49 protein-coding genes and 1 tRNA gene (1 of these 50 only partly in view) are annotated in these 53,162 nt (G+C 31.5%); 22 read left to right on the forward strand and 28 right to left on the reverse strand.

Annotated features, from left to right (window positions below; all coding sequences use genetic code 11):
- Nucleotides 1–500, forward strand: the 3' portion of a protein-coding gene (gene lpxD, locus ACIQ16_RS02760; protein ID WP_396148453.1) for a UDP-3-O-(3-hydroxymyristoyl)glucosamine N-acyltransferase. It extends 499 nt beyond the left edge of the window; 500 of the gene's 999 nt are visible here — the last part of the coding sequence; its start codon lies beyond the left edge, outside the window; its stop codon occupies nt 498–500.
- Between the two features lie 25 nt (nt 501–525).
- On the opposite strand, the gene ACIQ16_RS02765 is transcribed toward lpxD, so the two are convergent.
- The 9 genes from ACIQ16_RS02765 to ACIQ16_RS02805 form a co-directional block, all read right to left on the reverse strand.
- Complete coding sequence (locus ACIQ16_RS02765; protein WP_396148455.1) at nt 526–1,101, reverse strand: transposase; 576 nt, start codon at nt 1,099–1,101, stop codon at nt 526–528.
- Between the two features lie 93 nt (nt 1,102–1,194).
- Nucleotides 1,195–3,318: a methylmalonyl-CoA mutase gene (gene scpA, locus ACIQ16_RS02770; protein ID WP_396148457.1), complete on the reverse strand. Its 2,124-nt coding sequence runs from the start codon at nt 3,316–3,318 to the stop codon at nt 1,195–1,197.
- A gap of 1 nt (nt 3,319) precedes the next feature.
- Nucleotides 3,320–3,610 (reverse strand): type II toxin-antitoxin system RelE/ParE family toxin, encoded by a 291-nt coding sequence (locus ACIQ16_RS02775; protein WP_291241307.1) that lies wholly within the window; start codon nt 3,608–3,610, stop codon nt 3,320–3,322.
- On the reverse strand, nt 3,600–3,836 hold the full coding sequence (locus tag ACIQ16_RS02780) for a hypothetical protein (RefSeq protein WP_396148460.1): 237 nt from the start codon (nt 3,834–3,836) through the stop codon (nt 3,600–3,602). Before ACIQ16_RS02780 ends, ACIQ16_RS02775 begins: the two co-directional genes overlap by 11 nt.
- A gap of 54 nt (nt 3,837–3,890) precedes the next feature.
- Nucleotides 3,891–5,255 (reverse strand): methylmalonyl-CoA mutase subunit beta, encoded by a 1,365-nt coding sequence (locus ACIQ16_RS02785; protein ID WP_396148462.1) that lies wholly within the window; start codon nt 5,253–5,255, stop codon nt 3,891–3,893.
- A 38-nt stretch (nt 5,256–5,293) separates the two neighbouring features.
- Nucleotides 5,294–5,647, reverse strand: a complete 354-nt coding sequence (locus tag ACIQ16_RS02790) for a septum formation initiator family protein (RefSeq protein WP_353078428.1) — start codon at nt 5,645–5,647, stop codon at nt 5,294–5,296.
- Nucleotides 5,647–6,258, reverse strand: a complete 612-nt coding sequence (gene udk / locus ACIQ16_RS02795; RefSeq protein ID WP_353170921.1) for a uridine kinase — start codon at nt 6,256–6,258, stop codon at nt 5,647–5,649. The genes ACIQ16_RS02790 and udk overlap by 1 nt, the downstream gene beginning before the upstream one ends.
- Nucleotides 6,259–6,360: 102 nt before the next feature.
- Nucleotides 6,361–7,047 carry a GTP cyclohydrolase I FolE gene (folE, locus tag ACIQ16_RS02800; protein WP_396148464.1) on the reverse strand — a complete coding sequence of 229 codons (687 nt, stop codon included), beginning with the start codon at nt 7,045–7,047 and terminating at the stop codon, nt 6,361–6,363.
- A 182-nt stretch (nt 7,048–7,229) separates the two neighbouring features.
- Nucleotides 7,230–7,304 (reverse strand) — tRNA-Pro (locus ACIQ16_RS02805).
- Between the two features lie 105 nt (nt 7,305–7,409).
- Here ACIQ16_RS02805 and ACIQ16_RS02810 point away from each other — a divergent pair.
- Nucleotides 7,410–7,832: a hypothetical protein gene (locus tag ACIQ16_RS02810; protein ID WP_396148465.1), complete on the forward strand. Its 423-nt coding sequence runs from the start codon at nt 7,410–7,412 to the stop codon at nt 7,830–7,832.
- 1 nt (nt 7,833) lies between these two features.
- Nucleotides 7,834–8,127: a DUF721 domain-containing protein gene (locus ACIQ16_RS02815; protein ID WP_396148467.1), complete on the forward strand. Its 294-nt coding sequence runs from the start codon at nt 7,834–7,836 to the stop codon at nt 8,125–8,127.
- Nucleotides 8,128–8,219: 92 nt separating this feature from the next.
- Here ACIQ16_RS02815 and ACIQ16_RS02820 read toward each other — a convergent pair whose 3' ends face one another.
- Both ACIQ16_RS02820 and bshC read right to left on the reverse strand, forming a co-directional pair.
- Nucleotides 8,220–8,639 carry a nucleoside-diphosphate kinase gene (locus ACIQ16_RS02820; RefSeq protein WP_396148469.1) on the reverse strand — a complete coding sequence of 140 codons (420 nt, stop codon included), beginning with the start codon at nt 8,637–8,639 and terminating at the stop codon, nt 8,220–8,222.
- A gap of 72 nt (nt 8,640–8,711) precedes the next feature.
- On the reverse strand, nt 8,712–10,292 hold the full coding sequence (gene bshC / locus ACIQ16_RS02825; protein WP_396148543.1) for a bacillithiol biosynthesis cysteine-adding enzyme BshC: 1,581 nt from the start codon (nt 10,290–10,292) through the stop codon (nt 8,712–8,714).
- Nucleotides 10,293–10,363: 71 nt separating this feature from the next.
- Here bshC and ACIQ16_RS02830 point away from each other — a divergent pair, with 71 nt between their 5' ends.
- Nucleotides 10,364–12,535: a B12-binding domain-containing radical SAM protein gene (locus ACIQ16_RS02830; RefSeq protein ID WP_396148471.1), complete on the forward strand. Its 2,172-nt coding sequence runs from the start codon at nt 10,364–10,366 to the stop codon at nt 12,533–12,535.
- A gap of 66 nt (nt 12,536–12,601) precedes the next feature.
- On the opposite strand, the gene mtaB is transcribed toward ACIQ16_RS02830, so the two are convergent.
- Nucleotides 12,602–13,930 carry a tRNA (N(6)-L-threonylcarbamoyladenosine(37)-C(2))-methylthiotransferase MtaB gene (gene mtaB / locus ACIQ16_RS02835; RefSeq protein ID WP_396148475.1) on the reverse strand — a complete coding sequence of 443 codons (1,329 nt, stop codon included), beginning with the start codon at nt 13,928–13,930 and terminating at the stop codon, nt 12,602–12,604.
- A 359-nt stretch (nt 13,931–14,289) separates the two neighbouring features.
- Between mtaB and ACIQ16_RS02840 the strand changes: the two genes are divergently transcribed.
- Both ACIQ16_RS02840 and ACIQ16_RS02845 read left to right on the forward strand, forming a co-directional pair.
- Nucleotides 14,290–14,544, forward strand: a complete 255-nt coding sequence (locus ACIQ16_RS02840) for a type B 50S ribosomal protein L31 (RefSeq protein ID WP_353169571.1) — start codon at nt 14,290–14,292, stop codon at nt 14,542–14,544.
- Nucleotides 14,545–14,689: 145 nt separating this feature from the next.
- The gene (locus tag ACIQ16_RS02845) at nt 14,690–15,862 is read left to right on the forward strand and encodes a GlmU family protein (RefSeq protein WP_396148478.1); all 1,173 of its coding nucleotides are present in this window, start codon (nt 14,690–14,692) and stop codon (nt 15,860–15,862) included.
- A gap of 49 nt (nt 15,863–15,911) precedes the next feature.
- Here the strand turns inward: ACIQ16_RS02845 and sufD are convergent, their stop codons facing one another.
- The 7 genes from sufD to ACIQ16_RS02880 form a co-directional block, all read right to left on the reverse strand.
- On the reverse strand, nt 15,912–17,231 hold the full coding sequence (sufD, locus tag ACIQ16_RS02850; protein WP_396148480.1) for a Fe-S cluster assembly protein SufD: 1,320 nt from the start codon (nt 17,229–17,231) through the stop codon (nt 15,912–15,914).
- 45 nt (nt 17,232–17,276) lie between these two features.
- Complete coding sequence (locus tag ACIQ16_RS02855) at nt 17,277–17,666, reverse strand: four helix bundle protein (protein WP_396148482.1); 390 nt, start codon at nt 17,664–17,666, stop codon at nt 17,277–17,279.
- 74 nt (nt 17,667–17,740) lie between these two features.
- Nucleotides 17,741–18,490: a Fe-S cluster assembly ATPase SufC gene (sufC, locus tag ACIQ16_RS02860; RefSeq protein ID WP_291242481.1), complete on the reverse strand. Its 750-nt coding sequence runs from the start codon at nt 18,488–18,490 to the stop codon at nt 17,741–17,743.
- A 100-nt stretch (nt 18,491–18,590) separates the two neighbouring features.
- Complete coding sequence (locus ACIQ16_RS02865; RefSeq protein WP_396148484.1) at nt 18,591–18,788, reverse strand: DUF2683 family protein; 198 nt, start codon at nt 18,786–18,788, stop codon at nt 18,591–18,593.
- 17 nt (nt 18,789–18,805) lie between these two features.
- On the reverse strand, nt 18,806–20,254 hold the full coding sequence (sufB, locus tag ACIQ16_RS02870; protein WP_291242478.1) for a Fe-S cluster assembly protein SufB: 1,449 nt from the start codon (nt 20,252–20,254) through the stop codon (nt 18,806–18,808).
- Between the two features lie 168 nt (nt 20,255–20,422).
- The gene (locus tag ACIQ16_RS02875; protein WP_396148486.1) at nt 20,423–20,740 is read right to left on the reverse strand and encodes a four helix bundle protein; all 318 of its coding nucleotides are present in this window, start codon (nt 20,738–20,740) and stop codon (nt 20,423–20,425) included.
- A gap of 39 nt (nt 20,741–20,779) precedes the next feature.
- Complete coding sequence (locus ACIQ16_RS02880; RefSeq protein ID WP_396148488.1) at nt 20,780–21,109, reverse strand: HesB/IscA family protein; 330 nt, start codon at nt 21,107–21,109, stop codon at nt 20,780–20,782.
- 174 nt (nt 21,110–21,283) lie between these two features.
- On the opposite strand from ACIQ16_RS02880, the gene ACIQ16_RS02885 reads away from it, so the two are divergent.
- From ACIQ16_RS02885 to ACIQ16_RS02910, 6 genes are all read left to right on the forward strand, one after another.
- Entirely contained in the window at nt 21,284–22,141 is an 858-nt protein-coding gene (locus ACIQ16_RS02885) for an MBL fold metallo-hydrolase (RefSeq protein ID WP_396148490.1), read from the forward strand.
- Between the two features lie 68 nt (nt 22,142–22,209).
- Nucleotides 22,210–23,808 (forward strand): S8 family peptidase, encoded by a 1,599-nt coding sequence (locus tag ACIQ16_RS02890; RefSeq protein WP_396148493.1) that lies wholly within the window; start codon nt 22,210–22,212, stop codon nt 23,806–23,808.
- An 82-nt stretch (nt 23,809–23,890) separates the two neighbouring features.
- Complete coding sequence (locus ACIQ16_RS02895; RefSeq protein WP_396148495.1) at nt 23,891–25,759, forward strand: M1 family metallopeptidase; 1,869 nt, start codon at nt 23,891–23,893, stop codon at nt 25,757–25,759.
- Nucleotides 25,760–25,818: 59 nt separating this feature from the next.
- Nucleotides 25,819–27,177, forward strand: coding sequence for a 30S ribosomal protein S6--L-glutamate ligase (gene rimK / locus ACIQ16_RS02900; protein WP_396148497.1), 1,359 nt, complete (start codon nt 25,819–25,821; stop codon nt 27,175–27,177).
- 1 nt (nt 27,178) lies between these two features.
- Nucleotides 27,179–27,358 (forward strand): hypothetical protein, encoded by a 180-nt coding sequence (locus ACIQ16_RS02905; protein ID WP_396148499.1) that lies wholly within the window; start codon nt 27,179–27,181, stop codon nt 27,356–27,358.
- A complete protein-coding gene (locus ACIQ16_RS02910; protein WP_396148501.1) occupies nt 27,358–27,537 on the forward strand; it encodes a DUF1272 domain-containing protein in 180 nt (59 codons plus the stop codon). The genes ACIQ16_RS02905 and ACIQ16_RS02910 overlap by 1 nt, the downstream gene beginning before the upstream one ends.
- Here the strand turns inward: ACIQ16_RS02910 and hutH are convergent.
- Nucleotides 27,534–29,024 (reverse strand): histidine ammonia-lyase, encoded by a 1,491-nt coding sequence (gene hutH, locus ACIQ16_RS02915; RefSeq protein WP_396148503.1) that lies wholly within the window; start codon nt 29,022–29,024, stop codon nt 27,534–27,536. The two genes, ACIQ16_RS02910 and hutH, sit on opposite strands and share 4 nt — an antisense overlap.
- Nucleotides 29,025–29,190: 166 nt before the next feature.
- Here hutH and gcvT point away from each other — a divergent pair, with 166 nt between their 5' ends.
- Both gcvT and ACIQ16_RS02925 read left to right on the forward strand, forming a co-directional pair.
- Nucleotides 29,191–30,273, forward strand: coding sequence for a glycine cleavage system aminomethyltransferase GcvT (gene gcvT / locus ACIQ16_RS02920; protein WP_396148505.1), 1,083 nt, complete (start codon nt 29,191–29,193; stop codon nt 30,271–30,273).
- A gap of 62 nt (nt 30,274–30,335) precedes the next feature.
- Nucleotides 30,336–30,992, forward strand: coding sequence for a hypothetical protein (locus ACIQ16_RS02925; protein WP_396148507.1), 657 nt, complete (start codon nt 30,336–30,338; stop codon nt 30,990–30,992).
- Between the two features lie 111 nt (nt 30,993–31,103).
- Here ACIQ16_RS02925 and ACIQ16_RS02930 read toward each other — a convergent pair whose 3' ends face one another.
- A complete protein-coding gene (locus ACIQ16_RS02930) occupies nt 31,104–33,650 on the reverse strand; it encodes an ATP-dependent Clp protease ATP-binding subunit (protein WP_396148509.1) in 2,547 nt (848 codons plus the stop codon).
- Nucleotides 33,651–33,892: 242 nt separating this feature from the next.
- On the opposite strand from ACIQ16_RS02930, the gene gyrA reads away from it, so the two are divergent.
- On the forward strand, nt 33,893–36,487 hold the full coding sequence (gyrA, locus tag ACIQ16_RS02935; protein WP_396148511.1) for a DNA gyrase subunit A: 2,595 nt from the start codon (nt 33,893–33,895) through the stop codon (nt 36,485–36,487).
- Nucleotides 36,488–36,537: 50 nt separating this feature from the next.
- Complete coding sequence (locus ACIQ16_RS02940) at nt 36,538–37,617, forward strand: tetratricopeptide repeat protein (protein WP_396148513.1); 1,080 nt, start codon at nt 36,538–36,540, stop codon at nt 37,615–37,617.
- A gap of 40 nt (nt 37,618–37,657) precedes the next feature.
- On the opposite strand, the gene ACIQ16_RS02945 is transcribed toward ACIQ16_RS02940, so the two are convergent.
- The 7 genes from ACIQ16_RS02945 to rplS all read right to left on the reverse strand — a co-directional run bounded on the left by ACIQ16_RS02945 (nt 37,658) and on the right by rplS (nt 46,006).
- The gene (locus tag ACIQ16_RS02945) at nt 37,658–38,242 is read right to left on the reverse strand and encodes a phospholipid scramblase-related protein (protein ID WP_396148515.1); all 585 of its coding nucleotides are present in this window, start codon (nt 38,240–38,242) and stop codon (nt 37,658–37,660) included.
- 2 nt (nt 38,243–38,244) lie between these two features.
- Nucleotides 38,245–39,066, reverse strand: coding sequence for a DUF6929 family protein (locus ACIQ16_RS02950; RefSeq protein ID WP_396148517.1), 822 nt, complete (start codon nt 39,064–39,066; stop codon nt 38,245–38,247).
- 1 nt (nt 39,067) lies between these two features.
- Nucleotides 39,068–39,730 carry a thiamine diphosphokinase gene (locus tag ACIQ16_RS02955; RefSeq protein ID WP_396148519.1) on the reverse strand — a complete coding sequence of 221 codons (663 nt, stop codon included), beginning with the start codon at nt 39,728–39,730 and terminating at the stop codon, nt 39,068–39,070.
- A gap of 177 nt (nt 39,731–39,907) precedes the next feature.
- The gene (locus ACIQ16_RS02960; protein ID WP_396148521.1) at nt 39,908–40,726 is read right to left on the reverse strand and encodes a DUF4249 domain-containing protein; all 819 of its coding nucleotides are present in this window, start codon (nt 40,724–40,726) and stop codon (nt 39,908–39,910) included.
- A gap of 4 nt (nt 40,727–40,730) precedes the next feature.
- Complete coding sequence (locus tag ACIQ16_RS02965) at nt 40,731–43,109, reverse strand: carboxypeptidase-like regulatory domain-containing protein (protein WP_396148523.1); 2,379 nt, start codon at nt 43,107–43,109, stop codon at nt 40,731–40,733.
- Between the two features lie 123 nt (nt 43,110–43,232).
- Nucleotides 43,233–45,443, reverse strand: a complete 2,211-nt coding sequence (locus ACIQ16_RS02970; RefSeq protein ID WP_396148525.1) for an NADP-dependent isocitrate dehydrogenase — start codon at nt 45,441–45,443, stop codon at nt 43,233–43,235.
- 212 nt (nt 45,444–45,655) lie between these two features.
- On the reverse strand, nt 45,656–46,006 hold the full coding sequence (rplS, locus tag ACIQ16_RS02975; RefSeq protein WP_353078200.1) for a 50S ribosomal protein L19: 351 nt from the start codon (nt 46,004–46,006) through the stop codon (nt 45,656–45,658).
- A 219-nt stretch (nt 46,007–46,225) separates the two neighbouring features.
- Here rplS and tgt point away from each other — a divergent pair, with 219 nt between their 5' ends.
- From tgt to ACIQ16_RS03005, 6 genes are all read left to right on the forward strand, one after another.
- A complete protein-coding gene (gene tgt / locus ACIQ16_RS02980) occupies nt 46,226–47,356 on the forward strand; it encodes a tRNA guanosine(34) transglycosylase Tgt (protein ID WP_396148527.1) in 1,131 nt (376 codons plus the stop codon).
- Between the two features lie 76 nt (nt 47,357–47,432).
- Nucleotides 47,433–48,509, forward strand: a complete 1,077-nt coding sequence (locus tag ACIQ16_RS02985) for an LptF/LptG family permease (RefSeq protein ID WP_396148529.1) — start codon at nt 47,433–47,435, stop codon at nt 48,507–48,509.
- The gene (locus ACIQ16_RS02990; RefSeq protein WP_396148531.1) at nt 48,496–49,416 is read left to right on the forward strand and encodes a DMT family transporter; all 921 of its coding nucleotides are present in this window, start codon (nt 48,496–48,498) and stop codon (nt 49,414–49,416) included. Before ACIQ16_RS02985 ends, ACIQ16_RS02990 begins: the two co-directional genes overlap by 14 nt.
- Nucleotides 49,417–49,495: 79 nt before the next feature.
- Nucleotides 49,496–50,452 carry an acetyl-CoA carboxylase carboxyltransferase subunit alpha gene (locus ACIQ16_RS02995; protein WP_396148533.1) on the forward strand — a complete coding sequence of 319 codons (957 nt, stop codon included), beginning with the start codon at nt 49,496–49,498 and terminating at the stop codon, nt 50,450–50,452.
- A gap of 146 nt (nt 50,453–50,598) precedes the next feature.
- Nucleotides 50,599–52,158 (forward strand): replicative DNA helicase, encoded by a 1,560-nt coding sequence (gene dnaB / locus ACIQ16_RS03000; RefSeq protein ID WP_396148535.1) that lies wholly within the window; start codon nt 50,599–50,601, stop codon nt 52,156–52,158.
- 34 nt (nt 52,159–52,192) lie between these two features.
- Nucleotides 52,193–53,162 (forward strand): asparagine synthetase B (locus tag ACIQ16_RS03005; protein WP_396148537.1); only part of this gene is annotated, 970 nt, incomplete at its 3' end.

The following is a 53,162-nucleotide window of genomic DNA, read 5'->3' on the forward strand; positions in this document are numbered from 1 at the left end:
GCCATATTGGTAGTCATTGTATTGTACATCCAAATGCAACTATTGGTGCAGATGGCTTCGGTTTCCGTCCAGATCCAGAAAGAGGATTGGTGAAAATTCCGCAAATTGGAAACGTTATTATTGGTAATGGTGTAGAAATTGGTGCCAATTCTTGTGTAGATAGAGGGAAATTTAGTTCTACAATTGTTGGAGATGGCTGTAAAATTGATAATTTAGTACAAATAGGTCATAATAGTAAATTGGGTAAATTTTGTATTATGGCAGGGAACTCTGGATTGGCAGGTTCTGTTACGTTAGGAAATGGCGTAATTATTGGAGGTAGTGCTTCTATTAAAGACCATACTGTAATAGGTGATGGTGCGATAGTTGGTGCAGGTTCAGGTGTTACTGGAGATATTCCTGCAGGAAAAACAATGTTGGGGTATCCAGCAGTAGAAGCCAGAGACGCATTAAAACAATGGGCGATTTTGAAAAGATTAGTAAGGGATGCTAATAAATAGAAAATTAAACCTGTCAGGTTTAAAATTAGAAACCTAATACATTTTCAATTTCAAAATAATTGCCTTTTTCTTGATGTACATTTTTAAAATTATCTACATCATTGAATATTTCAATTACTTCTTTTCTTTTTAGTTTTGTTGGCTTTTCAGAAAGACAACTAATATAAGAACTCCAAGGATATTCAATAGGGTGGGAACAAATTTTATGATGAACTGGATTGTTATGTATATAAGCTATTACATTTTGTAAATACATATCAAAATTAATTTGTTTTCTTCTAAATGGTCTTTCAAATAAGGCACCATGGCGGTTATATCTTTTATTAAATGCCTTTGTGTAAGCATTAAATAAATTTGAAAACGATTGTGAAGGTAAAATGATTTTTTCTTTATTGATTTCAGAAAGCTCTTTAATCCTAATTAAGAAATGAAAGTGATTTTTCATTAAACACCATGCGAAAGTTTCAGCAATTGGGTCAATATGAGTTTCGAAAAGTTTAAGAAAGTGTTCGTAGTTTTCTTTTTCTTTAAATAGTGTTGTACTATTTATTCCACGATTGTAAATATGGTAATAGTTACCGTGTTCTAAGGCTTGTATCATAATTGTTTGGCGTTTATTAAGATACAAATATAAAAAATGTTTCGATAATTACAAACCTGTCAGGTTTTTGAAACCTGTCAGGTTTGAATACGTTTAATCCTCAATAAGAACCTCTAAAATACTGATTGCGGCTTCACTGATTTTAGTACCAGGACCAAAAACAGCAACTGCTCCAGCATCGAATAAAAATTGATAATCTTGCGCTGGAATTACGCCTCCAACAATTACCATAATATCTTCGCGACCATATTTTTTTAGTTCTTCAATTACTTGAGGTACTAAAGTTTTATGTCCTGCAGCTAATGAAGATACACCTAAAATGTGTACATCATTTTCCACAGCTTGTTTTGCTGCTTCGGCAGGTGTTTGAAACAAAGGCCCAATATCTACATCAAAACCTACATCGGCATAACCTGTAGCGACTACTTTTGCACCTCTGTCGTGACCGTCTTGCCCCATTTTAGCAATCATAATTCTGGGTCTTCTACCTTCTTTTTTAGCGAATTCGTTGGCTAATTGTTTTGCTTTTTCAAAACTCTCATCGTTTTTTATGGCTTTACTATACACTCCACTTATCGATTTAATTTGTGCTTTATGACGTCCAAAGACCACTTCTAAGGCATCACTAATTTCTCCTAAAGTTACTCTGTTTCTGGCGGCTTCAACAGCAATAGCTAATAAATTGCCATTTCCTGTTTTGGCACATTCGGTCAAATCTTGTATGCTTTTTGCTGCTTTAGCGGTATCTCTTTTTGCTTTTATTTCAGCCAATCTTTCAACTTGTTGGTTGCGCACCATATCGTTATCTACATCCAAAATATGTAACGGATCTTCTTTTTCTAAACGGTATTTATTTACGCCTACAATAATATCTTGAGTGCTATCAATTCGAGCTTGTTTACGTGCGGCGGCTTCTTCAATTCGTAATTTTGGTATTCCTGCTTCAATGGCTTTCGTCATTCCGCCTAAGGCTTCCACTTCTTCAATTAAAGCCCACGCTTTTTCTGTAATTTCTGCGGTTAAACTTTCCACATAATAACTTCCTGCCCAAGGATCTACTGTTTTACAAATTTTAGTTTCTTCTTGTAAGAAAATTTGCGTATTTCGAGCAATTCTTGCCGAAAAATCTGTTGGTAACGCAATGGCTTCGTCTAAGGCATTGGTATGCAAAGATTGCGTCCCACCAAAAGCAGCCGCTGCTGCTTCAATTGTAGTTCGAGCTACGTTATTAAATGGGTCTTGTTCGGTTAAACTCCAACCCGATGTTTGACAATGGGTACGTAATGCTAATGACTTTTCATCCTTAGGGTTAAATTGTTTTAGTAATTTTGCCCAAAGCATTCTTCCCGCACGCATTTTAGCAATTTCCATAAAATGGTTCATTCCAATTGCCCAAAAGAAAGATAGGCGAGGCGCGAATTCATCAATTTTCATACCTGTTGATAATCCTGTACGAATATATTCTAAACCATCTGCAAGTGTATATGCTAATTCAATATCGGCAGTTGCACCTGCTTCTTGCATATGATAACCAGAAATGGAAATGGAGTTAAATTTTGGCATATTATTACTCGTATATTCAAAAATATCGGCAATAATTTTCATAGAAGGCGATGGTGGATAAATGTACGTATTCCGAACCATAAATTCCTTCAATATATCGTTTTGAATGGTTCCTGCTAATTGGTTTGGCGCTACGCCTTGTTCTTCTGCAGCTACAATATAGAAGGCCATAATAGGTAAAACGGCACCATTCATAGTCATAGAAACCGACATTTCGTCTAACGGAATTTGGTCGAAAAGAATTTTCATATCTTCCACCGAATCAATGGCTACGCCTGCTTTACCAACATCGCCTTGCACTCTAATATGATCTGAATCGTATCCGCGATGTGTAGCCAAATCAAAGGCAACAGATAATCCTTTTTGTCCGGCTGCTAAATTACGTCTGTAAAACGCATTACTTTCTTCAGCTGTTGAAAAACCGGCATATTGACGAATTGTCCAAGGTCTTCGAACATACATTGTGCCGTAAGGACCTCGTAAGTTTGGTGCAAAACCTGCTCCAAAACCAATGTGTTCTAATCCTTCAATATCTTCTTTGGAGTAGGTTTTTTTTAAATCAATGTTTTCGGCTGTGTGGAAGTTAGTTTGATTACTTTCAACTTTCGACTTATGACTTTTGACTAATTGTATATGTTGTATGTTTTTTCTCAATTTAATATATGTTTAAATCGCTGTCTTGTGATGAATGACAAATTTGTTTTATTACTACTATGTTTTGATAAATGGTATAATGAACAAGATAAGGAAAAGATTTAAAAACCATAACTCTTGTGTTGTCATATCTATTTTGAAATAATAATGGATTATTTCTTATTCTACTTAAGCATTCTTTAAAAGATTCATTAAATTTAATTCCTAATTGTTTATTAATATTTTTATACCAATTTAAAGATGTTTTATAATCTTCTTTTGCTTCGTCAATAATAACAATCTTATAATTCATTCTCAATCTCATTTAAGAAATCATCAATATTTGTAACGTTTTCTGGATTTTTTAAATATTTTTCAGTTCTTTCTCTTACTTGATCCATTTGCCATTGAGGAATGTTGAATTCCTTATTTTGAGAAGGTAAAATGATTACATCTACTTCTTCAGAACTAAAATCTTCCGGAAGTGTAATGCTAATTTTATGGTTTTTTACCGTAACTGTTTGTCTGAATGCTTCCATAGTACTTTAATTTAAATTCAAATATAATGAATTTTATGATTGAGGAATCTATTTTTAGATTGTCTCTTGTGCCAAACGTTCTTGTTCTACTTTTTCGGCTAATCGTTTTTCGATAATAGGTACAATTAGCGTTTTTCTATCTTTTGTTTTTACGAAAGGAAACAACTCTATATCGTGTTTCATTTTGTCGTTTGGATTTGGATATTTGTTTGTTCCCAATAAAATTTCTTTACCAGAATCAAACAATCCTTGTTCTTTTAGTGCGCTCTCTGAAATTTTTCTTTGAATAGTGCCTTCAATTAATTGTGTGATAAAACCACCATTGGCTTCAATTTCTTTAAATACTTCTAAAGCTTTTTCTGCTAATTGGTCAGTTAAAGATTCAATATAATATGCGCCATCTGATGCATTATTTACTTTGTCGAAATAACTTTCTTCTTTCAGTATTAATAACTGATTGCGTGAAATTCTGTCGCCAAACTCGTTGTCTTTATGATAAATGGCATCGTATGCTAAATTAGAAACCGCATTAGCTCCACCTAAAATTGCCGACATACATTCGGTTGTAGTTCGTAACATATTTACATTATAATCGTAAATTGTTTTGTTGCGTTTTGTGGGTGTTGCTATGATATGACAATCAAAATTATAATTGTATTCTGCAGCTAATGTATTGAAAAGTAAGCGTAAAGCTCTAATTTTAGCGATTTCGAAAAAATAATTTGTGCCCACACTAACTTCAATAGAAATTGGCTGATTTATTTTTGAAATTCTATTGAAATATTCATTACAATGTGCTAAAGTATATGCCAATTGTTGCACCATATTGGCACCAGAATTTTGATAAATTCCAGATTGTATCGTTAAAAAGGGAATAGTAGTATTTTTTGAAAGTTCATTCAGTTGTTGAATATCTGAGTTTAGGTTTTCATACCAATTTCCATCTCTGCATAGTTGGCCTATAGCATCAATTTGAATGATAAAATTACACCCGTTTTTAGCTGAAAAATTATTTAAAATTGCAACATACTCTTGTGATAAAAAAGGCAAAAAGAAATAATATACCACACTTTCTACGGGTAAATTTATCATTAATTTTGATAGTTCTATTTTGTCTGATTCAATGGTAAAACGAACACTTTCAGCACCGCGTTGTAGACTTTCTTTTGCTTTTTTGTTCGACATTTGCACATCGTGAACATAAATATTTTGCAAAATTTTAAATTCGGTAGCGTTGCTATTTGTTGGATGATTTTTAATTTCTTCGTCAGAATGATAAAAAGGTTTTACTTTTATACCTTCTAAACTTTCCCATATTAGGGTATCATTATAATCGGCGCCTTTTAGTTCAAATTGAATTTGTTGTTTCCATTGTTTAGATGAAACAGCATCAAAATCTTGAAATAATTGTGTTTTCATTGATTTGTTTTTGATTTGAAAACTTATTTTTTTGAAGGTTACTTTTTTGCTTCAAGTAAGCTGTCTTTTATTTTATCTTCTTCAAATTCTATGATGTAAATATCTTCGCTATCTTTTTTCATAAAGTATTTTTCGCGGGCATATTTTTCCGTCATATTATCATTTTTCAGATTTTTTATTTTTACACTGTCCTTAGCAATTTCTGACTTGTAATATTTTTTATTGTCATTTAATTCATCAATCTGACCGTTTAAAAAACGATGTTCAAAATAAGAATAGTTATCAAAAAATAGCATCCATACAATGAAAGCAATCAATGTTATAGCGTATTTATTTCCTAAAAAACTTAGAAAAGGAAATTTCTGAACTAGTATTTGAATTTTTTTAAACATTATTTGTCAATCCGTTGATTAATAACTGCTCTTACAACATCAATGGCAACCGTGTTGTATTTGTCATTTGGAATAATGATGTCGGCAAACGCTTTTGTCGGTTCAATAAATTGCTCGTGCATTGGTTTCAAAGTGGTTTGATATCTATTTAAAACCTCATCCATATCTCTACCTCGTTCTGCTATATCTCGTTTTAAACGACGTATTAATCGTTCATCAGAATCGGCGTGAACAAAAACTTTAATATCAAACAAATCACGAATTTCTGGATTTGTAAAAATTAAAATTCCTTCTACAATTACTACTTTTCTTGGATGAGTGCTTATGGTATCATCCGTTCTGTTATGAGTTACAAAAGAATAAATTGGTTGGTCAATAACTTTACCAGCTTTTAAATCTTTTAAATGCGCTATTAATAATTCAAAATCAATAGCACGTGGGTGATCAAAGTTAATTTTAGTGCGTTCTTCGTAGGATAAATTGTTGGTTTCTTTGTAATAAGAATCCTGAGAAATTACGCCAACTTCTGTAGAAGGCAATTCGTTCATAATTTGATGTACAACTGTAGTTTTTCCACTACCAGTTCCTCCAGCAATACCAATGATAAGCATAAATAGCATCTTTAATTTACACAAAGATAGAAATATATACTATAAAAAAAATTCTATCTTTATAGAAAAGATAGAATTTTATTAACTATTTTTAAATGAAAATTAATTATTGATTAATTGTAATAATTCATTTATTTTTTGTGGTGTATTAAATGCTCCATTAAAAGATGTGGTGACTGTTGAAGAACTTTCGTCTTGAACGCCTCTTGAAGATACACAAAGATGTTTGGCATCTATAATAACAGCTACATCTTCTGTTTCTAAGGCAATTTTTAAATCTTCGGCAATTTGCATCGTTAATCGTTCTTGAACTTGAGGTCGTTTTGCGTAATACTGGACAATTCTATTTAATTTAGATAAGCCAATTACTTTACCAGAAGAAATATATGCTACGTGTGCTTTACCAAAAATAGGTACAAAATGATGTTCGCAATTAGAATAAAAAGTAATATTTTTTTCTACCAACATTTGATTGTACTGGTATTTATTTTCAAAAAGTGCCATTTTAGGCTTATTTTTTGGATTTAATCCTGAAAAAATTTCTTCAATGTACATTTTTGCCACTCGTTCTGGAGTTCCTTTCAAAGAATCATCGGTTAAATCTAAATCCAAAGCTTTCATAATTTCAGTAAAATGAAAAGCAATAATTTCTTTTTTTTCAGTGTCCGATTTTGAAAATGCGTTAGCTACCATTGGCGTTTCTAACGAAGTAAATAAATGGTCATTTCCTATATCTTCTACGGATATATTTGTAAGCATGTTGTCTTCAATCATAAAGTTTGATTTCATAAAATTTATTTTGTTTAACAAAAGTAATAAATAATTAAACAAAAACTTAATTTATAAGTAATTAATTTTCTAATAGTGCTATAAATAATAAATATTGAAAAAAAATGTTAGTTGTGGATGTTATTTTGAATATTGATTTATTACACAAAAAAAAACGACCTCAATATAATTGAAGTCGTTTGTCGGGGTGGCAGGATTCGAACCTGCGGCCTCCTGCTCCCAAAGCAGGCGCGATAACCGGGCTACGCTACACCCCGTGATTGCGAGTGCAAATATACTCTTTATATTTAAACTTCAAAATGATTTTCAATTTTTTTATTGGACAAAATAATTTTACATTTACCCAACTTTACATTTTATTTATGAAAAAATATTTTTATGTGTTATTACTTCAAATTGGTTTAATTTCTTGTACGTCTAAACCATCTAAAGAATCCATTGTAAAAATAAATGGGTACTGGGAAATAGAGAAAGTGGTATTTCCTGATGGGAATAAAAAAGCATATCAAGTAAATGAATTTATAGATAATATTAATTTAAAAAACTCAATTGGAACTCGTCAAAAAATAGCGCCTCAGTTAGATGGTTCATTTCTTAAAGGTGCCATACAGGATAAAATTAAGGTTATTGATAGTGCAGGTTGTTATTTCTTGAAAACGCAAGCTAATTTTACCAAATGGGAAGAAAAAATTATCTCCGTTTCAGATGATGAATTAGTTTTAGAAAATGAAGCAAAAATTACCTATTATTACAAAAAATTTGTGCCTTACAGTAAAAGAAAATAAAATGAAACGATTTAATGACGATTTTTCTATTGGTGATGTAATGAAAGAGTTTATGAAATCTACGAAGCTGGAAGCGGGTTTAGATATCATAAATGTTAAAGAAACTTGGTATAAAATGATGGGTCCGGCATTTAAAAATTATACGCAACAAATTGAATTAAAAAGACAGACTTTATATGTACAATTAAATTCTTCAGTTGTAAAACAAGAATTAGAATACGGAAAATCCAAAATCATAAAAATGCTTAATGAAGAACTTGGAAAAGATTTGATTAAAGAAATTGTTTTTAGGTAGAAAATGTAATGGGTGTAAGTTATTAGTTTATAAGGTATAAAAAAAGGTGATTTGAAATTTCAAATCACCTTTTTTTATACGAAATACTATTTTTAGAATTGCTCTCTTCCAGCGAAGTGGAAAGCACTTTCGATAGCAGCATTTTCATCTGAATCTGAACCGTGAACGGCATTTTCTCCAATTGAAGTAGCATATTTTTTACGGACAGTCCCTTCAGCAGCATCAGCAGGGTTTGTAGCGCCAATTAAAGCTCTGAAATCTTCTACTGCGTTGTTTTTTTCTAAAATTGCAGCAACAATAGGTCCGCGAGTCATAAATTCTACTAATTCACCAAAGAAAGGTCTTTCTGAGTGAACCGCATAAAATTTCTGAGCATCTGCTACAGTTAATTGCGTTAATTTCATAGAAACGATTCTGAAACCGCCTTCTGTAATCATGTTTAAAATTCCACCGATGTGTCCGTTTTCAACACCATCTGGTTTAATCATTGTAAATGTTCTATTTGTAGCCATTTTTCTTAAATTTTTTGCAAAGGTACTATTTAATTCCAAATTGCAAAACGGTTTTTATAAATCAATACCGCTTTATATCTTAATTAATTTAAAACAGGCTTCTAATGGATTCGATTGGGAAATGATTTCATTAATAAAAGTTTGCGAATAAAATACGCTAAAATTACTTTTTCGTTCTTGCAAACTTCCGTTTGGAAATAATTGATTTTGTATTTCGGTTATGCGTTCTAATTTTTCAAAATGAATTCGTTTTTCTGCTTTTAAAAGTCGTTTTTCTAAATTATTTAGTCCTTTTATTTGTTTAGCTTCTTGTGCTTTTACAGCACCCGTAAACGATTTATCGGTTTGTTCTGCAATTTTTAATAATTCAGAAAACTGTTTTCTTAACGTATCTTTTTGTTCAGAAAAATCAATTTTTATATTTGATAATTCTTTGGTTTTTTTATTAACTAATTCTTGATTTGATAGAAATAATTCTTCAAATGAAACGCTTAAATTGGCTGATTTTGACATTAATTTGTCTGTTGCAATTACAAACGAATTTCTAAGAATTAATATTGGAAATGTAACCTTTTGAGCTTCAAAATTATTTTTAAGTTCTAACCAATACGCTATTTCGCCACCTCCGCCAATGTATGCTAAATTTGGCAATATGACTTCTTGATATAACGGTCTTAAAATCACATTTGGACTAAATTTTTCAGGAAAATTTTTTAACTCTTTTAGAATTTCAGTTTCTGAAAATTCAATTTCTGTATTGTTAACTTTGTAAATATTGTTTTCAAAAATAATTCGTTCACGTAAATTATCTTCAATGTAAAACAAGTTGATTTCTCTTGGATTTACTTGTACTGCGTATTCATTTAATTGTGCAATTGTTTTAGAAACAGCAGCGAAAGAATTTTGATGAAGTAATTCATCTTGAACATATGGTGCGAAAAGTGATTTCAGATTTTTATCATCGCCATCAATAATCACTAAACCTTCTGTTTTAAATAATTCATTTGCTAAATAACGTGTTGCATCAGCTAAATTTGTATGTTTTAAATAGGTTTTTTTAAACAGATCTTTTAGATATTCGGCTGTTTCGCCAACTCCAATAACTTCAGAAAACGAATCATAAACGTTATTTAAACCATCGGTTTTTAATCTTCCAACAGGTCCAAAACTATCTTTTTCCCATTTGATTTTTTGGTCGTTAAAATGAAAATGATTTATTTCTTCAAAATCGTGATCTTCTGTCGCCATCCAATAAATAGGCACAAAATTATAATCTGAATATTTTTGTTTTAATTGCTTACATAAATTAATTGCCGAAGCAATTTTATAGATTAAATATGCAGGTCCCGAAAACAAATTTAATTGATGTCCGGTTGTAATGGTAAAGGTTTTCTCCGATCTTAATAATTCAATGTTGGATTGAGTTTCTGGAGATATTGGAAAATTCGAATTCTGATTTTTTAACGCTTCAGCTAAAATTAATCGATTTTCTATGCTATAATTCTTAGTTTTTTCATCTATTTGGGTACTAAAATTCTCTATTCGAGGAAACCTATGATATAGTGATTGTACTTCTGGTTTTTCATCTAAATAATCTACAATTAGTTTAGAAAAATAACCCGATTTTTGATACGAAATACAATCTGTTGGCATAATTTTTTTTACAAAAATAATCATTTTTCGCCATCTACAATTAATTTTTATCTTTGTAAAAACATTTCACCTTGTCAGACATTCTTTTAATCACGCCACCTTTTACTCAATTGAATACGCCATATCCCGCAACGGCCTATATCAAAGGGTTTCTAAACACGAAAAGTATTTCTGCTTTTCAAATGGATTTGGGTATCGAAGTGATATTAGAATTGTTTTCCAAAAAAGGGTTGAGCTCCTTAATTCCTAAAGGTGAAATAGTACAATTTTCAGAAAATTCGCAACGAATTCACACCCTTTGGGATGATTATGTCATTACAATTGACGCGGTAATTGCTTTTCTTCAAGGAAAAAATCCAACGTTAGCACGACAAATATGTAGTGGGAATTTTTTACCCGAAGCCTCTCGTTTCAATCAATTAGACGATATGGAATGGGCTTTTGGAAATATGGGTATGCAAGACAAAGCAAAACATTTAGCTACTTTGTATTTAGAAGATATTTCGGATTTTATTGTGGAATGCGTAGATGAAAATTTCGGATTTAGTCGCTATGCTGAACGATTGGGAAGAAGTGCCAATTCATTTGATGAATTATACTCTGAATTACAAAATGAAACCACACATATTGATAAAATTACACTTAAAATTTTAGAGGAAAGAGTAAGAGAAATTCAACCGAATTTGGTATTACTATCGGTGCCTTTTCCAGGAAATTTATATAGCGCTTTCCGATGTGCTCAATATATAAAATCGAATTATCCCTCAGTGAAAATCGCTATGGGTGGTGGCTTTCCAAACACAGAGTTAAGAAGTTTAAAAGACAAAAGAGTCTTTGAGTTTTTCGATTTTATTACGCTTGATGATGGCGAATTACCAGTGGAACTTTTAAATTCCAATGTTAAAATTCCAAATTCCAATGAGTTCAAAAGGACGTTTGTTTTAGAAAATAATGAAGTTGTATATAAAAATAATACTACAAAATCAGACTATAAGCAATCAGATGTAGGAACACCAGATTATTCAGACTTATTTTTGGATAAATATATTTCAGTAATTGAAATTGCCAATCCAATGCATAGTTTATGGAGTGATGGTCGTTGGAATAAACTTACGATGGCGCACGGCTGTTATTGGGGAAAATGTACCTTTTGTGATGTTTCGTTAGATTATATAAAAATTTATGAACCTATTGCAGCTAAAATTCTTGTGGATAGGATGGAAGAACTGATTCATCAAACAGGCGAAACAGGTTTTCATTTTGTAGATGAAGCGGCACCACCAGCTTTAATGCGTGAAGTGGCTTTGGAAATTCTTAAACGTAAATTGGTCGTTTCGTGGTGGACAAATATTCGCTTTGAAAAAAGTTTTACGAAAGATTTGTGTGTATTGCTAAAAGCTTCAGGTTGTATTGCGGTTTCTGGCGGGTTAGAAGTAGCTTCAGATAGATTATTAGAACTGATTAAAAAAGGAGTAACGGTTGAACAAGTAGCTAAAGTCACGAATTATTTTACCGAAGCTGGAATTATGGTTCACGCATATTTAATGTACGGTTATCCTACGCAAACTATTCAAGAAACTGTGGATAGTTTAGAAATGGTGCGACAGTTGTTTCAAATTGGAAGTATACAGTCAGGATTTTGGCATCAATTTGCTATGACGGCTCATTCTCCTGTAGGATTACATCCTGAGGAATTTGGTGTAATTCCGCAACAAAATGAAATTACTTTTGCAAATAACGACATTCAGTTTATTGACAAAACAGGTATCAATCACGATAAGTTTAGTTTTGGATTGAAAAAATCGCTGTTTAATTATATGCACGGAATTTGTTTCGAGTATGACTTGCAAGATTGGTTTGAATTTAAGATTCCAAAAACAAAAATTGCTCCAGATTTTATAGAAAATGCGCTTAATAATGATGTAGATTTTTCATTAAAACCTACTGCAAAATTAATTTGGATAGGAACAACTCCAGTGGTAGATTATTTTACCAAATCCAAAAAAGGCGCTACTTGGGAAATGGCGAAAATGACGTTTTATTTTAAAACGGAAACACTTGAAATTTCTTTAGAAAAAGACCAAGCAAATTGGTTATTAAAAACCATAAAATTACTTTCAGATCATCCCATTTTATTGAAAAATGTCAAATTAGACTTCGAATCTCAGTTTGAAGATTTTGAACTATTTTGGTTTTCAAAACCAATGAATTTATTACGAAATTCTGGTTTGTTAGTACTTTAAAATAGTTTTTATTTGGAGTTTTTTAGACCTGACAGGTTTTATAAACCTGTCAGGTCTAAAGAATACTTACACTGGCACATTCACAAATTCCATTCGTACTAAACCGTCATCGTCAATTTTTGTAAGTGTAATTTCGTGCAAGGTGTTTGCTAATTCTGGGTTCCAAGGCGTTTTTACTTTTACATAGTTTTCAGTAAAACCCGTAATATATCCTTCTTTATTTTCGTTTTCAAATAGTACAGTGCGAGTCGTACCAATTTGACTTTCATAATACGCTCTACGTTTTTTAACAGAAAGTCCGCGTAACATTTTACTACGTTTACTTCTTATGTTAGCGGGTACAACACCTGGCATATCTGCGGCTTCCGTATTGTCGCGCTCACTGTATGTAAACACGTGTAAATACGAAATGTTCATTTCATTTAGATAATTGTACGTTTCTAAAAAGTGTTCGTCGGTTTCACCAGGAAATCCTACAATTACATCCACACCAATACACGCGTGTGGCATCACCTCTTTAATCTTATTTACGCGTTCCGTATAAATTTCACGTTGGTAACGGCGCTTCATTTTTCCTAAAATTTCATTGCTACCACTTTGTAATGGAATATGAAAATGAGGAACAAAAGTTCTACTTTTACTTACAAATTCTATGGTTTCGTTTTTTAGTAAATTAGGCTCAATGCTTGAAATTCTGAGTCTTTCAATGCCTTCTATCTTGTCTAATTCTTGCACTAATTCTAAAAACGTATGTTCGTGTTTTTTGTTTCCAAATTCGCCTTTTCCGTAATCGCCAATGTTTACACCTGTTAACACAATTTCTTTAATGTTTTGCTCCGAAATTTCTTTGGCATTTTTCAATACATTTTCCAAAGCATCACTTCTCGAAATACCACGTGCTAACGGAATTGTACAATACGTACATTTATAATCGCAACCATCTTGCACTTTAAGGAATGCACGCGTTCTGTCACCAATGGAATAACTGCCTACATAAAAATCGGCTTCTTCAATTTCGCAACTATGTACTTCGCCCATATCGTTTTTCGATAGGTCGTTAATGTAATCGGTAATTTTAAATTTTTCTGTCGCACCCAAAACCAAATCTACACCATCAACTGCGGCTAATTCTTCGGGTTTCAGTTGCGCATAACAGCCTACGGCGGCTACAAAAGCTTTGTCGTTTAGTTTCATCGCTTTTCTTACCACTTGTTTAAACTGCTTATCGGCATTTTCTGTTACAGAACAAGTGTTAATCACGTAAATATCGGCTATTTCTTCAAAATCCACTCTGTCAAAACCTTCATCATTGAAGTTTCTGGCAATGGTAGAAGTTTCCGAAAAATTCAGTTTACAACCCAGTGTATAAAACGCTACTTTTTTTCTATCAGACATACTTTTTTTCTTAGGGCGTGCCCTTTCAGGTCGTGCTATCCGTTGCAATCTTTTTTAAATGTTGCCTTCGAGTACCTCAGGCAACATTTAAAAAAGGATTTCCACTCCTATCACTCACGCAAATCGGGTACAAAATTACGTAGATTTTTCTTAAGTTATAAATCTTTTAGTATCAGATTTTTAGTTAAAGCGGTTTCAAAATAAAAAATAATGGTATTTTGTTTGCAGTATTGGGTAATAGTATTATATTTGCACCCTGAAATAAAAACATAATTAACAAAAGGTTATAAGGCGTTTACACCTTTTTATAGTAAAAAGCCGCGAAACAAATTATAATCATACATTTAAAGATTTACAAAATGAGAAAAGGAATTCACCCAGAAAACTACAGATTAGTCGCTTTCAAAGACATGTCTAACGATGATGTATTCATCACAAAATCAACTGTTGAAACTAAAGAAACTATCACGCACGAAGGTGTTGAGTATCCAGTTTTTAAAATGGAGATTTCTAGAACGTCTCACCCTTTTTACACAGGTAAATCTAAACTTATTGATACTGCAGGTCGTATCGATAAATTCAAAACGAAATACGCTAAATTCTCTAAAGAATAGTAGAATTTATTTAAATAATAACAAACCTCGAAAGTATTCGGGGTTTTTTTATTTTTATAAGTCAAATTTCTTTGTAAATTTGAATCGTTAAGGTTTTACACAAAGCCTCTTAAACTTTTAAACGCAAACCTTTTAAACTTGACTAATGAACTATATTCTTTTTGATGGACCACATCGTAATGCTTTGTTGCCATTTACCTTCACAAGACCTGTTGCAGATATTCGTGTTGGAATTTTAACCATTCGTGAAAAATGGGAAAAACAGTTGGGTTCTACCACAACATCTATTACAGAAGACTATTTGTCAGAAAAATGGCCCATGGTAGAAATGGAGAACAACGTGATGATTAATGCTTCATTTTTACCAAATGATATTTTGGTAGCAATGATTAAGAATTTGGAACACAATCAAGCGATTTTTCAAGAAGAAGAAGTAGTAGCATTTTTTGCTAAAGAAGGAGAAGAAGTCGATTTTGATAGTTTTGAAGTACTTGAATTTTCAAACGACTGCATTAAAATTGAAAACACTTGGGATATTTTTCAAAAAAATGAGGTAGCCATTCGTGAAGATTTCGAATTGTTGACTGAAGATCGATTTTCACAACCGATACCTAAATCGGTAAACGTAATTGCACCAGAAAATATTTTCATTGAAGAAGGCGCTAAATTAGAATTTGTAACCTTAAACGCATCAACAGGTCCTATTTATATTGGTAAAAATGCTGAAATAATGGAAGGTTCTGTTATTCGAGGTCCTTTTGCTTTGTGTGAATCGGGTAGAGTGAAATTAGCTACTAAAGTTTATGGCGCTACAACTGTCGGACCTCATTCTGTAATTGGTGGAGAAGTTAATAATTCGGTTTTATTTGGCTATTCTAATAAAGGTCACGATGGATTTTTAGGAAATGCCGTTTTAGGTGAATGGTGTAATATGGGTGCAGATAGCAACAATAGTAACTTAAAAAACAATTACGAAGAAGTAAAATTGTGGAGCTACGAAACAGAAAATTTTGCTAAAACAGGTTTGCAATTTTGCGGATTAATGATGGGCGACCACAGTAAATGCGGAATAAATACGATGTTTAATACGGGCACAGTTGTTGGGGTAAGTACTAATATTTTTGGAGCAGGATTTCCAAGAAATTTTGTACCAAGTTTCAGTTGGGGCGGAGCAAGTGGTTTTACAACTTATCTGACCAAAAAAGCGTTTGAAACTGCTAAAATTGTAATGGCAAGAAGAAATGTTGAATTTTCTGAAGAAGACGCTAAAATTTTAGAACACGTTTTTGAAGAAACTAAAAAATACAGAAAAGAGTAAAAAAAAAGCGGTTTCAATATTGAAACCGCTTTTTTATATAATTGTTTTTTTATAAATCAAATCCCATATTTACGCCTAATTTATCGGCAATAATTCGAGCGATTTTACTTCTTAATTCTGGAATTTTCACACTATTAGTCACTTCACTGGTAAACGCGTACATTAATAATGCTTTGGCTTCTTTTTTACCAATTCCACGTTGTTGCATATAAAACATCGCACTTTCATCTAACTGTCCAATAGTACAACCGTGTGAACATTTTACATCATCTGCAAAAATTTCCAATTGAGGTTTCGCGTTAATAGTTGCTTTATCACTTAATAGAATATTATTATTTTGCTGAAAGGCATCTGTTTTTTGGGCTTCTTTTTCTACGAAAATTTTACCATTAAAAACACCAGTGGCATTTCCATCTAAAATGGTTTTATAGTTTTGATGACTTTCACAATTTGGCGTGGCGTGTTGCACTAAAGTATAATGATCAACATGTTGTTTGTCGCCAATAATTGTTATACCTTTTAAAGTAGAATCAATATGTTCGCCTTGATGGTAGAAGTTTAAATTGTTTCTAGTAATATTTCCTCCAAACGAAAATGTATGAACCGAAACGTGACTGTCTTGTTTTTGAGCAATGTATGTATTGTCAATTAAATTCGCAGTTTGTAAATCGTTTTGCACTTTATAAAAATCAACAATAGCACGTTTTTGAGCGAAAATTTCTGTAACCGAATTTGTTAAAACGGGATTGCTATTTAAACTCTGGTGACGTTCTACAATTTGTACGTGTGCATTTTCGCCCACAATTATTAAATTTCGAGGCTGTGTCATTAATGCAGCTTCAGAACCTGTTGAAAAATATAAAATTTCTATAGGTTTGTCAACCACTTTGCTCTTTGGAATATTTACATACGCACCTTCTTGAGAAAAAGCAGTGTTTAATGATGTTAAACTATCTTCTTTATTCGCAATTTTGTTGAAATATTCGTCAATGTACATCTTGTATTTTGGTTTGTTTAAAGCCGAAGACATCAAGCAAACATCTAAACCATCGTGCGTAGTTGATGATAGATGTGAACTGAATTTCCCGTCAATAAATACAACTTTATACGTATCCACTTCATTTAAGAAGTATTTTTTTACATCAGCAAATTCTACTGTATTTTCTTTTTTAGGAAATACACTAAAATCATTTTTTAAAATGGCATTTAACGAGGTATATTTCCAGGCTTCCTCTTTTTTAGAAGGAAAACCTTTATTTTCAAAGTGTTTTATAGCTGAAGTTCTAATGTCGTGTAAATCATTGTTTACATCAGCAATTTTTTCTTCAAACGCCATAAAAGACGATAGTATTTTTTCTTTTAATTCCATTTTCTTTTTTTGTTTCCTTCGGAGTTTCAGGTTTAAAGTTTCAAGTTATTGGAACTTGTTTCCTTTGAAATCTTTTTTATTTAAATAAGTGATAAAGTTTTTAATTTTCCCACTTAAATTTTCACATTTAATTTTTAATTCAATGAATTTTTCTTCTGAAATATATTCATAATCAAATAGTCTATAAATTTGTGAACGCGTTTCACCAGCTGAACCTTTTGCAATTGATAAAAATTGTCTAAATTCTATATTCCCATCTCTTTCAAACCCTTCTGCAATATTGTCCATTACAGAACCCGATGATGCTTTTATTTGTTCTTTAAATCGGAAATCTTGTTTTAAATCAGTTTCTTTTGAAATTAGAAAAATTTCTTTAGTTAATTTTCTGGCTTCTTGCCAAATTTCTAAATCTTCAAACTTTGTAATTGTTGCCATGGCTTATATTAAATTTAATTATTTGCGTGTATTTTTATTAAGTAAACTTGAAACTTAAAACCTGAAACAAATTTTTATACTACTTCGTTTTTAATCCAATCGTATCCTTTTTCTTCTAATTCTAATGCTAAAGAGGCATCGCCAGATTTAACGATTTTTCCATCCATCAAAACGTGTACAAAATCAGGAACTATATAATCTAATAATCTTTGGTAGTGCGTAATCACTAAAACAGCATTAGTTTCATTTTTTAGTTTGTTCACACCATTAGCAACAATACGTAAAGCATCAATATCTAAACCAGAATCTGTTTCGTCAAGAATGGCTAATTTTGGTTCTAACATCGCCATTTGAAAAATCTCATTTCGTTTTTTTTCTCCACCAGAAAAACCTTCGTTAAGAGAACGAGATAAGAACTTTCTATCTATTTCTAATAATTCTGATTTTTCACGAATTAATTTCAACATTTCATTAGCCGGCATATCTTCTTGTCCACGAGCTTTTCGCGATTCGTTAATAGCCGTTTTCATAAAATTTGTTACCGAAACTCCAGGTATTTCTACTGGATATTGAAAAGATAAGAAAACCCCTTTATGAGCTCTTTCTTCTGGAGCTAATTCAGAGATGTCTTCACCTTCTAAAATAATTTCACCAGCAGTTACGTTATAGTTTTCGTTTCCAGCAATTATAGATGAAAGGGTACTTTTTCCAGCGCCATTTGGTCCCATAATTGCGTGAACTTCTCCCGCTTTTACTTCTAAATTAATTCCTTTTAATATTTCTTTGTCTTCTACTGAAGCGTGTAAGTTTTTAATTTGTAACATATTGTTTTTTTATTATTCGTAATGTCCTTTTAAAGACAAAATATTTAAAATTTCTATTGTGTTTTAGTCTATAACTTGATAAATGATTCGGTGTTCTTGATTACTTCCACAAGTCTTCTAAATTAATTGTAACACCTTTTCCTTCTTTTATACTTTTTTCTGCATCCAATATTTCTTTAACAAATTCTGGATTATATGGTTTTTCGATTTTATCAATAATTTCAAAACCAAGTGCTTTTGCTAAAGATTTTAAAACAGGAAAATCTTTTTTCTTAACGTTTTTTAAAACTAAATCCATAACTAATCTTTTTAAATTTAACCCACACTTCCTTCTAAACTAATTTCCAATAATTTTTGAGCTTCCACTGCAAATTCCATTGGTAATTTATTTAAGACTTCTTTACTGAAACCATTTACAATTAAAGCAATTGCTTTTTCTGTTGGAATCCCTCTTTGGTTGCAATAAAACACTTGGTCTTCACCAATTTTTGATGTGGTGGCTTCGTGTTCTATTTTTGCACTTGTGTTTTTACTTTCTATGTATGGAAATGTATGTGCACCACAATTGTTACCCATAAGTAAACTATCACATTGCGAGAAGTTTCTGGCATTATCAGCGTTTTTACTAATTTGAACCAATCCACGGTAACTATTTTGTGATTTACCAGCTGAAATTCCTTTTGAAATAATGGTTGATTTAGTATTTTTACCTAAATGAATCATTTTTGTTCCCGTATCCGCTTGTTGGAAATTATTTGTTACAGCGATAGAGTAGAATTCACCAATAGAATTATCTCCTTTTAAAACACAAGATGGATATTTCCAAGTTACAGCAGAACCTGTTTCAACTTGTGTCCAAGATATTTTAGCGTTTTTTTCACATAAACCTCTTTTGGTTACAAAATTGAATACACCACCTTTTCCTTCTTTATTTCCTGGATACCAGTTTTGAACGGTTGAATATTTTATTTCTGCATCATCTAAAGCAATTAATTCTACAACTGCAGCGTGAAGTTGATTTTCATCACGACTTGGAGCTGTACATCCTTCAAGGTAAGAGACATAACTTCCTTCGTCGGCAATTACAAGCGTTCTTTCAAACTGCCCAGTACCACCTTGATTGATTCTAAAATAAGTTGACAATTCCATCGGACATTTCACGCCTTTTGGAATATAACAAAAACTTCCATCAGAGAAAACGGCTGAATTTAAAGCGGCGTAAAAATTATCTTTTTGCGGTACAATAGTTCCTAAATATTTTTTTACTAATTCGGGATGTTCTTGAATAGCTTCTGAAATAGGACAAAAAATGATCCCTTTTTCGCCTAATGTTTTTTTGAATGTAGTGGCTACTGAAACAGAATCAACAACAATATCCATTGCTACATTATTCATTTTTTTCTGCTCGTCAATAGAAATTCCAAGTTTTTTGTACATTTCTAATAATTCCGCATCAACATCATCTAATGTTTTATTTGGATCCGATTTTTTTGGTGCCGAATAATAGGCAATAGCTTGAAAATCTGGTTTTGTATACTTAACATTTGCCCATTCTGGTTCTTCCATTTGTTTCCACGCGGCGAATGCTTCTAAACGCCAATCGGTCATCCATTGTGGTTCGTTTTTCTTTATAGAAATCGCACGCACAATATCTTCATTTAAACCAATAGGAAACGTTTCCGATTCTAATTCAGTATAAAATCCGTATTCGTATTCTTTATTTTCTAATTCGACTTTTAAATCGTCTTCTGTGTATTTACTCATTTTTTTATCTAAAAGATCTAAAAGATCTAAAAATCTAAAAAATTTATTAAACTATTTAATATGTAGCCAATTTATTTTTTTAGAATTATAGATTTTTTTGATTTAGTTTATCTTGTTTTTCTAAGTTTTTTAAATATTTTATGTAATTCCCTAATTGTTTTGAAATTTCTAAAACATTATTTTATATTCATAATAATTGTCATTATTTATGTATTCTAATGACAATAAAAAATTAAACATATTTCTACATTCTCCTGCTGATCCTTTTGAAAAATATAAAAATCTAATTAATTCTTTTTTCGTTTCACGTTCAAAACCCTCCGCTATGTTGTTAGATATTGATAAGGCAGCTCTTTGTAATTGGTCTTTCAAACCGTAATCTTTAGCAATTTTTTCATCTGATAATGTCAATTTATAAACTTTTACACCAAATTGTAAAGCTTTTTGATAAACTTCCATTTCTTCAAATGAGTTGTACTTTGCCATTTTTTAAATTTTTTAGATTGTTCCCTTTTTTAGATTCTGTTAAAGCGAAAAACTTTCCCCACATCCACATGTTCTTTGTGCATTTGGGTTATTAAAAACAAACCCTTTTCCGTTTAAGCCTCCTGAGAATTCTAAAATAGTTCCAGCTAAATATAAAAATGATTTTTTTTCAACAGCAATTTTTACATTGCTATCTTCGAAAACTTTATCATTTTCGCCTAACGCCTTATCAAATTTTAATTCATAAGAAAGTCCAGAACAACCGCCACTTTTTACACCAACACGGACATAATCAGTTGCAGCATCAAAACCTTCTTCCTTCATCATATCAATAATTTTTTTACTTGCAGATTCAGATACTTTTATCATAACTTAGTTATTAATTATTTTTGTTTCGTATTCCTTATTTTGATTTTGTCTAAATTAACTCTGCAAAGATAAACCTAAAAAAACTTTTTACAAGGTTTGATAACATTTTTATAACTTATATTTTCATAGTTTTCTTTTATTGAAAATTTTGTAATTTGGCAAAAAATATAAATCATGAAATTATATCCAATAGAAGCAGGAAATTTTAAGCTAGACGGTGGCGCTATGTTTGGCGTTGTTCCTAAAACAATATGGAATAAAACCAATCCTGCAGACGCTAATAATTTAATAGATATTGCTGCCAGATGTTTGCTTATTGAAGATGGAAATAAACTGACATTAATAGATACCGGAATGGGAAATAAACAATCCGATAAATTTTTTGGCTATTATTCTCTTTGGGGCGATGAAAGTTTAGACAAATCATTAGCTAAATATGGATTCCATAAAGATGATATTACAGATGTTTTTATGACACATTTACATTTTGATCATTGTGGTGGTTCTGTAAATTGGAATAACGATAAAACAGGTTATGAAGTAGCTTTTAAAAATGCGAATTATTGGACAAATAAAAATCACTGGGAGTGGGCAACTCAACCTAATTCTCGTGAAAAAGCTTCATTTTTGCATGAAAATATTTTACCAATGCAGGAAAGTGGTCAGTTGAAATTTATTAATCGTACCGAGAGTGATTTCCTAGCTACTTCAGAATTAGATTTTGGCATCTTTTTTGCAGATGGTCATACCGAAAAACAAATGCTTCCACATATTAATTATAATGGAAAAACCATTGTTTTTTGTGCTGATTTATTGGCCACAGCTGGACACATTCCTATTCCATATGTTATGGGATACGATACCAGACCGCTTTTAACTATGGACGAAAAAGCAAAATTTATGAATGCAGCTGCAGAAAATAATTACTATTTGTTTTTAGAGCACGATGCACACAATCAAATTATCACTGTAGAAAAAACAGAAAAAGGGGTGAGATTAAAAGAAGTTTTTAGATGTGAAGATATCTTTTAGTACTTTATTCTTGTAACAAACCTTTTGAAATACTTACTAATTATTAAATTAAATAAAATTATACGAATATGAAAATTCAATTTAAACCTTTATATCTATCATTTGCCTTAGCAATCGTTTTATCTGGTTGCGGATCAGCTAAAATGGTTTCAACTCCGGTTGAGAATATTGATAGAATGCCTTTAAAAACAACGCCTTTAAAAGAAAAAGACTTGCAGCGTTGGAGTCATTTAGATTTAGTGAAAGACACTGTACCAGGTATGAGTGTGGATAAAGCGTATGCTGAAGTATTAAAAGGGAAAAAAGGAACGAAAGTGATTGTTGGAATTGTAGATTCTGGTGTAGATATTAATCACGAAGATTTAAAATCGGTTATTTGGACCAATCCAAAAGAAATTGCTGGAAATAATATTGATGATGATAAAAATGGGTATATAGATGATATTCATGGTTGGAATTTTTTAGGAGATGCTGTTCATGAGCAATTAGAAATGACACGTATTGTAAAAAAAGGTCCAAATACTCCTGATTATGAAAGAGCAAAAGCAAAATTAGAAGAAGATATTAAAGGATTGCAACAAGATAAGCAGCAATTAGATATGATTTTAAACGCTGAAAAAGCTATTAAATCACATCTTAAAAAAGATAACTTTACTTTAGAGGAAGTTAAAAAAATTGATACTAAAGATCAAGGTTTGTTACAAGCAAAAGCAATGTTTTCTCAGTTTTTAACAGGAATGACTAAAGCTGATTTTGATAAAGAAATTATTGATTTTAAAGACCATGTTTATGGACAATTAAATTATAATTTGAATGTAGCATACGATGGTAGAAAAATAGTTGGCGATAATCCAGATGATATCAATGACACAAAATACGGGAATAATAATGTGGTAGGTCCTGAGCCAAAAGAAGCTAAACACGGTACTCATGTTGCGGGTATTGTGGCGCAAGTAAGAGGTAATAAAAAAGGTGGCGATGGAGTAGCAAGCTCTGTTGTTTCAATTATGGCAGTTCGAGCGGTTCCTGATGGTGATGAATACGATAAAGATATTGCTTTAGGAATTCGTTATGCAGTAGATAATGGAGCAAAAGTAATCAATGGTTCTTTTGGGAAATATTTTTCTCAAAACAAAGAATGGGTTATAGATGCCATAAAATATGCGGCATCTAAAGACGTACTTGTAGTAATTGCTGCAGGAAACGAATCATATGATTTAGATGTAACGAATAAATATCCAAATGACACGTATGATAACTCACCAGAATATGCTAATAACGTTTTAATTATTGGCGCACTTTCTCCAGATTATGGATCTAAAATGGTAGCTTCTTTTTCAAATTATGGAAAAAATAATGTTGATATTTTTGCACCAGGTGAAAAAATTTACGCAACCACTCCTTTAAATACCTATGAATATTTGCAAGGTACTTCAATGGCTTCACCAAATGTAGCGGGTGTTGCTGCATTAGTTCGTGCTTACTATCCAAGTTTAACTTCCGTTGAGGTGAAACAAATTATTATGGAAAGTGGTACATCGTTAAAAAATATGATTTCTGTAGGTGAAGATAAAAAAAAGGTTAACTTTTCTGAAGTGTCTAAATCTGGAAAAATAGTAAATGCATATAATGCTTTGTTATTAGCTGAAAAAATGACTAAAAAATAAAACATCAAAAACATACAGTAACCACAAAGAGATACCTAGTCGTTTATCTTTGTGGTTTTCTTTTTACATAAAACAGTTACAAATGAAAAATACATTTAAACATTTTTTAATTCTTTTAACAGGAATTTCATTCGCACAAAACAATCCAAATTCAGGATATTGGCAACAGCATGTTGATTATAAAATGAACGTGAATATGGATGTGAAAAAATACCAATATAAAGGAAATCAAGAATTAATTTACACAAATAATTCCCCTGATACGTTAAAGAAAGTTTTTTTTCATTTGTATCCAAATGCGTTTCAGCCAGGAAGTGCCATGGATATGCGTTTGCAAACTATTTCGGATCCAGACAAACGAATGGTTCGTAAGTTTACAAAAGATGCAAAAGAAATAAAAGAAAGTAGAATAAGTACTTTGCAACCAAACGAAATTGGATATTTGTTGGTTTCAAATTGTAAACAAAATGGAATTGCTGCACAAAGTAGAGTAGTAGGAACCATTTTAGAAGTTACTTTGCCTCAAGCAATTTTACCTAAATCGGCAACCACATTCACTTTAGATTTTGAAGGACAAGTACCATTACAAATTCGTCGTTCTGGAAGAAATTCAGAAGAAAATGTAGCGCTTTCCATGACACAATGGTATCCTAAAATGGCTGAATATGATTTTGAAGGCTGGCATGCAGACACCTATATAGCAAGAGAATTTCATGGTGTTTGGGGAAATTTTGATGTAAAAATCACTATTGACAAAGACTATACTATAGGAAGTACAGGTTATCTTCAAAATAAAAATGAAATTGGAAAAGGGTATGAAGATGCAGGTGTTGTGGTTACTTATCCGAAAAAAACATCATCATTAACTTGGCATTTCATAGCACCAAACGTTCATGATTTTGCTTGGGGTGCAGATCCAGAATACATTCACGATAAAATTATGGGTGAAAATGAAACGGAATTACACTTCTTCTATAAAAACAAAAAAGAGAACATAGAAAATTGGAAAAAAATGCAGCATAAAACCGCTGAATTATTAGCCTATTTCAATAAAAATGTTGGGCAATATCCGTACAAACAATATTCCGTTATTCAAGGTGGCGATGGTGGTATGGAGTATGCCATGTGTACCTTGATAACTGGAAATAGAAGCTATGGCAGTTTGGTTGGTGTAACCGCTCATGAATTTGCGCATAGTTGGTTTCAACATATTTTGGCTACTAATGAATCAAAACATTGTTGGATGGATGAAGGATTTACTTCATATATTTCTAATTTAGCTATGAATGAAATTTTACCTCCAAAAGAACCAGAAAGCCCGTTTGCAGATTCGTACAATAATTATGTTTTTTTAGCCAATTCGGGAAAAGAACAACCATTAACAACGCATGCAGACCGATATGATTATAATCAATCGTACGGAATTGGTGCATATAGTAAAGGAGAAATATTTTTAGCACAATTGGGATATATCATTGGACATGAAAATTTAGATAAAACGATTAAAAAATATTATTCGGATTATAAATTTACACATCCAACTCCAAATGATATTAAGCGAACTGCTGAAAAAGTTTCAGGTGCTAATTTAGATTGGTATTTAAACGAATGGACACAAACTACAAATACAATAGATTATGCTATTAAGTCTGTAGAAAATAATAAAATCGTTTTAGAGAGAAAAGGGAGAATGCCGATGCCTTTAGATGTAATCGTTGAATTTGAAAACGGTACTAAAGAATATTTTTATATTCCAAATACGCTAATGCGCTGGGAAAAACCAAATCTGTATACATATAACAGAAACGTTTTATCAGGTTGGGATTGGGCGATTCCTACTTACACCATTGATATAAATTCAAATAAAGGTGCTATAAAATCAGTGGTTATTGATCCAAGTGATTTAATGGCAGATGTTAAAAAGGAAGACAATATATTTCCAAAAAAATAACAATTAGGTAGCATATTACATTAAAAATAATACTATATTAGATTTTAAAATATTCGCAAATGCAAGATAAAACATTAATAGGAAGTGAAGAATGGTGTTCGTTCCCACAATTAGGAATTCCCGCAATAAAAGCTCGTGTAGATTCTGGAGCTAAAACATCTGCGTTACACGCTATTAATATCAAAGTATTTGATAAAAATGGAGAAGAATGGTTGAAATTTGATATCAATCCGATCCAAAATAATTCAAAATCTATCATTCATTGTGAAGCGCAATTAGTAGATCAACGAATTGTAAAAAGCTCTAATGGAACCAGAGAAAAGCGTTATGTAATTCGTACAGAAGTAGGATTAGGTAATCACAATTGGCAAGTTGAGGTTACGCTTACTAACAGAGATTCTATGGGATTCAGAATGTTGTTAGGAAGAGAAGCAATGGTGGGAAGATTAATTGTTGACCCTGAAAAAAAGTTTGAATTAGGTCAACCCACTACAGAAAGTTTAAAAGAATTTTATTATAGTGAACCTGAGAAAAAAGGTTTAAAAATTGGATTATTAGCAAGTAATCCAGATTTATATAGCAACCGACGTATTATTGAAGCTGGAGAAATGCGTGGACATGAAATGCATTTTTTAAACATCAAATATTGTTATATGAAGTTAAGTGCTTCTAATCCAGAAATTCACTATCGTGGTGGTTTGGTTTTAAAGGATTTTGATGCCATTATCCCTCGTATTCGTCCAAGTATGACCTATTATGGTTGTGCCTTAACCAGACAATTTGAAGCTCTAAAAGTGTATGCTTTAAACAATGCTGCGGCCATCACTCAATCTCGAGATAAGTTATTTTCTTTACAATTATTATTAAATAACGGTGTAGACATACCCACTACTGGTTTTGCTAATTCTCCATTAGATACTGACGATTTAATAAAAATGGTAGGTGGCTCACCGTTAATTGTAAAATTACTTGAAGGAACCCAAGGAAAAGGAGTCGTTTTAGCAGAAACTAAAAAAGCCGCCGAATCGGTTATTAATGCGTTTAAAAGTTTGAATGCGAATATCTTAGTTCAAGAATTTATTAAGGAAGCCAATGGTAAAGATTTACGTTTATTTGTTGTAGACGGAAAAGTAGTAGCTGCTATGCAACGAGAAGCTGCACCTGGCGAATTTCGTGCAAATATTCATTTAGGTGGTACGGCATCCATAGTTAAAGTTACCGCTGATGAAAAAAGAATTGCCATAAAAGCAGCTAAAGCGATGAATTTAAAAGTGGCTGGAGTAGATATTATTCGATCTTCAAAAGGACCTTTGTTGTTAGAAGTGAATTCATCTCCTGGATTAGAAGGAATTGAAGGCGCCACTCAAAAAGATATCGCTGGTGAAATGATAAAAGCTATTGAAAAAAACATTAAGTAATATGCAAAACAATTTCAAAAAATTATTACTTATACTTATCACTTGTAGTTTTATTGTGGCTTTCGGTGCTTTATTTAAAATTATGCATTGGCCTGGTGCAACATTAATTTTTAATACAGGCGTGGTTTTAGAAATTATTTTTGGTGCTGCAATTATGATTTATTTAGTAAAAAATAAATAATGGCGTTGGAATACAAAACAACTTGCGAGAAATGCACTATTTCTTTAAATATGCAATCAGAAGCTTGTATTTGCAGTTATGAATGCACATTTTGTGAATCGTGCGCTACAGAAATGGCAAATGTTTGTCCAAATTGCCAAGGTGAATTAGTAAAAAGACCTAAACGAAATAAGGATTAATTCATTTCCACTTGAAAACTTTTCAAAAACTGAATTGACTTTTCAATGTCATAATGTAAAATTCTATCTTCTGTAACTAAAGGCACTTCTTCTCTATACGTTTTTATAAACATTTCAATGAAATCGCTCGATTTTAATGGTCTTCTAAATTCGATAGCTTGCGAAGCATTAAATAATTCAATTGCTAAAATACGTTCTAAATTTTCAACAATTTTTAATGTTTTTGTAGCTGCATTTGCTCCCATGCTTACATGATCTTCTTGTCCGTTACTGGATACAATGCTATCAATACTTGCTGGAGTTGCTAATTGTTTGTTCTGACTAACAATGCTCGCCGCGGTATATTGCGGAATCATAAATCCAGAATTTAATCCAGGATTACTTACTAAAAACGCCGGCAATTCTCTTAAACCAGAAATTAATTGATAGGTTCTTCTTTCGGAAATGCTTCCTAATTCTGCCAAAGCAATTCCTAAATAATCTAAAGCCATTGCTAAAGGTTGTCCGTGAAAATTTCCACCAGAAATAATTTCATCTTCACCAACAAAAATATTTGGATTGTCAGTTACCGAATTAATTTCGGTAGTAAATACTTTTTTTACGTGGTCAATTACATCTTTAGAGGCACCGTGAACTTGCGGAATACATCTAAAAGAATACGGATCTTGTACGTGTTTTTTTGGTTGGGCAATAATTTCGCTATCTTCTAATAATTCTAACATATGAGCTGCTGTTGCTAATTGCCCATTATGTGGTCGTACCAAATGAATTAATTCATTAAAAGGCTCTTTTCTTCCATCAAAACCTTCTAAAGAAACTGCGGAAACAATGTTTGCTAAATGTGCTAATTTATCCGCTTGAATTAAATTGTATACACCATAAGCGCTCATAAATTGCGTTCCATTCAACAACGCTAAACCTTCTTTTGATTTTAATGTAATAGGCGATAAGTTCAATTTTTCTAAAACTTTATGCGCTGGTTGACGGAATCCATCGTAATACACTTCGCCTTCATTTATTAATGGTAAACATAAATGAGCTAAAGGTGATAAATCGCCGCTTGCTCCTAATGAACCTTGTGTGTAAACTACAGGTAAAATTTCATTATTGTAAAAATCAATTAATCTATTAACGGTTACTAATTGCACACCTGAATGTCCATAACTCAAAGATTGAATTTTTAATAACAACATTATTTTTACAATCTCGTGAGGTACTTCGTCACCAGTACCACAAGCGTGAGATTTCATTAAGTTTTCTTGAAGTTTGGTTAAATTTTCTGTCGAAATTTTAATATTGTATAAAGATCCAAAACCAGTATTAATTCCGTAAATAGCTTTGTCGTTAGAAGCCATTTTTTCATCCAAATACGTTCTGCATCGTTCAATTTTTGAAATAGCTTCTTCTGAAAGGGCTAATTTTTTTCCTTCAAAAATAATTTCTCTAACTTTTTCTATTGTAAGTACTGATGAATCTATATAATGCATTTGATTTTGTTTTAGCTGTCAAAATTCTACAAACAAATTCTAAAATGCAACTATTTTCAGTATTAAAACAATATTTTGTGAATTTCTTACTATTTATAGGTTTTTGGCTTTATTTTTTTAAGAATTTTCAATACATTAGCAACTTTAAATTTTATAAAATCATACAATGAAAAATACAGCATTAACAGCTATTCACGAAAGTTTAGGAGCAAAAATGGTTCCGTTTGCAGGTTACAATATGCCTGTTCAATATGAAGGAGTAAACGCAGAACACGAAACGGTACGAACTGGAGTTGGGGTTTTTGATGTATCGCATATGGGAGAATTTTTCTTAAAAGGAGAAAATGCATTGGCTTTAATTCAGAAAGTAACCTCTAATGATGCTTCTAAGTTAGTAGATGGAAAAGCACAATATTCTTGTTTGCCAAATAATGAAGGAGGAATTGTTGATGATTTAATCATATACAAAATCGCTGACAATCATTATATGTTAGTCGTAAATGCTTCTAATATTGAAAAAGATTGGAATTGGATTTCTAAACACAATGATTTAGGTGTGGAAATGCAAAATCTTTCGGATGATTATTCGTTATTAGCTATTCAAGGACCAAAAGCTGCTGAAGCAATGCAGAGTTTGACTTCAATAGATTTAGTGAATATGGGATATTATTCGTTCCAAATTGGTGAATTTGCAGGAAAACAAGATGTTATTGTCTCTGCAACGGGTTATACAGGTTCAGGTGGATTTGAAATTTATTTTAAAAATGAAGATGCCATAACTATTTGGGCAAAAGTTTTTGAAGCTGGAGCAGCTTTCGGAATTAAACCAATCGGTTTAGCTGCTCGTGATACTTTGCGATTAGAAATGGGTTTCTGTTTATACGGAAACGATATTAATGATACTACTTCTCCTTTGGAAGCTGGTTTGGGTTGGATTACAAAATTCGAAAAAGAGTTTACGAATTCAGAAAACTTGAAACAACAAAAAGAAGCTGGTGTTTCTAAAAAATTAGTTGGTTTTGAAATGATTGATAGAGGCATTCCTCGTCACGATTATGAAATTGCAGATGCTAATGGAAATGTAGTAGGAATTGTAACTTCTGGAACACAATCACCAAGTTTAGGAATTGCAATAGGAATGGGATATGTTCCAACAGCATTAGCATCTCCAGATTCTGAAATTTATATTAGAATTAGAAATAAAGACATTAAAGCAAAAGTGGTCAAAATGCCTTTTTTGAAGAAATAATTTTTTGGGATAAATAATTTTTATATATTTGAAAAAATTTTAAAAAACTAAATTTAAAAATTATGAAAAAAGTATTATTAGTAGCTGCTTTTGCAGTTTCAGTATTAGGTTATTCTCAATCTAATAGCGAAGGAACAATTCATATTAATTTATTAGGAGGTTTTGCTTTTGGTGGAAACGTAACTGATAAATATACAGAAGAAAATGTTTCTTATGAAGATAAATATAAATTTGCCTCTGGAACTTATGGTTTAAACGTACACTATGGTTTGAATGATAAAATAAGTGTAGGACTTGGTTTAACAACTGGTGCTTACGTTTTAACTCCAAAAAATTTAACTTCCCTTGATGGTTTTGGTACTTTTGGTGCATCTACAACTATGTCTTTGTTTAACATCAATGCTCAATCAAGATATTACATTCTAAATGATGACGACTTGAATATTTATGGAGGAGTTAATGTTGGTTTTGCTTCTGCAACTGATAAATTTGCAGGTTTTGATCTATCAACCGATTCTTATAAAGCTTCAGGTTTATCATATGGTGTTAATGTAGGTTTAAACTATTATTATTGGGAAAAAGTTGGAGGAAATATTCAATTAGGATATGAAGGAGCTGGTTTATCTGGAGATTATAAATATGATGGTGGTTCTTATACTCAAAAAAGAAGTATTGGTGGAATTAATTTCATGGCAGGTTTAGCTATCAAAATTAACTAGTATTTATACCACATTAAAAATATTAAAGACATCCTTTATGGGTGTCTTTTTTTATGCAATACATAAATTATAGAAATATTTATCGATAATTTATATATAAAAAAAAACCTGCTAGTTAGCAGGTTTTTCTGTTTTCATTACCGTTACAATTAGTTCTTGTGAGGCTTCATCTAAATCCATAAAGATTTCATCGCCTTCATGTATTTTTGAAGTTATTATTTCTTCGGCAAGCGCATCTTCTACATATTTTTGGATGGCTCTTTTTAATGGTCGTGCTCCAAATTGTTTGTCAAAACCTTTTTCAGCAATAAAATCTTTTGCTTTTTCAGAAATGGTAAACGTATATCCTAAGTCTTTAATTCGTAAAATAAGTTTTTCCATTTCAATATCGATAATTTTATCAATATCATGTTTTTCTAAACTATTAAATACAATTACATCATCAATACGGTTTAAAAATTCGGGTGCAAACGCTTTTTTCAAAGCATTTTCAATTACCGATTTGTTGTAATCATCAGCTTGAGCTGTTTTTGCAGCAGTTCCAAAACCAACACCTTGTCCGAAATCTTTTAATTGACGAGCTCCAATATTAGAAGTCATAATAATTATGGTGTTTCTAAAATCGATTTTTCTACCCAAACTATCCGTTAAAAAACCATCGTCTAAAACTTGAAGCATCATATTAAATACATCGGGATGTGCTTTTTCAATTTCGTCTAACAAGACAACAGCATAAGGTTTTCTTCTAATTTTTTCGGTTAACTGACCGCCTTCTTCGTAGCCAACATAGCCTGGAGGTGCGCCAACTAAACGTGAAATTGCGAATTTTTCCATATATTCACTCATGTCGATACGAATTAACGCATCTTCAGAATCAAATAATTCTTTAGCTAACACTTTAGCCAATTGTGTTTTTCCCACGCCTGTAGACCCTAAAAAGATAAATGAACCAATTGGTTTGTTAGGATCTTTTAAACCCGCTCGGTTTCTCTGAATAGATTTGGCTATTTTTTGTACGGCTTCATCTTGACCAATTACTTTTCCTTTAATCAGTTCAGGTAATTTAGCCAGTTTATTGGTTTCTGTTTGCGCTATTCGGTTTACAGGTATTCCAGTCATCATTGAAACGACATCAGCAACATTGTCTTCAGTTACTTCAACACGATTTGATTTAGCGTCTTCTTCCCATTTTTCTTGCGCAATGGCTAAGTCTTTTTCAATTTTCTTTTCGTCATCACGTAATTTGGCTGCTTCTTCAAATTTTTGTTTTTTAACCACTGAATTTTTCAGTTCGCGAACTTCTTCCAATTGTTTTTCCAGTTCTAAAATTTGTTTTGGCACTTCAATATTTGTAATGTGCACACGAGAACCCGCTTCATCTAAAGCATCAATAGCTTTGTCTGGTAAAAATCGGTCCGTCATATAACGACTCGTAAGTTTTACACAAGCTTCTATAGCTTCGGGTGTATAAATTACGTTATGATGGTCTTCATATTTTCCTTTGATATTATTTAAAATCAGGATAGTTTCATCAATCGTAGTTGGCTCTACAATTACTTTTTGAAAGCGTCGTTCTAAAGCGCCATCTTTTTCAATATATTGTCTATACTCATCTAAAGTTGTGGCACCCACACATTGGATTTCTCCTCTTGCTAAAGCAGGTTTGAACATATTACTGGCATCAAGCGAACCCGTTGCGCCACCGGCACCAACAATAGTATGAATTTCGTCAATAAACAATATAATATCGTTGTTTTTTTCTAATTCATTCATTACGGCCTTCATACGTTCTTCGAACTGCCCTCGGTATTTTGTTCCGGCAACTAACGAAGCCAAATCTAACGTTACTACACGTTTGTTAAACAATATACGAGAGACTTTTTTCTTCACAATCATAATCGCTAAACCTTCAGCAATAGCTGATTTTCCAACACCTGGTTCTCCAATTAAAAGAGGGTTGTTTTTCTTTCTTCTGCTTAAAATTTGCGATACACGTTCAATTTCTTTTTCACGTCCTACTACTGGGTCCAATTTTCCGTCTTCAGCCATTTCAGTTAAATCCCTTCCGAAATTATCTAAAACAGGTGTTTTCGACTTTTTCGTAGTTTTATTTCCGCTATTGCTTATTGGATTTGGCATATCTTCTTTGTAATTTTCTTCACTAGAATCGAAATTTTCTGCTCTTGGCGTATCTTTAAAAATATCTTCATTTTCGTTAGAATTCAGGCTCATATATATATCTTTTACATTGTCATAATTAATTTTCAACTTGTTTAAAAGTTTTGTTGTTGGATCGTTTTCGTTTTTTAACATACATAACAACAACAAAGCTGTACTTATGGAGGTAGTATTGAAAACTTTTGCTTCTAAAAACGTATATTTTAATGCTCTTTCTGCTTGGCGCGTTAAGTGTAAGTTTTTTTTATCGTTTGTTGACAGTCCATTCGGGTTCGCAGGACTTAATATTTCTACTTTTTTTCGTAGCAAATCAAAGTTAATATTTAAAAGGTTTAAAATATCAATTGCACTTCCATTTCCGTCTCGTAACATTCCTAAAATTAAATGCTCAGTACCAATAAAATCGTGCCCTAAACGTAAGGCTTCTTCTTTACTGAACTGTATTACATCTTTAACTCTTGGTGAAAAATTATCTTCCATAAAATCTTTAAACTATTTAAAAACGTGAGCAAATACTATGAATTTTTCATAGGTAGTATGCATACTGCTAATTGACAAAAAAAAAACGAGAAATAAAAGTAAATTAGCTATTTATTTGTTAAAATTTTCTTCAATTATTGTTGATAAGTATTTCGATTTTATTGGAAATTTTAGTTTCAAAAAACACAAAAAATCGTATATTGGCACGTTTAAAAAAATCAGTAAAAATTAAATAAATACCTATGACTGACGGAGAAAAGTTAATACCTATTAATATTGAAGATGAAATGAAGTCAGCCTACATCGATTATTCGATGTCGGTTATTGTATCAAGAGCGTTACCAGATGTAAGAGACGGTTTAAAACCAGTTCACAGAAGAGTATTATTTGGTATGTATGAATTAGGAGTTTTTTCTAATAGAGCCCATAAAAAGTCTGCCAGAATTGTTGGAGAAGTATTGGGTAAGTACCACCCACACGGAGATACTTCAGTATATGACGCTATGGTTCGTATGGCTCAAGAGTGGAGTTTACGTTATTTGATGGTTGACGGACAAGGTAACTTTGGTTCGGTTGATGGTGATAGTCCTGCAGCAATGCGTTACACCGAAGCCAGAATGAGAAAAATATCTGAAGAAATGTTAGCAGATATTGACAAAGAAACGGTTGATTTTCAGTTGAATTTTGATGATACCTTAGAAGAACCTAAAGTGTTACCTACAAAAGTACCTACTTTGTTAATAAATGGAGCTTCAGGAATTGCAGTAGGTATGGCTACGAATATGGCACCACACAATTTATCAGAAGTAATTGATGGAACGTTAGCTTACATTGATAATAATGATATTGAAATTGATGAATTAATAAAATATATTAAAGCACCAGATTTTCCTACCGGAGGAACTATTTATGGTTACGAAGGGGTAAAAGAAGCTTTTAAAACAGGTAGAGGTCGTATTGTTATGCGAGCGAAAACTATGTTTGAAGAAGTAAATGGTAAAGAATCGATTATTGTAACAGAAATTCCATACCAAGTTAACAAAGCCGATATGATTAAAAAAACGGCTGATTTGGTTAACGAGAAAAAAATAGAAGGTATTTCTACTATTCGTGATGAATCGGATAGAACAGGTATGCGTATTGTTTATGAATTAAAACGTGATGCTGTTCCAAATGTAGTTTTAAATACGCTTTATAAATTCACACAATTGCAATCTTCTTTCAGTGTTAATAATATTGCATTGGTTAACGGAAGACCACAAATGTTAAATCTTAAAGATTTAATTCATTATTTCGTAGAACACCGTCACGAAGTTGTTGTTAGACGTGCACAATACGATTTAAGAAAAGCAGAAGAAAGAGCACATATTTTGGAAGGATTAATTATTGCATCAGATAATATTGATGAGGTAATTAAAATTATTAGAGGTTCAAAAGACGGAGAAGAAGCAAGAGCAAGATTAATTGAACGATTTAATTTATCGGAATTACAAGCTCGAGCAATTGTTGAAATGAGACTACGTCAACTTACTGGTTTAGAACAAGATAAGTTAAGAGCAGAATACGATGAAATTATGAAGTTAATTACTAGCTTGAAAGAATTATTAGCTAGTAAAGAATTAAGAATGCAAGTCATTAAAGATGAGTTAGCTGAAATAAAAGAGAAATACGGAGATGAACGTCGTTCGTTAATTGAATACTCTGGCGGCGATGTAAGTATTGAAGATTTAATTGCTGATGAAAATGTAGTTGTTACTATTTCGCACGCAGGCTATATCAAACGTACTTCATTATCAGAATACAAAACCCAAAATAGAGGTGGAGTAGGTCAGAAATCTGCAGGAACAAGAGATCAAGATTTCTTAGAGCATTTATTTGTAGCTACAAATCATCAATATTTATTGTTCTTTACTCAAAAAGGAAAATGTTTCTGGATGCGTGTGTACGAAATTCCTGAAGGAACAAAAGCAAGTAAAGGAAGAGCAATTCAGAATATTATTAATATAGAACCAGACGATAAAGTTGCTGCTTATATTTGTACACAAGACTTAAAAGACCAAGATTATATTAAGAGTCATAACTTAATTATGGTAACCAAGCAAGGTCAGGTGAAGAAAACCTCTTTAGAGAAGTATTCTAAACCACGTGTAAACGGAGTTGCTGCAATTACTATTAAAGAAGGGGATGAATTATTAGGAGCGAAATTAACTAATGGTGAAAGTCAAGTATTAATTGCTGGGAAATCTGGTAAAATGGTTCGTTTTGAAGAAGCTAAAACACGTCCAATGGGAAGAACGGCTTCTGGAGTTAGAGGAATCACTTTAAAAGATGAAGCAGACGAAGTAATTGGAATTGTAACTGTTAATAAAGACGATATTAATGAAACACAAATTTTAGTTGTAACTGAAAATGGGTACGGAAAACGTACTAAATTAGTTGATGATGATGGTGAAGATGTGTACAGAATTACAAATCGTGGTGGTAAAGGTGTGAAAACCTTAAATATTACTGAAAAAACAGGTTCGTTAATTGCAATTAATAACGTAACAGATGATGATGATTTAATGATTATCAACAAATCAGGTTTAACGATTCGTATGATGGTTTCAGACCTTCGTGTAATGGGAAGAGCCACTCAAGGTGTACGATTAATCAATATTAAAGGAAACGATTCTATCGCTGCGGTAACTAAAGTGTTACGTGAAGATGAAGAAGTAGTGGAACTAGATGAAGATGGAAATCCGATAGATGTATTGGAAGCTGAAACTTCTGAAGAAGAAACTCCAGAAAATAATGATTCAGATGTTGAACCAGACAACAACGAAGAATTGGAATAATTATTAAGCCCAATTCGTTGGGCTTTTTTTAAAACTAAAATAGTAACTAAATGAAAAAAATTGTATTAGGGGCTTTACTGTTGGCTTTTGCATCAACTTACGCTCAAAAAGACGAATTAAAAACATTAAAAAAGTTGTATGATAAAGACCAATTGTCTGCTGATGATTTTTCTAAATACAAAGAAACCGTTTTAAAATTAGAAGCTTTAGCATCAACTGATGATGATAAAGTGGCGGCAAGTTTTTATAAGGCCATGCAGCCACTAGCTGAAATGTCAACTATGGGTGCACAACCTAATCCAATGATGATTCAAAAACTATTTACTCCAGATGTATTTACAAGCATGGTTAAAGGAATGCGGACTACTTTAGATTATGAAACAAAAACAGGTAAAAAAGTTTTTTCTGAAGATATTATTGAAACGATAACTTCTTTTAAGCCAATTTTTATGCAAATGGCATTAGTTTTTAATAATTCAAAAAAGTATAAAGAAGCATCAAGAGTGTTTTATAATACATACCAACTTGATCCTTCAGATGTATCTAATTTAGAAAACGCAGCCATCACAGCTATGCAAGCTGAAGACTATATTGATGCTGAAAAATATTATAGAGAAATTAAAGCAGTTGGTTTTACGGGTACTGGATTAAAAAAATTCGCTACAAAGCCTGAAGAAGTTGCTAAAAGCATATTTGCTTTATCTTTTTTTAATAAAAATGACGAACAAGCAAAAATGGATTTTTTAGAGGCAATAAAATTAAATCCTGATGATGTTCAAATTCAAATTGATCATGCCACAATTTATTACAGAAATAATGATGTTGCAACCTATCAAAAATTAATTGAAGGCATTTTAGAAAAAGATCCAAATAATGCCCAATTACAATATAATGTTGGGTTTCTATTATTAAATGAAGACACCAAAATTGTAGAAGAAATTAATGCAAATTTGAAAAATATTAATAAATATGATGAATTAAAAGCTAAGAGGAAAGCCATGTTTTTAAAAGCTTTACCTTACTTTGAGCGTGCCCATCAATTAGATGTCACAAATGAAGATACTAAAAAAACTTTAAGGTTGTGTTACGAAACTATAGGTATGAAAGACAGAGCAGCTTCTGTTAAATAATAAAAAATCCCCAATGAAAATTGGGGATTTTTTTATTTTCTTATTCTTTAAAAACCATATCAATACACATTACTGCTGCAATTAGCAATGGACGTAGTTTGCTTTCTTCGGCTACATCTGTAATATTTATAACATAGTTATCGGCGGATGTGAAAAATTCTTTACCCAAACCTGCCCATTTTTTAGAAACATTAGCCAATTCTTTATTGTCTTTATTAAATTTAAAGTCCCAACCTGTCCATTTTCCTTGTAGTGTACATAAATGTTTGTCTTGATGGTCGTGTACTTCAAATCGGCCACCAAATGAAAAGAATTTCTGTTTAAACACGCCAATTTTTCTTCCACCGCCATCAAAAACATCAATATCGGAACGAAAAATGGTCACGCCTCTTTTAATTTGAATGGTTAATTCACCAGATGCAGTTCTGATTTCAATATCAAAAGGCGTCATTCTTTTGTAATCTGTAAAACGAAATAGTTTTGTGAAAAAGCCCAAATTTGGTTCTCTACATGTTAATACTAATTCATTGTTTTCTGGATTAAAAATATCAAAGTTATTAGATGCTTTAAACATCCCTATTTTTTCTTTTACTAAAAAAATGTTTTGGTTAAAAATTGGGTTCATATTTATTTTTTTAAGGTTAATTTATAAATTTTTGATTCTAAAATTTCTGTATCATTGTCTTCGCAGAGTAAAAATTGAATTTCTATCTCGTTGTTTTTGTATAATGTAATGCCTTCAAACTTTTGAGAATTAGATATAATTTGTGTTTCTATTATTTCAAATGTGTCACTTTTCATTTTTCCAATAAGCGAACCTAATACTTCTCCGTCTTCATAAGTCGAAATAGTATCTTCTGCAGTTGCTAAAAAATAAATAAATTCATCAACTAAAACGGCATCTGTAAAGGAAACTTCAATGTTTTCAATTTTGGGTAAAGTTATCGATACAAAATGTTTTGAGAGTGAAGCATTATCAGGAATAATAAAAATTCCATTTTTGCTATTTTGGGCATTTCCTCTTTGAAAAAGCAACATGGTTTTATTTGCACAAATAGCGCCTTCTATATTAAGTTCATCATCGTTTAATGAAGCTAATTTTCTTAAAAATTCATACAATACAGACAAATCATTTTTTTGTAAAGCATCATTTTCTAAATTTAAAGAAAACATTGTATTTCGTTGTGCCGTTGAACCAGAACCAAAAATAAAAATTTGATTTCCAAAATGAGTCAAAGCTTCTAAATCTAATTTGTCTTTTTTTGCAATATTTTCTTGCGGATTATCTACTAATGGAAATTTAAGAACTATTTTTTTGTCTATTACATATTGATATAAAAAAGTACTGTTATCTGAAATAATGAAAAGTACATTTTGATAGTAAATTAATCCAGATGCAGAACCAATACCTTTTATATGCAAAAACTCGTTTAATTGAAAGTTTTTCATTTTAATCAAAACTTTCAATTAATAATAAATTACCTTTTTCGTGAGTAATTGTAATTATTCCATCTTCGCAAACGTGATTACTGCTTCCTGTTCGAAATCCCAATTCTAAAGTTTCATTTTGTAATTTGTAAAATAAATTTTCGGTACAAATATTTTCTACTTTTCCTAATGGAATTAGCGAAATAATACTGTTTTTTGGATACCATTTTTTGTAGGAATTTGGTAACAGAAATACTTTTGAATGGTCATCATATAAAACAATTTTTAATTGATTCCTGTATGATGCAAGTGTAGAAAAATTGTTTAAAGTATGATCCGCTCGTTTGCCAGTTGCCCATACTACATTTGCCGCTTTATGTCCTTTTTGTATTAAAAAATCGAAAGCTTTTTCTAAATCAGTTTTATTTTGATCTGGAGTATGGATAATTTCAATTGGATAATGGTTATTTTTATAATATTCAGTATCAAAATTTCTATCGAAATCACCTAATAAAACATCTACTTTTATACCTAATTCCAAAACACGTTCTATTGCTGCATCTAAAACTATTACCAATGGCGACCATTCTAAAAGTTGCCCTAAAAGTTCGGTATTACAAGCCAAACCATTTGCAATAATTAAAGCAGGTTCTTGGTCATCGCGAACAATATGATGTGAAGACATAATTAATGTTTATAGTTTGTCGTTTTTAGTTTTTGTAAGTTGATGCTTACATTAGTCAAAGTTATTGTTTTTTATTGATTTTTGTAAATTGAGATTTAAAAAGAAACACAGATTTAAGAAATTATATAAATTTTTATAATTTCTTAAATCTGTGTTTAAAAACAAATGATGATTTTGCTATTGAATTGTATAATTTCTCACATCCACTTCTGACAATCTAAAATAACCTAAAGGGTAATTAGTGCTATTGGTTTGGTTGATAATATTCCCTTTTACAGTTGCTGGTGGTGTGCTAAACGGACCATTGCTCAATCCGCCAGAAATACTAATTAGAATATTCATAAAATTATGATAACGTTCTGAAATTCCGTGTAACGAAAATTTTACATTTTGTGCTGGTGCTAAATCTTCATCAATTAGCAAAGAAAACATTTGATTGCCATTAGTAAATTCATCGTTAAATACACCTAAAAGCGGAAAGGGTCTATAAGGCACTTCGTATTCTTCTAAATAAAAATTAGATTCTGTACCGTTATCTTGAAAATTAAACTTTAGTTCTATATCATTTCCGGTTATACCGTTTAAACTTTGTTGGATTGAAGTGATTGCAGGAACTGGATATAGTTTATCTGTGGCAGAATACGTTTGTCCGTTATGAATTACTGTTAAAGTATAAAAACCATTTAGTACTGGTGTAAAATTAGTACATTTATAAATTCCAGTTGTACCTACTTCTAAGAAATTAAAAATAATGTTATTTGAATCTGTTATTTTTACAATTGCTCCATTTACAACAGGTACAATGTTGTTGAAATAATCAGCAGTTGTTGTTATTTTGATAGATTGTTCATTACCAGACGTACCTTTTTCCCATTTAATAGAAGCATCAATAACCAATTTTGGTTCGCTATTATTTAAATCTACATCAACTACTTCTTCGCAACTAAATAGAAATAAACCAATTGCTAAAATGAAATATTTTATATTATTTTTCATTGTTTTAAAATTTAAAATTATAAGTTACACTCGGTACGATTCCAAAAATAGAAAGCCTTACCGCTTCATTTAAACCACTATCTTGATTTTGTCTGAAATTTATAGATGCTGCATTTTGTCTGCCATATAAATTATATACAGAGAAAACCCATTCGCCTTGCCATTTTCTTCCTTTGTTTTTTGTTGGATTTAAAGTAGCAGAAACATCTATACGATGATAAGCGGGTAAATTATCTTGATTTCTATCACTATATACAGGAACATTGATGCCTTGATATTGATATTGCGCCGTTGGAAAAGTTACCGGTTGCCCCGTTTGATAGGTGAAAATACTTCCAAAACTCCATTTTTGATTTAATTTATAACTTCCTGTTACATAAATATTATGTGTTTTGTCCCAACCTGTTTTGTACCAGTTGCCATTATTTATTCCTGATTCAATAGGTGTTCTTCCGGCAGTTTGTTGTTCCGAACGTGAAAGCGTGTATGAAATCCAACCAGAAAGTTTACCTACGTTTTTCTTAGCCATAATTTCTAATCCATAAGCTCGAGTTTTTCCTGCTAATACCACTTGTTCAATTGCTTCATTGGCAATTAAGTCAGCACCATCAATATAATCTAATCTGTTTTTCACCATTTTATAAAACGATTCTACTTCTAATGTATAATCGCCATTTTTTAAGTTTTTAAAATATCCCACTGCAAATTGATCTAAAATTTGAGGTTTTAAGAAGTTATCACTCGGTGTCCAAATATCTAATGGAGTTGGCGATTGTGTATTGGAAATTAAATGCAAATATTGACTCATTCTATTATAACTCGCTTTCACAGATTGATTGTCGTTAATAGTATATGCCAAAGCAATTCGTGGTTCTAAATTTCCAAAATTGGCAATAGTTTCATTTTTTCCATAATACTTTTTGTCAACAGGAGTTGCTTTTTCGTAAATACCTAAATCTGCATCATACGTTACGGGTTGGTTATTTGCATAAACATTCATGGTTTGTTCGCCTAATCGATAAAACATACTATATCTTAATCCGTAATTTACAGAAAGTTTATCTGTTAATTTTTGTTCAGCATCTATATAAAAAGCAGGTTCAAAGGCGTGTTTTTTGGCAAGTTGCTTTTCATTTATGCTCGAATTTGAATCTATAGGTTCAATTCTTCCTGGATTGAAATTGTAATAAATAGCATTTGCTCCATAAAATAATTTAAAATTGTCCGAAATATAATGTTTAAAATCGTATTTGAAGTTGTAGTTTTTAATGCCGCTTTCCCAATTGAAACCAATAAAATCTAAAGTCAAACCGTAGTAATAATCACTATAAATAAACGAAGCATTTGAAAATAATTTATCATTAAATAAGTGATTCCATCTTACGTTTAATACCGAATTTCCGTAAGTGTTTATAAATTGATTGTTTAAACTAAAAACGTCTCTTCCAAAATAACCAGATAAAAATAAGTTGTTATTCTCGTTTAATTTGTAATTTATTTTTGTGTTTAAGTCATAAAAATAAGCGGTGTTGTTATTATCAGCAAGTTTTAAAAATAGATGAGCATAACTACTTCTTCCTGCTACTAAGAAAGAGCCTTTGTCTTTTACAATTGGTCCTTCGGCTAAAATTCTACTTGAAATTAAACCGATACCACCATTCATTCCGAATTTTTTACTATTTCCCTCTTTCTGATAAATATCTAATACAGAAGCTACTCTTCCGCCAAATCTTGCAGGAATTCCACCTTTATATAGCTTTAAATCTTTAATAGCATCGGCATTAAAAACAGAGAAAAACCCAAATAAATGTGAAGAATTATAAATTGTCGCTTCGTCTAATAATATTAAATTTTGATCTGCAGCACCGCCACGAACGTTAAATCCAGATTGGCCTTCTCCAGCATTTGTAACGCCAGGCAAAGTTAAAATTGACTTAATCACATCTACTTCACCTAAAATGGCTGGCATTGATTTTATTTGAGAAATAGTTAGTTTGTTGACGCTCATTTCTGGTTTGTCAATTTGTAGTTTTTTTGAGTTTCCGGCCACTACAACTTGTTCAATCTCATTTGATTTTTCATTTAAAAACAAATCTTTTTTAGTGTTTGATTCCAATGTAATTACTTCTGAAAAACCATCAAAACTTAAAGAATTTATTTCGACTTTATATTCGCCTTTAGGCAAAGAAATGGAATAAAACCCGTATTCATTAGTTAACGAAGTTCGAGTAGTTATACTATTTTGAAAAGAAATTGTTACGCCAATTAACGTTTCATTAGATTTTTGATCTTTTACTATACCGCTTAATGTTACTTTTTCTTGTGAAAAGGCAACTGTAAAGAGTAAGAAAAAAAGGAGTGTTAAAAAGTTATTTTTTTTCATTTTTAATTGTTTCGATGTTGGATACAAATTTCGTAAAAATAGTACAAAATATCTGTTAAGTTGGCGTTAATTAAAAAAAGGCGATATAAAACTACATCGCCTTTAATTACTTTGTAAACAAATTTACATTTTATTTATTATAGCATTTAATGTTTTGCTTGGACGCATTGCAGCACTTAATAAACTTTCGTTTGGTTGATAATATCCGCCAATTTCTTGTTTTTTACCTTGAGCCTCAATTAATTCAGCATCAATTTTTGCTTCGTTAGCAGTTAATTCTACTGCAATAGGCGTGAAGTAGGTTTTCAATTCAGCGTTTTTATCTTGCGAAGCTAATGCTTGTGCCCAATATAAAGCAATATAAAAGTGTGAACCTCTATTGTCTAATTGACCAATTTTACGAGCCGGCGACTTATCATTTGCCAAGAATTTTTCTGTTGCTTGGTCTAAGGTTTCTGATAAAACTAATGCTTTTTCATTATTTAAACTTTGTCCTAAATGTTCCAAAGAAACGCCTAAAGCTAAAATTTCACCTAATGAATCCCAACGTAAGTAGCCTTCATCAATAAATTGCTCTACGTGTTTTGGTGCAGAACCACCTGCTCCAGTTTCAAATAAACCACCACCATTCATTAATGGAACAATAGAAAGCATTTTGGCTGAAGTGCCTAATTCTAAAATAGGAAACAAATCGGTTAAGTAATCACGTAAAACATTTCCAGAAACTGAAATGGTGTCTTTTCCTTCTCTAATTCTTTTTAATGTTTCTGACATAGCGTCTTTAACATCTAAAATACGAATATCTAAACCTGAAGTATCGTAATTTTTTAAATATTTTTCTACTTTTTTGATAATTTCTCTATCGTGAGCTCTATCTTTATCTAACCAAAAAAGTGCTGGAGTGTCAGATAAACGGGCTCTGTTTACGGCTAATTTTACCCAATCTTGAATTGGTGCATCTTTAGTTTGACACATTCTGAAAATATCGCCAGCTTCTACTTTTTGAGAAAGCAAAGTCGCTCCGTTTTCATTTTCCACTTTTACAATTCCAGCTGCAGACAATTGAAAAGTTTTGTCGTGCGAACCATATTCTTCTGCTTTTTGAGCCATTAATCCAACATTTGGCACAGAACCCATTGTTCTTGGGTCTAAAGCACCATATTTTTTCATATCGTCAATAACTGCGGTATAAAAACCAGCATACGAACGATCTGGAATCATTGTAATAGTATCTTCTTCTTTCCCATCTGTATTCCACATTTTCCCACCACTTCTTGCTAAAGCTGCCATAGAAGCATCTACAATAATATCAGAAGAAACGTGAAAATTAGTAATTCCTTTATCAGAATTCACCATAGCTACTTTTGGTCCGTTTGTTAAAGCAGCAGCTAGGTCTTGTTTAATAGCCTCTTCTTCAGAAATTCCAACAATTTTATTGTACAAATCTTGCAAACCATTATTCGGATGAATGTCTAAAGATTTAAATAGGTCTGAATATTTAGTATAAACGGCTTCAAAATAGGTTTCAACAATAGCGCCGAAAATAATTGGATCCGAAATTTTCATCATTGTAGCTTTCAAATGAGCAGAAAGCATTACGTTTTTTTCTTTTGCGTATGCAATTGTTTTCTTTGAATATTCTTTTAAAGCTTTTAAATTCATTATTGAACTATCAATGATTTCTCCAGCTTTTAAATTTGAAAAATCTTTTAATACTTTTGAAGTGCCATCATTTCCTTCAAATACAATTCTGAATTTCGAATCATTTTCAATGGTTGTAGAAGTTTCAGTTCCGTAAAAATCGCCTTCAATCATATGTGCGACTTCTGTTTTAGAATCGGCATTCCAAGTCCCCATTGAATGTGGGTTATGTTTGGCGTAATTCTTAACGGCTTTTGGTGCACGTCTGTCTGAATTTCCTTCACGTAAAACAGGATTTACTGCAGAACCAAGTACTTTTGAATATTTTGCTTTTATTTCTTTTTCTGTATCGTTTTGGGGTTCTTCTACAAAATTAGGAATCGCATAACCGTGTGATTGCAATTCTGTTATGGCTTCTTTTAATTGAGGAATGGAAGCAGAAACGTTTGGTAATTTTATAATATTTGCTTCAGGCGTTGTAGCTAATTGTCCTAATTCGGCTAAATTATCAGCTACTTTTTGGTCGTCTTTCAAATATTCAGGAAAGTTAGATAAAATTCTTCCTGCTAATGAAATATCTCTAGTTTCTACTTCAATATTTGCCGTTTTTGTAAAAGCTTTAATAATAGGTAAAAACGAATGTGTGGCAAGCATAGGTGCTTCATCCGTAATGGTATAAAAAATTTTTGACATGATTTATATAGTTTGTTTGTTTCTAAATTAAGGTTAGCAAATATAAGAAATTTAGAGTTATTTTAATTCGTAAGCAACAAAAAATAGCACAATTTCGAATTTGATAATATAAGGCTTAAAAATTACAGATTTAATAATTTATAGCTCAAAAAATAAGGATAAAAAAAAATCCCGATTGTATCGGGATTTTTTTATAAGTACAAATAAAAAGATTAACCTCTTCTTTCTTTGATTTTTGCTTTTTTACCAGTAAGTTCTCTAAAGTAGTAAATTCTTGCTCTACGTACTTTACCTTTTTGGTTCATTTCAATTTTTTGCAAAGCTGGCATGTTAATTGGGAAGATACGTTCTACACCAATTGCTCCAGACATTTTACGGATTGTAAATGTTTCAGTAGAAGAAGACCCTCTTTTTTGAATTACAACACCTTTGAAAAACTGAGTTCTTGTTTTTTCACCCTCTTTAATTTCGTAGTACACAGTAATAGTGTCTCCTGCGCTAAAGTTAGGAAAGTCTTTTTTCGATACTAATTCGTTTTGAACGAAATCAAGTAAATTTGACATAATTGTTTATATAAATCATTAAATCTAAGCAACATACACGTCTTTCGCCAGAGGTTGATTAAAGTGGATGCAAAAGTAATACTATTTTTCAATTTTGCAAATTAATTATTTCATTAAATATCCGTTAGCGTTAATTTTATTATAAAGTTGTAAAAACTTCCAGTAGCTAACTTCTATCTTCTAATCTTTTAAATTATATTTGCCCTTTAAAATAGTATAATGAAATTCGATTTATTAAAAACAGATGCTCAAAGCCAAGCACGAGCTGGACTTATAACAACTGATCACGGTGTAATTGAAACACCAATTTTTATGCCTGTTGGAACAGTAGCCTCTGTTAAAGGAGTGCACCAACGTGAATTGAAAAACGATATTAATCCAGATATAATTTTAGGAAATACCTATCATTTGTATTTAAGACCAAAATTAGACGTATTAGAAAAAGCAGGAGGTTTACATAAATTTATGAATTGGGATAGAAATATTTTAACCGATTCTGGTGGTTACCAAGTTTATTCATTATCAGGGCGACGAAAAATTAAAGAAGAAGGTGTAAAGTTTAAATCGCATTTAGATGGTTCGTATCACTTTTTTTCACCAGAAAACGTAATGGAAACCCAACGTACTATTGGTGCTGATATTATTATGGCTTTTGATGAATGTACGCCGTATCCATGCGATTACAAATATGCACAACGTTCTATGCATATGACACATCGTTGGTTAGATAGATGCATCAACCATTTAGATACATTGCCTTTTAAATATGATTATTCACAAGCTTTTTTTCCAATTGTTCAAGGAAGTACGTATAAAGATTTACGTCAGCAATCGGCTGAATTTATTGCCAGTAGAAATCAAGTTGGGAATGCAATTGGAGGACTTTCAGTAGGTGAACCAGCGGAAGAAATGTATGCCATGACAGAAGTGGTAACCGCTATTTTGCCAAAAGACAAACCTCGTTATTTAATGGGAGTAGGCACACCAGCCAATATTTTAGAAAATATCGCATTAGGTATTGATATGTTCGATTGTGTGATGCCAACTCGTAATGCACGAAATGGAATGTTATTTACCTCTGAAGGATTTATTAATATCAAAAATAAGAAGTGGGAAGAAGATTTTTCTTCAATTGATGCGATGGCACATACATATGTAGATACGGATTATTCGAAAGCGTATTTGAGACATTTGTTTATTGCAAATGAATTTTTAGGAAAACAAATTGCAACCATTCATAATCTTGGATTTTATATGTGGTTAGTTCGCGAAGCAAGAAAACAAATTTTAGCGGGAACTTTCAGAGAATGGAAAGACATCATGGTTAAAAAAGTAACAACAAGATTGTAAGATTTTGTTTAAAAGGTTAGTGTTTAAAAGTTTAGGAGACATTATAAAATCATAAACAAAAACAGCCAAATAAATTATGAAAAAAATAGATTGGTACATATTTAAAAGATACTTAATCACATTTACAGCTATGTTGTTTATGTTTATTCCTATTGGAATTATTATTGACGTATCCGAAAAAATCAATCGTATGATTGAAAACAAAGTAGCTATTAAAGATGTATTGGTTTACTATTATGGCTTTACCATTTATTTTGCTAATTTATTATTTCCGATTTTTCTGTTTTTATCTATCATTTGGTTTACTTCAAAATTAGCCAACAATAGCGAAATTATTGCCATTCTAAGTTCAGGAATTTCATTTACGCGTTTTTTACGACCTTATATTGTAGGTGCTACTTTAGTATCATTAGTAACTTTATTAATGGGCTTCTTTATATTACCAGATGCCAGTGAAAAATATTGGAGTTTTAGATATGATTATTTAAAAAAGAATACAGAAATCAGACAAACAACAGATATTTTTCGTCAAGTGAAACCCAATGAATACTTGTATGTTAGTAGCTATAATGGATCATCGAAAACAGGTTTTGATTTTATTTACGAAAAGTTTAATGACAATAAATTAGAATACAAATTATACGCAAATCGAGTAAAGTATAATGAAAAAACAAAAGATTATACGTTGTTTAATTATGTAAAAAGAACGATTGGTAAAGAAAACGATATCATCGAAAGACAAGAAAAATTAATAAGAAAATTCGATTTTGAACCAGATGACTTGTCACCCACAATTTATGCTGCTGAAACTATGAATATTTTTAAATTAATTAAATTTATTGATAAAGAGCGAGCAAAAGGAAGTTCAAGTTTAGATGTATATTTAGTGGTTTTGTACAAGAAATTCAGTATTCCTGTTTCGGCATTTATTTTAACCATAATCGCAGTTTCTGTTTCAGCAATGAAACGCAGAGGCGGAATGGGAATAAATTTAGCTATTGGAATTTTAGTTGCCTTTTCATTTGTGTTTTTCGATAAAATTTTTGGAACCTTAGCCGAAAGCTCAAGTATTCCTCCGTTTTTAGCGGTGTGGTTTCCCAACTTTATTTTCGGAATTTTAGCATTTTATTTGTTAAGAAATGCCAGACGTTAATTTAAAACATAATTTACATCTTCATTTAATTGTTTTTATTTGGGGTTTTACAGCTATTTTAGGTAAGCTAATTTCTTTAGATGCATTACCACTGGTTTGGTGGCGAATGTCATTAGCGGTTGTTTTAATTTTTGGATACATTTATTATCGAAAATCAAGTTTTCAATTAGCCAGAAAAGACATTATATTACTTATAGTTTCAGGATTAGTAATTGCCTTACACTGGATAACCTTTTTTAAAGCCATTAAAGTTTCTAATATTTCTATAACATTAGCTTGTTTATCTACGGGAGCTTTTTTTACTTCAATTTTAGAACCCATTTTTTACAAAAGAAAAATGGTTTGGTACGAAATCGTATTTGGACTAATTGTTTTAATTGGTTTGTATTTTGTAATTGAATCTTCGGAACCAAATTTTATTCAAAAGAGCATAACTAGTAATATGTCAGGTACTATGCACGGCGTAGTATTAGCCTTAACTTCTGCTTTTTTATCGGCAAGTTTTTCTATAATAAATGGTAAATTTGCACAAAGAATTGATGCTACAATAGTTTCTTTTTACGAGTTGTTAGGTGGAGTACTATTTTTAAGCGTTTTTTTGCTGTTTACAAAACAATTTACAGCAGAATTTTTCAACATCACACTTACCGATTTTATGTGGTTAGGTATTTTAGCATCTATTTGTACTGCTTATGCATTTATTGCATCGGTAAATGTTATGAAGTACATTTCGCCTTATACAGTAATGCTAACTATAAATTTAGAACCAGTATACGGGATTGCTTTAGCCGTTCTAATTTTCGAAAAAAAGGAACAAATGAGTTTTTCGTTTTATATTGGCGCTACAATCATACTAATTACTGTGATTTTGAATGGATTAATTAGAAATAGAAAAAAAAGTAGTTAGATATCGCTTTAAAAATTATTCAAATAATTATTAAATAGTATCTTTGTATTTACAAACAAATTAAAATAAAATAACTTTTATGGAATATTTAGATTTTGAATTGCCAATAAAAGAGCTTGAAGATCAATTGGAAAAATGCGTTGTTTTAGGTCAAGAATCTGATGTTGATGTATCAGCAACTTGCAAACAATTGGAAGATAAATTAGAAAAAGCAAAAAAAGATATATACAAAAATCTTACGGCTTGGCAACGTGTTCAAATGTCGCGTCATCCAAACAGACCGTATACTTTAGAATACATTACTAACCTAACCGATGGTACATTTTTAGAATTATTTGGAGACAGAAATTTTAAAGATGACAAAGCTATGGTAGGTGGTTTAGGAAGAATAAACGGTCAATCGTATATGATTATCGGGCAACAGAAAGGTATTAATACTAAAATGCGTCAATTACGTAATTTTGGTATGGCAAATCCTGAAGGATACCGTAAAGCGTTACGATTAATGAAAATGGCAGAAAAATTTAATATCCCTGTTTTAACTTTAATAGACACTCCTGGTGCATATCCAGGTTTAGAAGCAGAAGAACGCGGACAAGGTGAAGCTATTGCTCGTAATATTTTTGAAATGGTACGATTAAAAACGCCAATTATTTCTATTATTATTGGTGAAGGCGCTTCAGGTGGTGCATTAGGAATCGGAGTAGGAGACAGAGTTTTTATGTTAGAAAACACTTGGTATTCTGTAATTTCTCCAGAATCTTGTTCTTCTATTTTATGGAGAAGCTGGGAATTTAAAGAACAAGCAGCTGAAGCTTTAAAACTTACAGCTATAGATATGAAAAAGCAAAAATTAATTGACGATATTATTCCAGAACCACTTGGTGGGGTGCACCGTGATAAAGAAACGATGTTTAAAACAGTTGAAAAAGTGATTACTAAATCGTATAACGAGCTAAAAGACTTATCAACAAAAGAATTAGTAGCACAAAGAATGGAAAAATACAGTAAAATGGGAGAGTTTTCAGATAAATAAGAACGATTTCATAATTTATCCGTCTTATCATTTTTCATTGATAAGACGGATTTTTTTTGACATATTAACAATATAAAATAGTTATTAACAGTTTCTCTTTAACAAGTTAAATTCAATATTACTACATTTTTTTTTACTTTCGCTTTATGGAAAAAGCATTTACAATAAACCCCGTTAAGGTAGATAAATCAACTACTATTAATTTAGAAAAAGGAAAACTTCCACCACAAGCTGTTGATATTGAAGAAGCAGTTTTGGGAGCTATGTTAATTGACGTAAAAGCTCCAGGTGAAGTTATTGATTTATTAAGTCCAGATGTGTTTTATAAAGAAGCACACAAATATATTTATGAAGCTATTAATCAACTGTTTCATAGTACGCCTCCGCAACCAATTGATTTATTAACGGTTTCGGCACAATTAAAAAGAAACGGAAATTTAGAATTAGCAGGTAGCGATTTTTATTTAATACAACTTACTCAAAAAATTGCCTCTTCGGCTCATATCGTTTTTCACGCCCGAATTATTCTTCAAAAATTCATTCAAAGAAGTTTAATCTCAATTTCAAGTAAATTAATTGAAGATTGTTATGATGAAGGAATGGACGTATTTGATTTATTAGATACTGCTGAAACTAATTTATACGAAATTACACAAGGCAATCTTAAAAAAGGATACGAAACAGCTCAAAGTCTTGTAAATCAGGCCAAACAACGAATCGAAGAAATTTCAAATAAAGAAGGTTTATCTGGTATTCCATCAGGATTTAAAAAATTAGATGATTTAACTTCTGGGTGGCAACCTTCTGATTTAATTATTATTGCTGCTCGTCCAGGTATGGGAAAAACAGCATTTGTTTTATCAATGGCAAGAAATATAGCGGTTTCAGGAAACGAACCTGTTGCACTTTTTTCATTGGAAATGTCTTCTGTACAATTAATTACACGTTTGATTTCGAGTGAAACTGGCTTAACTTCAGAAAAGCTTAGAAAAGGAGATTTAGAACCTCACGAATGGGAGCAATTAAATGTAAAAGTTAAAGATTTAGAAAAAGCACCTTTATATATTGACGATACGCCTTCGTTATCTATTTTTGATTTACGAGCAAAAGCCCGTCGTTTAGTTTCGCAACACGGTATTAAATTAATTGTAATTGACTATTTGCAATTAATGTCTGCTGGAACTTCAGGAAAAGGTGGCGGTAATAGAGAGCAAGAAATTTCTATGATTTCAAGAAGTTTAAAAGCTTTGGCAAAAGAATTAAGCGTTCCTGTAATTGCACTTTCTCAGTTATCACGTGCTGTGGAAACACGTGGTTCAAGTAAAAGACCCTTACTTTCCGATTTACGTGAATCGGGTGCAATTGAGCAAGATGCAGATATTGTATCGTTTATTTATCGTCCAGAATATTATAAAATTGACAATTGGGATGATGATGAAGCAGCTCCAACCACAAATCAGGCAGAATTTATTGTTGCAAAACATAGAAATGGTAGTTTAGATAATATCAGATTGAAATTCTTAGGACAATTTGGTAAGTTTGATAATTTAGATGAATTTGGAATGACTTATAACGATTCGATGCCTTCTAAAATGAATTTAGACGCACAAAATCCGTTTGCTACACCAAATTTACCTTCACCAAATGATGCCTTTGGAAGTAGTATGAATTCTGGTTTTATCGAAGATAGCGACGTGCCATTTTAATCATTAATTTGTATATTTACAAAAATAGCTTTTGATGAACTATATAAAACAACTTGTTTTTTTACTTATTTTAATTTGTTTTACAAAATTAAATGCATCTTCGGTATTGTTACCAATGGATAGCGATGGGCAACAAAATCATTTAAAAGCGTATGGAATTACGTATTGGGCTTTAGCTAAAAATTATAAAGTAAATTGGTTATTAAATTATCGTGGCGGTTCTTTTTTATTGCCTGATGGCGATGATATAAGAAAAGAATGCCAGATTAGAGGAGTTTCTTTTGAAGTCTTAACAGATGCTGCAACAGCTTCCATATTAGAAGAAATTAGTAGTCCATCTCAAAATATGGAAACGGTGGTTTTAGAAAAAGCGCCTAAAATTGCAGTGTACACTCCAAAAGGAAAGCAACCTTGGGATGATGCGGTAACAATGGTCCTCACTTATGCCGAAATTCCTTATACCGAAATTTACGATACAGAAGTTTTATCAGATCAACTTGTTTTGTATGAATGGCTGCATTTGCATCACGAAGATTTTACAGGACAATATGGTAAGTTTTTTAGCAATTACAGAAATGCGCCTTGGTATATTCAACAAAAAGCAGAAGCAGAAGCATTGGCTAAAAATTTAGGATATAATAAAGTTTCTGAAGAAAAATTAGCAGTCGCTACAAAAATAAGAGATTACGTAATTGGCGGTGGATTTATGTTTGCCATGTGTTCTGCAACAGATAGTTTTGATATTGCGCTTTCTGCACAAAATACAGATATTTGCGAACCTATGTTTGATGGCGATGCCAGCGAACCTAATTATCAAGCCAAAATTGATTACAATAATACTTTTGCGTTTAAAGATTTTATTTTGGAAAAACAACCTATGAAATATGAGTTTTCTGATATTGATACCACAGAAGAACACGGCAAAGGTAGTTTTTCAATGGAAGTTGATTATTTTACCTTAATGGATTTTTCTGCAAAATGGGATCCTATTCCTACGATGTTAT

Source organism: Flavobacterium sp., assembly GCF_044360715.1.
Classification (GTDB): Bacteria; Bacteroidota; Bacteroidia; order Flavobacteriales; family Flavobacteriaceae; genus Flavobacterium.

Bases quoted from the DNA above. Each gene is read 5' to 3' on its own strand.
- ACIQ16_RS02855 (WP_396148482.1), bottom strand. From the start codon at position 17,666: ATGGCAACAATTACAAAGTTTGAAGATTTAGAAATTTGGCAAGAAGCC.
- ACIQ16_RS02765 (WP_396148455.1), bottom strand. From the start codon at position 1,101: ATGATACAAGCCTTAGAACACGGTAACTATTACCATATTTACAATCGT.
- sufB (WP_291242478.1), bottom strand. From the start codon at position 20,254: ATGAGTAAATACACAGAAGACGATTTAAAAGTCGAATTAGAAAATAAA.
- ACIQ16_RS02965 (WP_396148523.1), bottom strand. From the start codon at position 43,109: ATGAAAAAAAATAACTTTTTAACACTCCTTTTTTTCTTACTCTTTACA.
- ACIQ16_RS02865 (WP_396148484.1), bottom strand. From the start codon at position 18,788: ATGGATTTAGTTTTAAAAAACGTTAAGAAAAAAGATTTTCCTGTTTTA.
- ACIQ16_RS02845 (WP_396148478.1), top strand. From the start codon at position 14,690: ATGAACTATATTCTTTTTGATGGACCACATCGTAATGCTTTGTTGCCA.
- sufD (WP_396148480.1), bottom strand. From the start codon at position 17,231: ATGGAATTAAAAGAAAAAATACTATCGTCTTTTATGGCGTTTGAAGAA.
- ACIQ16_RS02950 (WP_396148517.1), bottom strand. From the start codon at position 39,066: ATGAAAAACTTTCAATTAAACGAGTTTTTGCATATAAAAGGTATTGGT.
- ACIQ16_RS02890 (WP_396148493.1), top strand. From the start codon at position 22,210: ATGAAAATTCAATTTAAACCTTTATATCTATCATTTGCCTTAGCAATC.
- dnaB (WP_396148535.1), top strand. From the start codon at position 50,599: ATGGAAAAAGCATTTACAATAAACCCCGTTAAGGTAGATAAATCAACT.
- hutH (WP_396148503.1), bottom strand. From the start codon at position 29,024: ATGCATTATATAGATTCATCAGTACTTACAATAGAAAAAGTTAGAGAA.
- ACIQ16_RS02925 (WP_396148507.1), top strand. From the start codon at position 30,336: ATGAAAAAAGTATTATTAGTAGCTGCTTTTGCAGTTTCAGTATTAGGT.
- ACIQ16_RS02810 (WP_396148465.1), top strand. From the start codon at position 7,410: ATGAAAAAATATTTTTATGTGTTATTACTTCAAATTGGTTTAATTTCT.
- ACIQ16_RS02790 (WP_353078428.1), bottom strand. From the start codon at position 5,647: ATGTTTAAAAAAATTCAAATACTAGTTCAGAAATTTCCTTTTCTAAGT.
- ACIQ16_RS02970 (WP_396148525.1), bottom strand. From the start codon at position 45,443: ATGTCAAAAATTTTTTATACCATTACGGATGAAGCACCTATGCTTGCC.
- ACIQ16_RS02885 (WP_396148490.1), top strand. From the start codon at position 21,284: ATGAAATTATATCCAATAGAAGCAGGAAATTTTAAGCTAGACGGTGGC.
- ACIQ16_RS02985 (WP_396148529.1), top strand. From the start codon at position 47,433: ATGAAAAAAATAGATTGGTACATATTTAAAAGATACTTAATCACATTT.
- tgt (WP_396148527.1), top strand. From the start codon at position 46,226: ATGAAATTCGATTTATTAAAAACAGATGCTCAAAGCCAAGCACGAGCT.
- ACIQ16_RS02820 (WP_396148469.1), bottom strand. From the start codon at position 8,639: ATGGCTACAAATAGAACATTTACAATGATTAAACCAGATGGTGTTGAA.
- ACIQ16_RS02815 (WP_396148467.1), top strand. From the start codon at position 7,834: ATGAAACGATTTAATGACGATTTTTCTATTGGTGATGTAATGAAAGAG.
- sufC (WP_291242481.1), bottom strand. From the start codon at position 18,490: ATGTTACAAATTAAAAACTTACACGCTTCAGTAGAAGACAAAGAAATA.
- ACIQ16_RS02955 (WP_396148519.1), bottom strand. From the start codon at position 39,730: ATGTCTTCACATCATATTGTTCGCGATGACCAAGAACCTGCTTTAATT.
- bshC (WP_396148543.1), bottom strand. From the start codon at position 10,292: ATGCCAACAGATTGTATTTCGTATCAAAAATCGGGTTATTTTTCTAAA.
- gyrA (WP_396148511.1), top strand. From the start codon at position 33,893: ATGACTGACGGAGAAAAGTTAATACCTATTAATATTGAAGATGAAATG.
- ACIQ16_RS02990 (WP_396148531.1), top strand. From the start codon at position 48,496: ATGCCAGACGTTAATTTAAAACATAATTTACATCTTCATTTAATTGTT.
- ACIQ16_RS02940 (WP_396148513.1), top strand. From the start codon at position 36,538: ATGAAAAAAATTGTATTAGGGGCTTTACTGTTGGCTTTTGCATCAACT.
- rplS (WP_353078200.1), bottom strand. From the start codon at position 46,006: ATGTCAAATTTACTTGATTTCGTTCAAAACGAATTAGTATCGAAAAAA.
- ACIQ16_RS02840 (WP_353169571.1), top strand. From the start codon at position 14,290: ATGAGAAAAGGAATTCACCCAGAAAACTACAGATTAGTCGCTTTCAAA.
- ACIQ16_RS02780 (WP_396148460.1), bottom strand. From the start codon at position 3,836: ATGGAAGCATTCAGACAAACAGTTACGGTAAAAAACCATAAAATTAGC.
- ACIQ16_RS02785 (WP_396148462.1), bottom strand. From the start codon at position 5,255: ATGAAAACACAATTATTTCAAGATTTTGATGCTGTTTCATCTAAACAA.
- udk (WP_353170921.1), bottom strand. From the start codon at position 6,258: ATGCTTATCATTGGTATTGCTGGAGGAACTGGTAGTGGAAAAACTACA.
- ACIQ16_RS02930 (WP_396148509.1), bottom strand. From the start codon at position 33,650: ATGGAAGATAATTTTTCACCAAGAGTTAAAGATGTAATACAGTTCAGT.
- mtaB (WP_396148475.1), bottom strand. From the start codon at position 13,930: ATGTCTGATAGAAAAAAAGTAGCGTTTTATACACTGGGTTGTAAACTG.
- ACIQ16_RS02995 (WP_396148533.1), top strand. From the start codon at position 49,496: ATGGAATATTTAGATTTTGAATTGCCAATAAAAGAGCTTGAAGATCAA.
- ACIQ16_RS02775 (WP_291241307.1), bottom strand. From the start codon at position 3,610: ATGAATTATAAGATTGTTATTATTGACGAAGCAAAAGAAGATTATAAA.
- ACIQ16_RS02895 (WP_396148495.1), top strand. From the start codon at position 23,891: ATGAAAAATACATTTAAACATTTTTTAATTCTTTTAACAGGAATTTCA.
- gcvT (WP_396148505.1), top strand. From the start codon at position 29,191: ATGAAAAATACAGCATTAACAGCTATTCACGAAAGTTTAGGAGCAAAA.
- ACIQ16_RS02905 (WP_396148499.1), top strand. From the start codon at position 27,179: ATGCAAAACAATTTCAAAAAATTATTACTTATACTTATCACTTGTAGT.
- rimK (WP_396148497.1), top strand. From the start codon at position 25,819: ATGCAAGATAAAACATTAATAGGAAGTGAAGAATGGTGTTCGTTCCCA.
- ACIQ16_RS02960 (WP_396148521.1), bottom strand. From the start codon at position 40,726: ATGAAAAATAATATAAAATATTTCATTTTAGCAATTGGTTTATTTCTA.
- ACIQ16_RS02910 (WP_396148501.1), top strand. From the start codon at position 27,358: ATGGCGTTGGAATACAAAACAACTTGCGAGAAATGCACTATTTCTTTA.
- ACIQ16_RS02880 (WP_396148488.1), bottom strand. From the start codon at position 21,109: ATGATAAAAGTATCTGAATCTGCAAGTAAAAAAATTATTGATATGATG.
- folE (WP_396148464.1), bottom strand. From the start codon at position 7,047: ATGAAATCAAACTTTATGATTGAAGACAACATGCTTACAAATATATCC.
- ACIQ16_RS02875 (WP_396148486.1), bottom strand. From the start codon at position 20,740: ATGGCAAAGTACAACTCATTTGAAGAAATGGAAGTTTATCAAAAAGCT.
- ACIQ16_RS02945 (WP_396148515.1), bottom strand. From the start codon at position 38,242: ATGAACCCAATTTTTAACCAAAACATTTTTTTAGTAAAAGAAAAAATA.